The following is a 54,034-nucleotide window of genomic DNA, read 5'->3' as shown; positions in this document are numbered from 1 at the left end:
CCCTTGCCCAACGGGCTGAAGGGCACGAAGCCGATCCCGAGCTCCTCCAACGCCGGCAGCACCGCCTCCTCGGGTTCGCGCCACCACAGGGAATATTCGCTTTGCAGCGCCGTGACGGGCTGGACGGCATGCGCGCGACGGATCGTCGCCACCCCTGCCTCGGACAGGCCAAAATGCCGCACCTTGCCTTGCTGGATCAGGTCTTTCACCGTGCCGGCGACATCCTCGATCGGCACGTTGGGATCGACCCGGTGCTGGTAGAGCAAGTCGATCGTGTCGATCTTCAGCCGCTTCAGCGACCCCTCGACGGCCCGCCTGATGCTGTCCGGCCGGCTGTCCAGGCCCTGCTGCGTGCCATCGGCGGCAAAGGCGAAGCCGAATTTGGTGGCGATCACCACCTGGTCGCGGAACGGGGCCAGCGCCTCGCCGACCAGATCCTCGTTGGTGAAGGGCCCATAGACCTCGGCGGTGTCGAAGAAGGTGACGCCGCCTTCGACGGCCTGGCGGATCAGGCTGATCGCATCCGGCCTGTCGGTCGCGGGGCCATAGCCGAAGCTGAGCCCCATGCAGCCGAGGCCGATGGCGGAAACCTCCAGGCCGCTGCGCCCGAGTGTGCGTTTTTGCATGGTCGTTCTCCTGTTTCAGGCTTTGGCGGGCATGGCGATGGGCGCCACCCGGCCCGGCCGCACGATCAGCGCGACCACGATCCCCAGCGCCAGCACCAGCATCACCGCAGCGGCGGCAAAGGCCGACGCCAGCCGATGGGCCAGCACATCCATCCCCTGCAACCCGCTGGTCCCGGCCGCCGCGAAGACCACGACCAGGATCGCCAACCCCAGCGACCCGCCCAACTGATGCGCCGCGTTCACAAGTCCTGACGCGGCACCGGCATCCTTCGCCGCCACCCCGGAAATCCCGGCGACGGTCAGCGGGCTCAGCGTGCCGCCCTGACCGATGCCGATCAGCACCATCGGCAGCGCGATCCCGGCCAGGTAGGACGTGCCGGCCGACACCAGGCTGAGCCAGGCCATCCCCGCCAGCGCCAGGCTCAACCCCGCGGCCAGCAGCCGCGCATTGCCCATTCGCCTGGTCAGCCAAGGCACCGCCATGGCCACGGCAAAATTCGGGATCGTCATCGGCAGGAAGGCCAGCCCCGCCTGGAACGGGCTATAGCCGAGCACCCCCTGCAGGAACTGCGTCGCAAAGAACCAGAAGCCGATCATCGCCCCCAGGAACAGCAACCGCGCCGCATAGGCGCCCGAGCGTTCACGGCTGGCGAAGAGCCGCAGTGGCATGATCGGTTGCGCCGCGCGCCATTCCGTCACGACGAAGACCACCCCCAGCACGACGCCCGCGATCAGCGCGGCGATCGTCACCGCATCGCTCCAGCCGGCCGTCGCGGACCGCACCAGCCCATAGACCAGCGCGCCCATCCCCAAGGTCGACGACACCGCGCCGATCACATCGAAACGGCCGGACCGGCGTTCCGTCTCGACCAGATGGCGCCGCGCGGCCATCAGCAACGCCATGCCGATCGGCAGGTTGATGAAGAACCCCACCCGCCAGGACAGCAGGTCGGCCAGCACGCCGCCCAGCACCAGCCCCAGGCTCGCCCCGATCCCGGCCACGGCGCCGTAGAGTCCGATCGCCCGCGTCCGCTCCGGCCCCTCGGCGAAAGTCGTGGCCAGCAGCGCCAGCGTCGATGGGGCCAGGATCGCCGCCCCCACGCCCTGCACCGCGCGGGCGGCGATCATCCAGGTCGCGGATTGCGCCAGGCCGATCGCCAGCGACGCCAGGGTGAACAGCCCAAGCCCCGCCATGAACATCCGCCGCCTGCCCAGGATGTCGCCCGCCCGCGCGCCCAGCAGCAGCAAGCCACCAAAGGCCAGGGTATAGGCGCTCTGCACCCAGGACAGCGCCTCGGGCGAAAACCCAAGATCGGCCTGGATCTTCGGCAGCCCGGTGATGACGATCGAGGCGTCGAGCACGATCATCAGGTAGCTGACCAGCACGATCGCCAGCACCGCCGAAGGACGCGACATGACTAAGCCTTCGCCCCGTAGTCGGCGTCGCTGACCTGTTCCATCCAGTCGGCGGATGTGCCGTCCAGCTTCTCCACGATGGCGATGTGGCTCATGCCCGTGGTCGCGGTCGCGCCGTGCCAGTGCTTTTCGCCGGGCGGGAACCAGATGACGTCGCCGGGCCGGATATCCTCGACCGGCCCCCCCGCGCGCTGCGCCCAGCCGCGCCCGGCGGTGACGACCAGCGTCTGGCCCAGCGGATGGGTGTGCCAGGCGGTCCGCGCACCAGGCTCGAAGGTCACAAGCGCGCCCAGCACGCGCGCCGGGTCGGGGGCGTCGAACAGCGGATCGACGCGGACGGTGCCCGTAAAATAGTCCGCCGGTCCGGTGGCGGAGGGCCGGGAACCGGCGCGGTAGATCTCCATGATCGCTCTCCTGCGATGATGGCGGAGAGGTAGGGGATGCGGCCCGGGGCGATTAGCGCGTAAAATCGGCACGTGCCTATGAACCGGATTCATGAATGCCGCGCGAGAACGTCAACGACCTCACAGCCTTCCTCGCCGTGGCACGGGAGCGGAGTTTCACCCGGGCCGCCGCCCAGATCGGCGTCTCGCAATCGGCGCTGAGCCATACCATCACGGGGCTGGAAGCCCGGCTCGGCCTGCGCCTGCTGTCCCGCACCACCCGCAGCGTCGCCCCGACCGAGGCCGGCGAACGCCTGCTGCGCAACATCGGCCCGCTGCTGGAGGAGATCGACGCCGAACTCGCGGCCCTGACCGCGCTGCGCGACAAACCCGCCGGCACGATCCGCATCACCGCCGGCGAACACGCGGCCGAGGCGGTGCTCTGGCCCGTGCTGGAAAAACTCCTGCCCACCTACCCGGACATCAAGGTGGAGGTGGTCATCGACTACGGCCTGACCGACATCGTCGCCGAACGCTACGACGCGGGGATTCGCCTGGGCGAACAGGTGGCGAAGGACATGATCGCCGTGCGCATCGGGCCGGACATGCGCATGGCCGTCGTCGGCGCCCCCACCTATTTCGCGACCCATCCGGCCCCCATCGTGCCACAGGACCTGGCGGCCCATCGCTGCATCAACCTGCGCCTGCCCACCTATGGCGGGATCTACGCCTGGGAATTCGAACAAGCCGGGCGCGAGGTGAAGGTGCGGGTCGAAGGCCCGCTCGTCTTCAACAACACCGCGCTGCGGCTCCGGGCGGTCTTGGCCGGCTTCGGCCTCGCCTACATGCCCGAGGACCAGGCGGGCGCGCATCTCGCCGACGGGCGCCTGGTCCGGGTGCTGGCCGATTGGTGCCCGCCCTTTCCAGGCTACCACCTCTATTACCCCAGCCGCCGCCAGCCCGCGCCCGCCTTTGCCCTATTGGTCGAGGCGCTGCGCTACCGGGGCTAAATGTCTCATGTCGTCATGATGAAAACCCGCCCATCATCCACACATGTCTGGCGGCACCCGCCCTTCCGTGCTGGCCTTCCCCCATAGCGGCGGAACGACCGCGACCGAGGGGAAGAACATCCATGCGACACCTGCTCCTGGCCAGCCTGCTGGCCGGCGTGGCGCTGCCCGCCGCCGCCCAAGTCATCCGGTTCGAGGTGCTGGAAACCGTCCCCGCCTTCGAAGGCCGCGCCTTCGACGCCACCGGCCCTTACGTCCGCATCACCGGCCGCGCCACCATCGCGGTCGATCCCGCCGACCCGCGCAACGCCGTGATCGCCGACATCGACCGCGCCCCGCGCAACGCCGCCGGGCGGGTGGAGGCCGTGGCCGATGTCGTCCTGCTGCGCCCCGCCGATCCGGCCCGCGGCAATGGCACGCTTCTGGTCGACGTCCCCAACCGCGGTCGCAAACTGGCGCCGCAACTCTTCGACGATTCAGCGCAGCCCGGTGCCAACCGCGCGACCCAGGCGGCGGATGCCGGCATCGGCTTCCTGCACCGCGCCGGCACGAGCATGGCCTGGATCGGCTGGCAGGCCGACATCCCCTCCGCCCCCGGCCAACTCGCCCTGGCCGCCCCGGCCCTTGCGGGCGTCACCGGCCCCTCGCGCGAAGAATTCCTCTTCGACCACACCCGCAGCCCCGCCACGGCCGCATTGGCCTGGCCGATGGCCGACCCCGCGAACCTGACCGTCACCGTCCGCGCGCATTGGGCCGACCCGCGCCAGACGCCCCCCGGCCTCGCCATCCGCGCGACCGGGCCGCAGCAGGTCGAGATCACCCGCCCCGCCACCGGCTTCGACGCCGCCGCCCTTTATGAAGTCACCTATACCGCCCGCGACCCCATCGTCCTCGGCCTGGGCTACGCCGCGACCCGCGACGTCGCGGCCTTCCTGCGGCGGGAGGGCGGCCCCCAAAACCCGCTCGCCGCCGCCGGCCGCCCCACCATCCATCGCGCCATCGGCTTTGGTGTCTCCCAATCCGGCCGCTTCCTGCGCGACTTCCTCTGGATGGGCTTCAACGAGGACACCTCCGGCCGCGTCGTCTTCGACGGGCTGATGCCGCATATCGCCGGCGCCCGGCGCATGGCGACCAACGTCCGCTTCGGCCAGGCCGGCCGCAACGCCCGCCACCCGCAGGACCCGGCCTGGCAGGCCGACCTGTTTCCCTTCACCTATGTCACGCTCGACGACGAATTGTCGGGCCGGCGCGACGGGCTGATGCTGCGCTGCCGGCTGAATTCCACCTGCCCCAAGGTGATGCAGACCGACAGCGAACATGAATGGTGGGCCTCCCGCGGATCGCTGCTCGTCACCGATCCCGCCGGCAACCACCTGGACCTGCCGGCCGATGTCCGCGCCTATATGATCGCCGGCACGCCGCATTACGCCGACCCGGGCGAGGCGATGCGCCGCACCCCCACCATGGCCCTGCCGGTCAACCCGATGCACGCCGGCCCGCCCATGCGCGCGTTGCTGACCGCCATGGAAGCCTGGATCACCGAGGGCACGGCCCCGCCCGCCAGCCGCGTGCCGATGCGCGCCCATGGCACGCTGGTCGCCCCCGCCGGCGCCGTGCCCGCCGATATCCCCGGCCTGCCCTATGCCGGGCTGCACGCCTTCGCCGCCTTCTCCGACCAGGCCGTCTTCCCGCCGCGCGAGATCGGCCGCTACCCGGTCTTTGTCCCCCTGGCCGATACCGATGGCATGGCCGTCGCCGGCATACGCATGCTGCCGCTCGCCGTGCCACGCGCGACCTACACCGGCTGGAACCCCCGCGCCGAGGGCTTTGGCGCCGGCACGCTCTTCCCCCTGCAAGGCGCCGTCGCCCCCTTCGCCGCCACCCGCGCGGCGCGGGAGGCCGCGCGCGATCCCCGCCCGTCGATCGAGGAACGCTACGCCGACAACGCCGCCTACATCGCCGCCGTCCGCACCGCCGCGGCGCGCATGGTCGCCGAACGCCTGCTGCTGCCGGAGGACGCGACCCGCGCCGCAGACCGCGCGGTGGCGGGCAGCCTGGCGCAACTCGGCCAGTAGATCGCCCTTGAAACCGACTGGTGTTCGATATATCTAAGATGCAGCGCACCAACGCGCATCAGGAGTTATCATGCACCACCGACACACCCACCACGACCATCACCACGACCATCACCACGACCATCACCATGGCCGCCGCCACGCCCGCGGCGACCATGGTTTCGACCAGCACCCCTTCGCCCGCCACGGCCGTCACGGCGGCGGGCGCGGCGGCCCGGGCCGCTTCTTCGCCCAGGGCGACCTGCGCCTGGTCATCCTCCATCTCATCGCCGAAAAGCCGCGCCATGGGTACGAGCTGATCAAGGCGATCGAAGACGCCGTCGGCGGCGCCTATAGCCCCAGCCCCGGCGTGATCTACCCGACGTTGACCCTGCTGGAGGAACTCGGCCACGTCACCGCCACCACGGCCGAGGGCGGCGCCAAGAAGCTGCACGAGATCACCGCCGAGGGCCGCACCTTCCTGGCCGAAAACCGCGCGTCGGTGGAGGCCCTGCTCGCCCGCATGGCCGAAGCCGGCCGCATCCACGGCGCCGGCCCCGCGCCCCAGGTCGTCCGCGCCATGGAAAACCTGAAACTCGCCCTGCGCATGCGCCTGTCGCGCGGCCCGCTGACCGAGGACCAGGCCAACGCCGTGGCGGCCGCCCTGGACGCCGCCGCGACCGGCGTGGAGCGCGCCTGATGGACAGCCAAGCCCATGTGGCGATGGCCACGCCCGCCCGCTACCTCGGCCAATTGTGCAAGCATTTTGCCCACAAGATCCCGGTCACCCAGGAAGCGGATCGCGGCACCATCACCTTCCCGGCCGGGTTTTGCAGCCTGGAGGCGACGCAGGACACGCTGGTCCTGCGGGTCACCGGGGCGGATGAGGAAGCCGTGGCAAAGCTGGAAGACGTCGTCGCCCGGCACCTGTTGCGGTTTGCGTTTCGCGAGCCGCCGGTGGTGAACTGGGTGCGGGGGGGTGGTCAATAAAACGGCAGTGGCGCCTTGAAAGGGGCTTCGCCCCTCTCAAACTCTCCCCACCAAGGGGCCGTGGCCCCTTGGAACCCACGGATTTGGTAAAATAAAGGGAGGGGCATCAAGGTCGCGCCATTGCTCCGGTGCGCTCCATGCCCCTCCCTTTATTTTACCAATACATCGCGCCGGTCCAGGGGCGGCGGCCCCTGGTGGGGGAGGTCTGGAGGGGGCGAAGCCCTCTCCACGGCGCAACCGCCCCGTTCTACAGCCGCTCGTTAGCTACCCAGCCTTCCCCTTCGCCGGCGCCCGCCCCAAAATCGCATTCCGCCACCCCGGCGGCAGGGCCCCCACCATCCGGGCCAAGAAATACAACCGGCGCGGATACACCACCCGCAACCGCCCCGCCGCCAACCCGGCCAGGGTCCGCTTCGCCGCCTCGTCCGGCGTCATCAGCCACGGCATGGGAAACGCGTTCTTTTCCGTCATCGGCGTCCGCACATACCCCGGGCAGATCGACGACAGCCGCACCCCGAACTTGCGTTCCGAGGCATCCGTCGCCTCCGCCCAGCGCTGCACCGCGGCCTTGCTCGCGCAATAGGAAGCGGCACCGGGCGCGGCCACGAAACTCGCCAGCGACCCCGTCACCGCGACCCGCCCACGCACCCCATCCGGCCCCGGCGCCTGGTCCCGCATCGCCGCGATGGCCGGCAGCGCCACGTTCAGCACGCCATCGACGTTGGTGGCAAAGATCGCCCGCACCTGCTCGGCGCTTTCCACCCCACCGCCGGATCCGGCACTGATCCCGGCATTGGCGATCATCAAATCGCACCGCCCCATCCCCGCGACCCAGGCGGCGCACGCTGCGGCGTCGGTCACGTCCAGCACCGTGACCCGCACCTCCGCCGCCGCGCAATCACGCGCGACCGCCGCCAGCCGCGTCGCATCCCGCCCCGCCAGATGAAGCACCACCCCCGGCCGCGCCGCCGCACGGGCAATGGCGGCGCCGAGGCCGGAGGAAGCGCCGGTGATCGCAATCGATGTCCACATACCTGCGGGATGCGGGCCGCACCCGCCCCTCGTCAAGATTGACAATTCCGAAATACTAGGCATATTATCCTCCACAAGGAGGCGCCCCCATGCAACCCCCGCGCCTTGCCCTCCCTCCCTTGCCGCGCCAGAACGCGGCATGACCCTCTCCTCCATGACCGGTTTCGCCCGTACCAGCGGCAGCCTGCCCGATGGCACCGTCTTCGTCTGGGAACTCCGCAGCGTGAACGGCCGCGGCCTCGACCTGCGCCTGCGCCTCCCCCCCGGCCAGGAGGGGCTGGAGATCCCCCTGCGCGAGGTCGCGGCAAAACGTTTCTCCCGCGGCAGCATCCAGGCCGCCCTGACCCTGCAACGCCAGGACCGTGCCGCCCGCATCGCGGTCGATCCCGTGGCGCTGGACGCGGTCCTGGCCATCGCGCTGGAATTGTCCGCCCGCATCCCGGGGTCCACGCCACCCCGCGCCGAGGCCCTGCTGGCCCTGCCCGGCGTGCTGCGCGCGCCGCAAAACACCCCCGATGAAGCCGCCGACCTCGCCACCCGCGCCGCCCTCTCCGCCGGCTTCGAAACCGCCCTCGGCCAATTGTCCGAAAGCCGAAAAACCGAGGGAAAAGCTCTGTTTGAGGTCCTCTCGACCCTGCTCGACGAAATCGCCGCCCTGCGCGACCTGGCCGCCCGCGACGCCGCCCTCGCCCCCGCCGCCATCACCGCCCGCCTGCGTGCCAGCCTCGCCGAACTCCTGGCCGACACCACCGCCCGCATGACCGAGGAACGCCTGGCCGTCGAAGTCGCCGCCCTGGCCCAGAAGGCCGATGTGCGGGAGGAATTGGACCGCCTCTCCGCCCATATCGCCGCCGCCCGCGCGCTGCTCGCCTCCGGTGTCCCGGTCGGCCGCAAGCTGGAATTCCTGACCCAGGAATTCGGCCGCGAAGCGAATACCACCGCCGCCAAGTCGCAAAGCCTGGGGCTGACCCGCCTGGCGCTGGACCTCAAGGCCGCGATCGAGCGGCTGCGCGAACAATCGGCCAACGTCGAATGATCCGGCGCGGAGTGTGCCTCGTGCTGGCGGCCCCCTCGGGCACCGGCAAGTCCAGCGTCAGCCGGGCGCTGTTGCAGACCGAACCGGCGCTGTCGCTGTCCATCTCGGCCACCACCCGCGCCGCCCGGCCGGGGGAAATCGACGGCGACCACTACTACTTCCGCAGCCGCGAAAAATTCGCCGCCATGGTGGCGGAGGGAAAAATGCTGGAACACGCGGAGGTCTTCGGCCGCCACTACGGCACCCCCCGCGCCCCGGTGGAACAGGCCCTGGCCGAGGGGCGGGACGTGCTCTTCGACATCGACTGGCAGGGCCACCTGCAACTGCGCGCCGCCCTGCCGGGCGATGTGGTCGGCGTCTTCCTGCTGCCGCCCAGCCTGGCCGAGCTGCGCCGCCGCCTGGTCGCCCGCGGCCAGGACAGCGCGGAGGAAATCGACCGCCGCATGGCCGCCTCCCGCGCCGAGATCGCCCATTGGGCCGATTTCGACCACCTGCTGCTGAACCAGGATTTCGCCGCCACGGTGGAAAGCGTCCGCTGCGTGCTGCACGCCGCCCGCGCCGCCCGGCACCGGCAGACGGGTCTCGCCGCCCACGCCGCCGCCCTGCTGGCCGAGGACTAGGCCATGCGCACGGTGCTGGAAGTGGTCGCCCCGGTCTTCCTGCTGATCGGCGCCGGCTATTTTTCCGCCCTGCGCAATGTGCTGAACGCCGACCAGTTCCGGGGCCTGGGCTGGTTCACCTTCAGCCTCGCCGCCCCGGCGCTGCTCTTCGCCGGCGGCACCGCCGGGCATGGCGGCGGGGGCGGGGCGGCGCTGGCCTTCTTCCTGGGGTCGGGGGTGCTCTATGTCGCCGCCCTCTGGGGCGCCAAGCGGCGGATGTCCTTGAGCAACGCTGGCACCTTCGCCCTCAACGTCAGCTTCGGCAATTCGGTGATGATGGGCATCCCCCTGATCGCCGCGGCCTATGGCCAGGCGGGGCTGGCGGTGATGCTGACCATCTTGGCGCTGCATTCGATGGTGATGCTGGGCACCGCGACGGTGGTGGCGGAAATCGGCCAGAACGCCGGCGCCGCCTGGCCAAAAGTGCTGCGTGCCACGGTCGCGGGCGTGGTGCGCAACCCGATCGTGATGGCGGTGCTGGCGGCGCTGATCTGGTCGCAGACCGGCGTGCCCCTGCCGGGTTTTTTCCGCCGCACCCTGGAACTTTTGGGGCAGGCGGCGCCGCCGGTCGCGCTCTTCTGCCTGGGCGGATCGCTACTCGGTTTTTCCGTGCGGGGCGCGGTGCCGGAACTCGCCACGACCGTGCTGCTGAAGCTGCTGGCCCAGCCGGCGCTGGTCTGGCTCGCCTGCCTCTGGCTGGACCTCGGGTCGCTGGAGACGGCGGTGGCGGTCACGGCGGCCGCCATGCCGACCGGCGCCAACGCCTTCCTGATGGCCCAGCGCTACGCGGTGGGGCAGGACCGCAGCGGGGCGGCGGTGCTGGTGGGCACGGCGCTCAGCGTGCTGACCCTGGGCGCCCTGGTCGGGTGGTTCAGGGGGTGACGCGGCGCAGCACGCCCAGCGCCAGCCGCTCGAATTCCTCGACCGTCAGCGTCTCGGCCCGCCGCGACCCGTCGATGCCAGCGCCGGCCAACAACCCCTCGGCATCGCCCAGGCTTTTGAGCGACCCACGCAGCATTTTCCGGCGCTGGCCAAAGGCCGCGGCGGTGGTGCGTTCCAGCGCCCGGAACAGGGCGGGGTCCGGCGCCTCCGGCTTGGGGTCCAGCACCACCACGGCCGACCAGACCTTGGGCGGCGGGCGGAAGGCGCCAGGGGGCAGGGACATCACCAACTGCACCCGGCACCGCCACTGCGCCAGCACCGACAGCCGCCCGTATGCGGAGGTATCGGGGGCCGCGGCGATGCGCTCGGCGACCTCCTGCTGGAACATCAGGGTCAGCCGCTCGAAGGCCGCGGCATCGCGCAGCCAGCCGACCAGCAAGGGGGTCGCGACATTGTACGGCAGGTTGGCGATGATATGGCGCGGGGCCGGAACCAGGGTGGCGAGATCGAGGCCCAGCGCATCGCCCTCGATCACCCGCAGCCGCCCGGCCGAGGCTTCGGCCAGCGGCGCCAGCAGCGCCACGGCACGACTGTCGAACTCGACCGCCACGACTGAGGCGGCAGGGGTCGCGAGCAAGGCCCGCGTCAGCCCGCCGGGGCCGGGGCCGACCTCGATCACATGGCGCCCCGCCAGGTCGCCGGCCTGGGCCGCGATACGCCGGCAGATCGCCTCATCCAGCAGGAAGTGCTGGCCGAGGGATTTGCGCGGCGCCAGCGACGCCGCGGCCATGGCTGTGGCTTCGGTCACCCCCGGCCGGCCGGGGTGGCGGCGGCGGGCTCGGGCACCGCGCGGATCTCGATCTGCGCCCGGCGCCGCGCCTCACGCAACTGCTGGCGGGAGATGTTTTCCAACCGGTCGCGGGTGATCAACTGGCGGGCGACGTCGGGCGTGACCTCAGCCATGTTGCGGGTCTGGCGTTCGCAGACGGCGATGACCAGCACGCCATCGGGGGTGATCAGCGGCTGGCTGACCCGGCCCGGCGCCAGGCCCGACAGGATGGTGCGCAGCGGCGGCGGCAGGTTTTCCATCGCCACCGGGCCCGGGTCGGCCGGGCGCGGGCTGCCACGGGCCGCGACCTCGACCGCCGGGCAGCCGCCGGTGATGCGCCCGGCGCGTTCCACCGTGTCGCGCTGCTGCTGGGTCGGGTTGGCGGGGTCCAGCGTGCCCTGGAACGGCAGGAAGGCCTGGCGGATCGACAGCACGGTGGCGTTCTGCACCCCCGTCTCCCGCCGCTGCCGCAGCGCCAGGATCTGGAAGCCGCCGGGCACGCGGATGGCGTTGGAGATCGCGCCAACCGGCATGCGCTGCGCCAGCGCGGCTGCGTCGGGGTCCAACTGGTCGGCATTGACCCAGCCCATGTCGCCGCCGGCCAGGGCGGTCTGGCTCTGGCTGAACTGGGTCGCCGCGATCGGGAAGGGCACGCCGGAGCGCAACTGAGCGATCACGTCCTCGGCGAAGCGGCGCACTTCCGGCTCCCGCGTCGGGTCGTCCAGCGGGATGAAGATCTCGCTGACCAGGAATTCCGGCTGCCCGGTGCGGGCGTTGCGGGCGGCGATGAATTCGTTGACCTCGGTCTCGCCCGGGGTGGCCTGCTGGCCCAGCAGCGCGCGCAGCAGCCGCGACCAGCCGATCTGCACGCGGATCTGTTCGAACAGGGTGCGGGGTTCGACGCCGGCGCCGCGCAACTGGCGCACCAGCCCCCCGGGGGGCACGTTGTTGCGGCGTTCGATATCGGTGATGGATTCCGCAACATCGCCGTCGGTCACCGGCACGCGGCGGCGCGCCACTTCCTGCGCACGCAGCCGTTCATCGACCAGCAGCCGCAGGATCGGCGCGCTCAGCCGTTCGGTGAAACCCGCCCCGGCACCGGCCGCGCCGCTGTTCAGCGCGAAGAGCCGCGCGCGCGACGTGACATCGGCCTGGGTCACCACATCGCCGTTCACCACGGCCAGGATGCGATTGGTCTGCGCCGATGCCGGGCTGGTGGACAGCGGGGCGGTGCCGAGCAGACCGGCCGTCAGGAGCAGAAGCGAGGCAAGACGCATGGGGAGTTTCCGGAACGTTGCGGGCGCAGTGACGGGGGGGCGATCCTGCCCGCGACCCCGCTCTGGCACCATGGTTTGGCCCATCACAGGGCGCGGAGGTAGTAGTCGCCGACCGTCTTCAGCCCAATGCGGAACAGCAACACCTGGTCGCCCGGCTGCGCGGCCCCGGTCGAATTGGTGACCGCATAGGACCGAACGTAGCGTGCGTCGAGAATCAGGCACTCATCCTCATAGGTCAGGGCGGCGCCGATCGACACCGGCTCGTTGAGTTGCACGTCGTAGCGTCCGAACACGCTGCTGCGCCAGTTTTCATTGACGCGCCCGCTGACACCGGCCTGCACCTCCCGCCGGGTCTGGACCGGGGTGATGTACTGGTTCGGCGGCGTGAACAGGTAGCCGCCATAGACCGCGGCCGGGCCCAGCCCGACGCTGGCCGTCAGCTCGCTGTACACGCCTTCCAGCGTGTCCTTGTCCAGCCGCGTGCGGGCGACGAGGTCGAGCCAGGGCACCGGCTGCGCCCGGATCCGGCCGACCCAGTCCGACGAACGGCCCGCCAGGCCGGAATACTCCGGGAAGGCGGGGTTGTTCTGCGCGCTGAAGCTGCGCCCGCCCAGCGCCTCCAGCATGCCGCCATTGGGGAAGTACCAGGCCCCGCGCAGGGCCGCGTCCACCCGGCTGCCGCCTTCCTGGCGGTCGCGCCCGATGAAGCGGTTCAGCGCGAACAGGTTGCTGTCGGTGAATTCGAAATTCAGGCTGTCTTCGTTGGCGATGTTGATCTGCGATCCGGTCTGCGGGCCGGTCACCATCTGCACCCGCGGTTCGATCACCTGCCGGCCGTATTCCCCGGCCGAACGCACCATCGGCAGGCGCCAGTCGATGGCCGCGCGCACATTGCCCGTCGCCTCGGAGGCATTGTTCAGCCCGACCACATTGTTCGGCGGCTCGTCCAGCTTCTCGGCCCAGTGTCCCAACCCGTCGCCGCGCACGCGGAACATGATCTGGTCGCCAAAAATGCCCTGGCGCGGCAGGTCGTAGGAGACCCGGCTGGCCAGCCGGCGGCTGCTGGTGCCGACGTCGCGCATCACCGCATAGCCGCCCAGGTCGTAGGACAGCCGGCCCCCCATGCTGTCGGCCGCCAGGACCTGTTCGTAATAGACATTCGGCAGCACCGAAGGGATCTGCGCGATGTCGTCGGTGGTGCGCAGCCCCTGGTAGGCGCGGGCATCGACCCGTGCATAGGCCTCGGTGCCCCAGAACCCCTCGGTGAAGGCCGTTGTCGGCAGGACGCGGCGGCTGCCGTAGCGGAAGGTCTGCAGATACTCGTCCGACGTCGCCCGGTTCAGGTCGAAGCCGTAGCGCCAGGTCTCGTTCAGCGCGAAGCGCCCGCGGGAGAAGATGTGCCCGGCGAAGCCCGTCTCCCCGTCGCTGTCATTGCCGTTGAAGTAGCCCAGGCTACCGCTGCCCTCGATGTAGCCGTTGTTGAACCGCCGACGGTATTCCAGCCCGAGGTTCGGGTCCTGGTCGGCCGAGATCAGCGGCGAGATGGTGAGGTCCGAGGCCCCGTCGATGGCCCAGTAATACGGCGTCTCGATGAAGGGCCCGAGGAACTTCGACGTCCCGACGCTGGGTGACAGAAAGCCGCTCTGCCGCGGGATCGACGGGTCGGGGACCGAGAGGTAGGGCGTATAGGCGATCGGCCAGCCGGCCACCTGCAAGGTCGCATCGGTGAAGCGGATGCGCATGTCGTTCAGGTCGCGGGTCGCCGTCCGGGCACGGACCTGCCAGGCCGGCGGTGCCTCGGGATTGTCCACGCAGAGGTCGCAGGGCGAATAGATGATGCGGGCCATGTCCAGGATCTGGCCATTGCCGCTGCGCCGGGCGCCATTGGCGACCATGCGGCCGTTCTGCAGCATGTAGGCGCGCATGCCCTCGACCACGCCGTCGCGCATGCCGGCCTGCAATTCCACCCGGTCGGCGAAGAGCACCTGGCCGTCGGCCTCCAGCAACTGGATGTTGCCCTCGGCGGTCGCGACCCCGGTGTTGCGGTTGTAGGTGAAGCGGTCGGCGCGAAGGATGCGCTCGCCCTGCCAGGCCTCGACCGAGCCGGCGGCGCTGACGATGTTGTTTTCCTGGTCGTATTCCACGGTGTCGGCCGTGAAGGTGACCGGCGCGTTGCGATCCAGCTGGCCGGCGCCGGGCGGGGCCGAGGCCGGCCGGCCGGCGTCGGTGCCCGGCACGCCGGCGCCGCGGCCGCGCCCCGGGTCGGCGCTGGAATCGAAACGCCCCGGCACCAACCCCTCCATGCCCGGGGGAAGCCCGGACTGGGCCAGGGCATGGCCGCCCGGCGCCAGCAGCAGCGCCAGCAGCGACGCCCCGGCCAGCGGGCGCGGCCAGGCCGCGCGGCCGCGGGCGATGTGGGGGTTTGGTGGCATCCGGCTCATCCCAGGGATCTAACCATCTTCCAAATGCAGGAGCAGCGCCAAGGCCAGCATCAACCCCGCCACGGCCGGGGCCCAGGCCGCCAGCACGACCGGCAGGGTGCCGGCCTCACCAAACTCGCCGGACACGCGGTCCAGCACGAACAGGGCAAAACCGGCCGCGACCCCGGCGCCGATCATCTGCGCGACGCCGCCGCGCCGCGCCTGGCGCATCGAGAACCCGGCGGCCAGCAGCGCCATGGCCGCCGCCAGCACCGGCAGCGACAGCAGCGACTGGTATTGCAGCCGGTGCCGCACCGCCGAGAAGCCGGCCTGTTCAAGCACCGTGATGAACCCCGGCAGCGCCCAGAAGGACAGCGTGTCGGGGGTGGCGAAACTGTCCTCGATGCGGTCGGGGGTCAGTTCGGTCGGCAATTCCACGCGCGGCCGCGGCGTTACCGAGCGGTCCGCGCCAAAGACCTGGGCATCGGCCAGCACCCAGCGGCCGGGCATCAGCCGTGCCTCCGGGGCCTCGATCCGTTCCAGTGGCTTGTCGTCCGACGACAGGCGCCAGACCGTCACGTCGGTCAGCCGGAACACCGCGGCGCTTTGCGTGTCGCGCCCGGCGACCGGGCGGCCGGACAGGATGGCGACGCCGCGCGGTTCGAAGTCCCGGTCCGCCTGGCGCAGCCACAGCCGCCCCGCGGCCAGGGCCGACACGCCGCCGGCATTGCGCAGATAGGCGTTGTCCAGCCGTTCCGCCCGCGCCAGCAGGACCGACGACACCGGCGACAGCGCGGCGGTGCCGAAGGCGCCCAGCCCGATCGCGACCAGCAAGGGCCCCAGCAGGAAGCCCCAGGCCGAGACGCCGGCGGCCCGCGCCACGATCAGTTCCGACGACCGGGTCAGCCGCCAGAAGGCCGTCATGCCGCCCAGCAACACGGCGAAGGGCATGATCTGCAGCGCCACGAACGGCAGCCGCAGCGACGCGATGGTCGCCACCAGCCCGAAGCCGACATCCGCGCGGGTCGCCGCCCGGCGCAGCAATTCGATGAAGTCGAACAGCGCGACCAGCCCGGTCAGCGCCGTCAACATGCCAAGCGTGGCAAGCCCGAAGCGCCGCGCGACATAGGTCCCCAAGGTGAAGGCGATGCTCATCGGGCGCGCATCATGCGGGCAATCCGCTGGCGGCATCGGTCGCGGATTCCGGCGGGGCGGGCATCGGGCGCGGCCAGCCCGGCGCGCCGGAGATCACCCAGCCCGCGATCACCCCCGGCCCGATCGCATGCAGCCATATCAACGGAATCCACAAATTGTCGCGCGCCGCCAGGTTGCCGATGGCAAGCCCGATGGCCAGCAAGGTGACGACCGAGATCACCCCGATCGCGATGGTCGCCCCACCGCCATGGCGGCGAAACGCGCCGCCCAGGGCCGCGGCCAGCCCGACCATGGCAAAGGACAGCGCGGTCAGCGGGTTGGACAGGCGCTGGTGTGCCTCGGCCCGGAACTTGGTCACGTCGCGCGGCGGCAGGTTCTCGGCCGGGTCCGGGTTCAGCAATTCGCCGATGAAGCGTTCGCGGCTGTCGCGCCTGCGGTCTTCCTCGTTCGCGCGCTGGCGGGACAGGTCCAGGCTGTTCTCGGCAAAGGTCAGGCTGCCGAGGCGATAGCCCTGCGGCGTGCCGGGCGGGCTGCCCGGGGGCGGTGCGGTGCGTTCGATCTGCTGGCGGATGCCGTTGTAGAGGGTGACGCGCGGCCCCTGCGGCGTGGTGGTGATGCGCCCGGCCTCGGCCAGGATGGTCACCGGGGCGCCGGCGTCGCGGCCGTCGTGGATCAGCAAGCCCCGCAGGATGCCTTCCTGGTCGCGGCTGCGGGCATAGACCGTCAGGTCGTTGCCGATGTTGGAGAAAACGCCTTCCTGCAACAGGATGGCAGCCAGTTGGTTCCGGATTTCGAACTGCCATTCGCGGAAGGCGGTGTGGCTGATCGGCACCAGCCACAATTGCAGGAACATGCAAAGCACGGCCGACAGCGTGGCGGCCGCGATCGCCGGCCGCGCCAGCCGCCAGTCGGACATGCCGGTGCCGCGCATCACCACCAATTCGCGGTCGCTGGCCAGGCGGACATAGGTGAACAGCGCCACCACGAAGGTCGTGATCGGCAGGATCACCGAGAAGAAATTGGGCAAAAGCAAGGATGTGAGCTGGATGAACACCAGCATCGACAGCCCGCGGTCCAGCACCAGTTCGATGAAGCGCAAGGATTGCGTCAGCCAGACCAGCGCCGCCAGGCCAAGCGTGACCGCCACCAGGCTGATCCCCAGTTGTCGGAAGATATAGAGGTCCACGCGGCTCATGCCCGGAGGCTTCTATCAGCGCGGCGGCGCGGGGGCGACTCTCGGTGCCTCGATCGGGGCTGGTAAGGCCAGGAACGCCCGCAACGCCTGGGTCAGCACGATTCGGGTGCGGTCGGGCCGGGCCACGTCGCGGTTGGCCACGACCCCGACCAGGCAGCCCTGTTCGGCATCAAAAACCCCGGCGCCGGATTCGCCCGGTTCCAGCCGGATGGCGATTTCGGTGTAGCCGCCGTGGATGGGCGTTTCCTCCCGCATCTGGCCGATCACGCGGGCGGGCACGATGCGCCGGGGGGTCGCGACCACGACGGCCTGGCCTGGGGTGGCATCGAAGCCGCAGGGCGATGCGCCCGGGCCGTCGGGCGTGCGGGCCTGCAACAGCGCCAGGTCCAGCCCGCCCTGGTAGCGCAGGCCGACATCCGGCGCGACATGGCCCAGGCCGATGCGCTGCACCCCGGCCGGCTGCGCCCTGCCGGCAAAGACCACCAGCGGCGCGGCGTTGGAGGGCGCGCAGCCGCGCAGCCGCGCCGGCACCCCATCGACGACATGGGACGCGGTGACGAATCGGCCCTGGCCGAGGTAGGTGGCGGCCCCCAGCGCCTCGCATGGGGGCTGGCCGTGGCGGATCAGCGCCAGGTTCTGCGTGGCCATCGCGGTGCCGGGCGATGCGGTCACGCCGGGCGCGCAGGCACCCAGCGCCAGCAGCAACAGCGCCGCGCGGGGTGCGGTCAGCCCGGCAGGACCTTGCCCGGGTTCATCAGCCCCTGCGGGTCCAGCGCCGCCTTGATCCGGCGCATCGCATCCAGTTCGGCGCCGCCGCGCCAGGAGTCCATCATGTCGGTCTTCAGCCGCCCGATGCCGTGTTCGGCGCTGAACGAACCCTCCAGGTCGCGCACGACCTCGTTCACCGTGTCCATGATGTCATGGCCGCGGGCCAGGAAGGCGGCCGGGTCCATGCCCTCGGGCTGTTCCAGGTTCATGTGGATATTGCCGTCGCCCATATGGCCGAAGGGGACCGGGCGGCTGCCGGGGATCAGCGCGCGCAGGGCGTCGGACGACCGGCGGATCAGTTCCGGCACCTTGCTGACCGGGACGGAGACGTCGCTCTTGACGCTGGCGCCCTCGCGCTTCTGGGCCTCGGGGTGTTCCTCGCGCAGACGCCAGATGGCCTGGGCCTGGGCTTCGGACTGGGCGATGGCGGCGTCAACGACCTCGCCGGCCTCCAAGGCGGCTTCCAGCACCGCTTCCAGCAGGCCTTGCAGATCGGCATCGGGGCGGGAGGAGGCGAGGTCGATCAGGCAATAATGGTCCGCCCGCTCGGCGACCGGCAGGCTGGCACCGTCGATCTGGCGCAGCACGATGTCGATGCCCGTGCCGGACATGTATTCGAAGGCGCGGACAGCCGTGTCGTCGCGGTCGCGGAAGCGGCGGAACAGGGACAGGGCCGCGTCCTCCGACGCCACGGCCGCGAGGGCGACGCATTGCACCCGGGCGCGGGGGAAGAGCCGCAGGGTGGCGGCGGTGATGATGCCGAGCGTGCCCTCGGCGCCGACGAACAGGTGTTTCAGCGCATAGCCGGTATTGTCCTTGCGCAGGCGGCGCAGGCCGGAAAACACCTGGCCATCGGGCAGCACGGCCTCGATCCCCAGCATCAACTCGCGGGCATTGCCGTAGCGCACGGTGGTATTGCCGCCGGCATTGGTGGCCAGCACGCCGCCGATGGTGGCCGAGCCCTCCGCGCCCAGGGACAGCGGGAACAGCGCGCCCGCGGCGGCGGCGGCGTCTTGCGCGGATTTCAGGATGACGCCGGCTTCGGCCGTCATGGTCATGTCGATCGGGTCCAGGTCGCGGATGCGGTTCATCCGGGTCAGCGACAGGATGACCTGGCGGCCGCTTTCATCCGGCGCGCCGCCGCCGACCATGCTGGTATTGCCGCCCTGCGGCACCATCGGCACCCCGGCGCGGGCCAGCAGCCGCACCACGGCCGAGAGTTCGTTGGTATTCGCCGGCCGCAGCAGGCAGGGCGTCGCCCCCTGGTAAAGCCCGCGCCAGTCGGTGGTCCAGGGCGCCAGGTCCGCGGGGTCGGTGATGACGCCCTTGGGGCCGAGCACGGCGGTCAGCGCCCCCAGCAGGCCGGGGGGGAGGGAGACGGGCAGGGGGGAGGTATCGGGCATGGTGGCCGCATCTTCTCCGTGGGCATCGCGCGGTCAACCGTCGGGTGGTTCCCAAATTCGCGGACGGCCGCCTATCGTCGCGGAGGACCGGCAGGGGACAGGCATGCAGACCACGCGATCGGATGGGCTGCTGCGCCCGCACGCGACACATGGGCACCACCGGGTCACCTATGTCGAGTTGTTCTTTGACCTGATCTTCGTCTTCGCCATCACCGAATTGTCGCATGCGCTGCTGCATCACCCCTCGCCCGGCGGGGTGTTGCAGGGGGCGATGCTTCTGCTCGGGGTCTGGTGGGTCTGGGTGAACACATCCTGGGCGACGAACTGGCTGGATCCGGAGCGGGTGCCGGTGCGGCTGATGCTGTTTGCCATGATGGCGGTGGGGCTGCTGATGGCGACCGCCATCCCAAAAGCCTTCGATACCCGGGGCCTGGCCTTCGCCGGGGCCTTCGTGCTGCTGCAACTGGGCCGCACCGTCTTCGTGCTGGCGGCGATCCCGGCCGGCGACCGGGCGTTGCGGCGCAACTTCCAGCGCATTCTCTGCTGGTTCACGCTGGCGGCGCCGTTCTGGATCGCGGGCGGGATCATGGAGGGCACCGCCCGGCCGTTGCTCTGGGGGGTGGCGCTGGCGATCGAATACGCCTCGCCGGCGATGCGGTTCTGGGTGCCGGGGCTGGGCGCCTCCTCGGTCGATGACTGGTCGGTCGAGGGCGGGCACATGGCCGAGCGCTGTGGGTTGTTCATCATCATAGCACTCGGCGAATCGGTGCTGATCACCGGGGCGACGTTTGCCGACGCGGCCTGGACCTGGGGCAGCGGCGCCGGGCTGGCGGCGGCCTTCGCCGGCAGCATCGCGATGTGGTGGATCTATTTCGACACCGGGGCCGAGGCCGGCGTCGCGCGCATCACCGGGGCCGATGCGCCGGGGCGGGTGGCGCGGCTGGCCTATACGTACCTGCACCTGCCCATCGTGGCCGGCATCATCCTGACCGCGGCCGGGGACGAGTTGGTGCTGGCGCATCCGGGCGGCGACACCGGCGCCTTCGGCATGCTGACGATGATCGGCGGGCCGCTGCTGTTCCTGACGGGGGTGATCCTGTTCAAGGCCAGCATCCGGGGCTGGTTCCAGGTGTCGCACATGGTCGGCATGGTGGCGCTGCTGGCGCTGGGCCTGGCCACGCCATGGCTGGCGCCGCTGGCGGTCAGCATGGCGGTCACGGGCATCCTGGTCGTCGTGGCGATGTGGGAAACATGGTCGCTCGGCGCGGCTGAATAGTATTGGGTGGGTTGCGCTTTGAAAGGGGCTTTGCCCCTCTTAAACTCTCCCCACCAAGGGGCAGTGGCCCCTTGGAACCCACGCTGTTGGTAAAATAAAGAGAGGGGCGTCATTGGATCACCTTTGATCGATGGCGCGCCATGCCCCTCTCTTTATTTTACCAATACATCGCGCCGGTCCAGGGGCGGCGGCCCCTGGGTGGGGGAGGCGTGGAGGGGGCGAACAGCCCCTTCCACGGCGCAACCTCGCAAATCACGGCAGCAGCGCCACCACGTCCAGGATCGTCTGCTGCGCGTTGACGGGTTCGCGGCAGGCGGCCTGCAAGCCGTTGCCGACGCGGTCCATGCCATTGGCCGCCAGGCGGCCTTCGGGCGCCAGCAGCCCGGCGATGAAGGGCACGATCTGGTTCGCCTCCCGCCGCCAGACCGGACCCAGGGTGGCGCAGGTCATCCGGGCGATGTCGCGGTCGCTCTCGGCGGCCTGGGCGGAGGGTTGCAGCAGCGCGATCATCGCCACGGGGCGGGTCGGGTCATTGGCGCAGCCCTGGCGCAGCCCGGTGCCGAACTGGGCCAGTTCCGCGTCGGACGGCAGCCGGGCATGGCCCGCGCGGGCGGCCACCACCCCGGCCATGGCGGGTACCAGGCGGCGCGTCGGGATCGGCGGCTCCTCGGCCATCGCCTGGGCGCAGGTCAGGGTGCTGAGGTCCAGCGCCTGGGGTTGTGCCGCGGCCTGGCCGCCCGCAAGCAGCAGAAAAGCCGGGGCCAGCAGTCCCGTGAACGCCAAAATCGATCGCCGCATGGCGCATGCCTTTTTGAGATAATGCCCCGATCCTGGCCTGCCCGGAGCAATCAGAACAGCCACACCCCGGCGATTCCTGCCACCAAAAGCGCCCAGGCGGGGCTTGCGTGCGATCGCCAGACAAACACCGCCGTCGCCGCCGTCACCGCATAGGACGGCCACGCCACCGCCGAGGCACTGGTCATGACGATCCCGGTCGCCAGGCTCAGCCCCATCGCCACCGGCACCAGCCCCGCCCGTATCGCGACCAGCCAGGGGTGGCCGGCCAGCCGCAGGGTCCAGCCGGCCGCGACCCAGGCGACCAGCATGGCCGGCAGAAGCATCCCGAACAGCGCGCCGAACATCCCCGGGACGCCGACCAGCCGCCAGCCGAGCAAGGCGACCACCAGCACATTCGGCCCCGGCGCGGCATTGGCGAGGGCATAGGCGTTGGAGAATTCGGCGTCGGTCACCCAGCCCAGGTCATCGACCATGCGGCGATGCATCTCCGGCACCGCGGCATTGGCGCCGCCGACGGCCAGAAGCGACAGTCGGGCGAAGAAGAAGAACAGGCCAAGGGTGGAGGGTTCCGTCACACCCGGCCACGCCCGCGCCAGACGACGGCGGCGATGCCGGCTGGCCCCACCACCGCCAGGATCAGCAGCAGCGGCAATTGCCAGAAGGCGGCGGCGATGGCGGCCAGGGCCAGCAACGCCAGCAGGTCCCAGGTCAGGCCAAGCCTGCCGGCCTGCCGCGCCGCATTGCCGATCACCAGCCCGGCCGCCGCCGCCGCGACCCCATGCATGAAGGCCGCGACCCCCGGCACCGCGCTGAAGCGGTCCCAGGCCAGGGCAAATGCCATCAGCGCCAGCAGCGGCGGCCCATAGAGCCCGACCGATCCGGCGATCGCCCCCCAGGCGCCGCAGAAGCGCCGGCCGATCATGACGGCGGCATTGCCCACATTCGGCCCCGGCAGCACCTGGCCGATGCCCAGCACCTCGGCATAGTCGCGTTCGGTCATCCAGCGCCGTTCCTCGACGATCACCCGCCGGCACCAGACATTGGCGCCGCCGAAGCCCAGGCACGACGCCTTGGCATAGGCCAGCAACAGGTCGATCGGGCGCGGCGGCGGGTTGAGGGGGGGCGGTGTCACGATACGCCCAACCTTCCAGCGCCCGGCGCCAGGCGCAAGACGGCCGCTTGCTTTGTCGCTTGGCGGGGGGATAGTGCTGCTCAAAGCCTCCCACAGCCCGGCCCCAGGAGCCCGCCCATGCAGACCCGCATCCCTTGCGTCCTGATGCGCGGCGGCACCAGTCGCGGCCCGTATTTCCTCAAATCCGACCTGCCGGAGGATGTCGCGACGCGGGATGCCGTGCTGCTGGCGGCCATGGGCAGCCCGCACCAGTTGCAGATCGACGGTATCGGCGGCGCCAATACCCTGACCAGCAAGGTCGCCATCGTGTCCCGCAGCGCCGAGCCGGGCGTCGATGTGGACTACCTGTTCGCCCAGGTCGATGTCGGCCGGGCGCTGGTCGATACCCGGCCGAATTGCGGGAACATGCTGTCCGGCGTCGGACCCTTTGCCATCGAGGCCGGGCTGGTCGCGGCCAAGGATGGTGAAACCTCCGTCATGATCCGCAACATCAACGCCGGTGCGCTGGTCGAGGCCGTGGTGCAGACCCCGGGCGGCGAGGTCACCTACGACGGCGACACCGCCATCCCTGGCGCCCCCGGCACCGCGGCCCCGGTGTCCCTGCGCTTCCGGGAGGTTTCGGGCGGCAAGTGCGGCGCCCTGTTCCCCACCGGCAACCGCCAGGACATCGTCGATGGCGTGGCGCTGACCCTGATCGACTGCGCCATGCCGGTGATGCTGGTGCGGGCCGATGCGCTTGGCGTCAGCGCCGATACCAGCACGGCCGAGATCGAGGCCAATACCGCCCTGATGGCGCGGATCGAGGCGCTGCGCCGCCTGGCGGGGCCGATGATGAACCTGGGCGATGTCTCCGACAGCGTGATCCCCAAGCCCGTGCTGCTGGGGCCCAGCGCCGATTTCACCCTGGTCGCGCGCTACCTGACGCCGCATGCGGTGCACAAGGCGATGGCCGCCACCGGCGGCATCGCCATCGCCGCCGCCGCCCGCCTGCCCGGGACCGTGGCGGCCGAGGTCGCGAAGGTCGAGGTCGCCGATGTCCCGGTCAGCATCGTCCACCCATCCGGCATCATGGAACTGGGCATTTCGGTGCGCGATGGCGATGTCGAATGGGCCAGCGTCATGCGCACCGCCCGCCGCATTTTCGAAGGCACGGTCCTGATCCCCCGCCGGGTCTGGATCGGGCCGGCCGCGGCACTCGCGCAAGCCGCCGAATAGCCCACCAAAGCCGCCGCAAACCCCCCGCGGCGGTTGACATCGCTGCAATGCACCCGTAATCGCGCATCGCCAACCGGGGGGGCAATCTCGGGGGCAGGGTTACATCGTGGCAGACGAATTCGACGATCGACTGCGCAAGGCCCGGACCCGTCATGGTCTGGATGTCGCCAAGGACGGCGACAAGGGCGGCGCGCTTGGTCCTTGGGGCTTCGGATTGCGCGCGGGGGTCGAACTTGTTTCGTCCCTGATGGTCGGTGCCGGGTTGGGCTATCTGCTCGACCGCTGGCTCGGCACGTCACCCTGGCTCCTGATGGTGATGATCCTGGTGGGTGGCGCGGCCGGCGTCATGAACATCTATCGTTTGTTCATGCCGCCCAAGCGTCCGACATTGTAAGTTCAGATTTAGCAAGTTCGCTGGATAGCGGGAGAGAGCCTGTGGCCGCTGAAGGTCCGACCATCGACGCGCTGAGCCAGTTCGAACTGGTGCCGATGTTCGGCGCTTTCGGCTCGGCGGTGAATTTCAGCCAGGCCAATGCCTTCATGCTGGTCTCGGTCGCGCTGATCTCCGCGCTGTTCGTCTATGGCATGCGGCCGCGCGCCGTGGTCCCCGGGCGCCTGCAATCGGCCGCCGAGATGCTCTACAGCTTCGTCATGGGGCTGGTGACAAGCCAGGTCGGGGATGAGGGGCGTCGCTACTTCCCCTTCGTCTTCTCGCTCTTCGCCTTCATCCTGTTCGGCAACATGCTCGGTATGCTGCCCTATGCCTTCACCCATACCAGCCACATCGCGGTGACGCTGACCCTGGCGGTCATCGTCTTCCTGGTGACGACGATCGTCGCCATCCGCCTGCATGGCATGAAGTTCTTCGGATACTTCTTCCCCGAGGGCGCGCCGCTCTGGCTGGCGCCGATCATCATCCCGGTGGAAATCGTCTCCTACATCTCCCGCCCGGTCAGCCTGTCGATCCGTCTGTTCGCGAACATGGTCGCCGGCCACGTGATGCTGAAGGTCTTCGCGACCTTCGTCGTCCTGCTGGGGGGGCTTGGTGCCGCCTGGTTGCCGCTGGCGGCGCTGCCGCTGGCGATCAACGTGGCCCTCGTGGGCTTCGAGATCCTGGTGGCGTTCCTGCAGGCCTATGTCTTCGCGATCCTGACCTGCATCTATCTGCACGACGCGGTGCACCTGCACTGATCACCCGCTACTGGGCCGCGTTCGCTCAGCCTTTTTTGCCGCAACCACATCACCGTTCAAAGGAAGCTCACATGGAAGTCGCCGCCGCCAAGGCCCTCGGGGCCGGTATCGCCGTCATCGCGCTGTTCGGCGTCGGTCTCGGGATCGGCAACATCTTCTCCTCGCTGATCACCAGCGTGGCACGCAACCCGGCCGCCCGCGACGTCGTGTTCCCGATCGGCATTCTGGGCTTCGCGCTGACGGAAGCCGTGGCGCTGTTCGCGCTGCTGATCGCCTTCCTCATCCTGTTCGCCTGATCCGCGGCCCCGGCGCCCGCAAGGGTGCCGGGGCAGTTGCCTGTAAGATCGGAACCAGATGATGATGAAGCGCCTTTCGGCCCTGGCCCTTTTTGCCCTTCCCATCGCCGCGCAAGCGGCCGAAGGGCAGAGCGGGATGCCGCAACTGCGCTTCGGCGACGAAGCCCTGCTCGGCATGGTCGTCTGGCTCGTCGTCATCTTCGGGCTGCTCTACTACGTCGCCTCCACATATCTTTTGCCGCCCGTCAGTGAGGTCCTGGCTGACCGCGCATCGCGCATCGCCGATGACCTGACCGCCGCGCGCGACACCAAGGTGGAGGCGGATGCCGCCATCCGTGCCACGCGCCGCGCCATGGCCGAAGCCCGTGCCTCGGCGCAGGCCGAGGTGACGGCCGCGGTGACGACCGCCGGCGCCGCTGCCCACGCCAAGGCCGAGGCCGCCGCCGCCATCCTGGCGGCGCGCACGGCCGAAGCCGAAGCCAGCATCGCCCAGTCCCGCGACCGGGCCATGGGCGCGCTGCGGGATGTCGCGACCGATACCGCCGTCGCCCTGGTGGCGCGGCTTGGCGTCACGGCCAGCCCCGCCACGGTGGGCGCCGCCGTGGAATCCGCGCTGACCCAACGCGCCGCCTGAACGAAGGGATCCCGCCATGCACCATTATGAGCATTTCTGGCTGGACCCGAAGTTCTGGGTCGCCGTGTCCTTCTTCATCTTCGTCGGCCTGCTGGGGCGCAAGCTCTGGACCTTGATCGCCGCCGCCCTTGACGCGCGCGCCACCGCGGTGCGCGCCGAACTGGCCGAGGCATCCCGCCTGCGCGTCGAAGCCGAGGCCATGCTGGCCCAGGCCGAACAGGACCGCGCTGCCGCGACCGCCGAAGCCGCCACGATGATCGAGCGTGCCAAGGCCGAGGCCGAACGCCTGGCCGCCGCGACCGCCGCCGAGGCCGAGGCGACCGCCGCCCGCCGCGAACGCATGGCGATGGACCGCATCGCCGCGGCCGAGGCCAGCGCCATCACCGAAGTCCGCAACGCCGCCGCCGAAGTGGCGACCGCCGCCGCGCGCGACGTGGTGGCCAAGGCGCTGGACCCCCAGGCCGCCAGCGCGATGCTGGACGCCGCGATCAACGACCTGCCGCGGGCGCTGCGCGCGGCCTGAGCCAAGTCCCAACAGACGGGCCGAGGGGGCAACCCCTCGGCCTTTTTTATTGCCTGCTACCCGGCGACGCCCTCGGGCAACAGCGACACATGCGCCGCGACCACGCGCCAGCCCTCGGGCAGGCGCGCCCAGCTTTGCTGCTGGCGCCCGATCCGGCCGTTGCGGGAAAACACCGTGCTGGCGGTGGCAAAATCCTGGCCGAAGGTGGTGATCACCGTCCGCACCAGATCGCGCGCCAGGCCCACGGATGGCCGCGCCGCGCGAAACGCCGCGATCTCGGCATGGCCATGCAGGTTTTCCGCGGCGCCGTAGCGCACGGTCTTGGCGTGCTGCCAGAACATCGCATCCAGGGTCGCGACGTCATTGGTGGTCAGCGCGACCTCATAGGCCTCGAACAGGGCGGTGACCTCGGCCAGGGTCTTTGGGTCGTCGATCTGCATCAGGCGGGGACCTCCGGCGCGGCGGCAACGCCGGCTTTGACGAGCGCATCGGCGACGCGGAACAGGATGTCCTCGCGCCAGGGGGCGGCGACCAGTTGCACCGACAGCGGCAAGCCGCCCGGATTCGCCAGCGGAACTGCCATCGCCGGCAGGCCGATACAGGAAATCGGTTGGGTGTAGACGCCCAGCATCGGGCGGGTGGGGAGAGTCTGCCCGTCGATCACCATCGTCGCCTGGCCGATCAGCGGGGCGACGCAGGGCAGGGTGGGGGTCAGGAAGCAGTCCACCGTCTCGAAGGCCGCCAGGGCCTGGGCGCGCCAGGCGGCGCGGACGCGCTGGGCCTGCACCATCCAGGTCGCCGGGATCAGCGTGCCCGCCAAAAAGCGATCGCGGGTCGCGGGGTCGAAATCCTCGGGCCGGGTCTTGAGGTCCGGCAGGTGCAGGTTGCCGCCCTCGGCCATCGTGATCAGGAAGGCGGCGGCGCGGCCGGCGGCGGCCAGGGGCAGGTCCACCACCGTGGTGGCGCCCAGGACCTTGGCGAAGCCGGTGACGGCGGTCAGCGCCTCCGGATGGCCCCCCTTGGCGAAATGCCCGCCGGCGACGCCGATCCGCAGCCCGTCCAACCCGGTCAGACCGCTGACCGGCTGGAACGGCGTCGGCGTCTGGCAGGGGTCTTCCTCATCCCGCCCCTGCAGCGCGTCATAGGCCAGGGCCAGATCTTCCAGGGTCCGGGCAAACGGCCCCAGATGGTCGAAGGACCCGGCAAAAAGATACGACCCGCTGCGCGCCAGCCGCCCATAGGTCGGCTTCAGCCCGAAAATGCCGCACATGGCCGAGGGCACGCGGATCGAGCCATTGGTGTCCGACCCCAGGCTCAGCGGCACCAACCCCCCCGCGACGGCCGCCGCCGACCCGCCCGAGGAGCCACCGGCCATCCGCGCCAGGTCATGCGGATTATGCGCCGGTCCTTCGTGCGCATTCTCGGTGGTGAAGCCGTAGGCGTATTCATCCATGTTCAGCGCGCCGACGGGCACAGCACCCGCGGCGAGCATCCGGCGCACCAGAAAGCCATCCCGCGCGGCAGGCGGCGCGTCGCGTTCGATCTTGGACCCGGCCAGGGTGCTGATTCCCTCCAGGTCGAACAGATTCTTGACGGCGAAGGGCACGCCGGCCAGCGGGCCGGGGTCGCCGCCCTTGGCGACGGTGGCGTCGATCGCTGCGGCCGTGGCCAGGGCGCGGGCGGCATCGACATGGGTGAAGGCGTTCAGCCGCGGATTGCCGGCGGCGACGGCGGCAAGCGCCGCCTCGGCCACCGACACGGCGCTGCGGCGGCCGGCGCGGACATCGGCCGCGATGTTCTGGGCGGTCATGCGGCGGCCGGAGAGACGGGAATGAACGGTGCGGGGACGAACACCGGGGCGGGTTCATCGGCGGCCGTCAGCGGAACGGCAAAGACCAGCGCCGCCATGGCGGCTGCCTGGGCCAGGTTGGCGCCGACGGCGGCGACGCGATCGGGGTGCAGCGGCAGGCCGATCAGGGCGGCGGCCTGCACGGCATAGGCCTCGTAATCTGGGGTCATCGGGGTTCCTGGCGGTTTGTCGCGAATTGGCTCGCAATCCGCGTGCCGCGTGTCAACCGCCCGCGCGGCGCGCGTCAACCAATCGTGGCGGCCCATTCCAGGATTTCGTCGGCGACCTGTGGCCAGGTCGAATCCAGCATCATCAGATGCGCGGTATTGGCCAGGAACTGGGCGCTGGTGCCATGCCAGGCGGCGCAGCGCTTGACCGCATCGGCCGGGATCAGCGGATCGGCCTCACCCCCCAGGATCAGCACCGGCTTGCGGTGCAGGGCGCGCGGCGGGACCGGCTGCGGGCTTTGCGCTTCCAGCAGGGCGGCGCGGGATTCGCCGCCCAGGTGCAGCAGATGGCGGGCGGCATCCGCATCGGTCAGCCCGGCAAACAGCGCCGATTTCAGGTTGCGGGCGGGTTGCCGCGACCCCGCCGGTTCCGACATGCGCGCCACATCGCCCCATAAGAACGGGTCGCTGAACGCCAGCCGCAGGTTCGACCACCACAGCCCCTCGGGCGGGACCGGCGCCAGCATCGCCGCCCCCAGCACGGCGGGATCGGCCAGCAACCGCTGCGCCACCAGCGAGCCCAGCGAATGGGCGACCAGCAAGGTCGGGCGGCCGATCACCTCCAGCGCCGCGCGGGTTTCGGCCAGGAAGTCATCCAGCCCGGCGGGGCCGCCCTTGCGCCCGATGCGGCGGAAGGTGAAGGAGGCTGTCTCCCGCCCCCCCGCGTTCAGCCGGGCGGAAAATCCATCTTCCCAGATCCAGGCGCCGGTGGCGGCGCCGTGCAGCAGCAGCATCGGGGCGCTGTCGCCGGCCGCGGCGCGGCGCAGCAGGTGGTTGCTGGCGAAGGGGACGCGTTCTGGTTCTTGTTCTGGCATCGCCCCGGCAGCCTAGCGCCGGGGTCGCGCCATGGGGAAGCGGGCTGAACCGAATTCCCGCCTCAGTTCATTCGCCCGACGCGCAGCGTCAGTTCATTCTCACGAAGCGCAGCGGGAAGTAGTTGTTGGCCAGTTGCTCCACCTGGACGTTGTTGCGCATCGCCCAGACGATCTGCTGCTGGTGCAGCGGGATGTAGCCGACATCATCGCGCATCAGCGTGCTCGCCTCGGTGATCAGACGCTGGCGGGCTGCGGCATCGGTTTCCACCGCGATGCGGTCCGTCAGGCTGTCGAAGCGCGGGTTGGAATAGCCGCCATTGTTGAAGACGCCGCTGGCCGCCCCGTCGCGCGTGCGCGCCAGGTTGAACAGCGAATTGTGTGCATCGCCCGTCGCCGGGGTCCAACCCAGCAGGTAGAAGCTGGTGTTGTAGCGCGGGCCATTCACCTCGGCGAAGAAGCGCGCGCGGGTCTGCGCGTTCAAGGTCACGCGGATGCCGACGCGGGCCAGCATGGCGACGACGGCGGTGCAGATGCCTTCGTCGTTCACATAGCGGTCGTTCGGGCAATCCAGGGTCACGCCAAAGCCGTTCGGATAGCCCGCTTCGGTCAGCAGGCGGCGCGATGCCGCCAGGTCCAACGGCAGGCGCGTGTCATCGGCCTCGAGGAAGCCGTTCACGCCCGGGCCGTAGAGCAACCCGGTCGGCCGCGACTGGCCGCGCATCACGCTGCGCTGGATCGCGGCGACGTCGATCGCCTGGTAGAAGGCGCGCCGCACCCGCACATCCTGGAACGGGTTGCGCCCGCGCACGTCGCTTTTCAGCAGTTCCGGACGCAGTTGGTCCATGCCGAGGTAGATCGTCCGCAGCTCCGGCCCCTGCAACGCGCGCAGCCCCGGCGCACGGCCGATGCGGTCCACGTCCTGCGGCGGCACAGTGTAGATCATGTCGATCTCGCCCGACAGAAGGGCCGCGACCCGCGTCGCGTCATTGGCGATGACGTTGAATTCGACGCGCGACAGGTTGTGCTCCACCTGGCCCCACCAGCGCGGGTTCGGTGTCAGCACGGTGCGGCGATCGGGTTCGCGGCTGGTCAGCATGAAGGGCCCGGTGCCCATCGCGTTGCGCGACGCGAAGTTTTCTTCCCGCGAGGTCAGGTCGGCGACGCGCGTCGCGTTGTTGCGCTCCGTCCAGCCCTTGCTCATCACCTGGAAGGTGGTGAGTTCCTGCACCAGGATCGGGTTCGGCACGGTGGTGATCATGTCCACCGTGAAGTCATCGACCTTCACGATGCTGGCGATCGACTGGAAGGTGCCGGCGACATTGCTGCCCGGCCCGCGCGCGCGGGCGATGCTGAAGACCACATCCTCCGCCGTCAGCGGGCTGCCGTCGGTGAAGGTGACGTTGCGGCGGATGTGGAAGCGCCATTGCGTGGGCGACAGCAGTTCCCAGCGCTCGGCCAGCGCGGGCTGGATTTGCATGCCCCGGCCGTATTGGACCAGCCCGTCGTAGACGTTGTTGTTGAACGACAACAGGAAGGTTTCCTGCCGCGTGTAGGGGTCCATCGAATTGGTGTCGCCGTCATTCGCCCAGCGGAAGACGTTTCCGGCGGGGGCGGTCTGGGCGGCGGCGTGCGGCGCCAACCCACCCAGCATCGGCCCCATCATCGGCAGCGACAGGGCTGTGGCGAAAAGCGCGCGGCGCAGGGTGGTGGGCAGCATGGGGGTCTCCCGGGCGGGTCTGAAGGCGTGAGCCTAGGGGGGCGCCCGGCGCGCCGCCAGCCCGTTTCGCCGGCGTCAGCCCGCGCCCGGCCCCTCGGCCAGTTCCACCGCGCGGCCCAGGTCCACACTGAGCAGCCGCGACACCCCGCGTTCCTGCATCGTCACGCCATAGAGCCTGTGCATCCGCGCCATGGTCAGCGGATGGTGGGTGACGACCAGGAAGCGCGTGCCGCCTTCCTCCGCCATATGGTCCAGCAGGTCGCAGAGCCGTTCCACATTCGCGTCATCCAGCGGCGCATCCACCTCGTCCAGCACGCAGACAGGGGCGGGATTGCAGCGGAACACGGCAAAGATCAGCGACAGCGCGGTCAGCGCCTGCTCGCCGCCCGACAGCAGCGACAGCGACGACAGTTTCTTGCCCGGCGGTTCGGCGTAGATCTCCAGCCCCGCCTCCAGCGGATCCTCCGATCCGACCATCGCCAGATGCGCCCGCCCGCCACCGAACAGCCGGGTGAACAGGGCGCGGAATTCGACATCGACGCGGTCGAAGACCGCGCGCAGCCGCTCCCGCGCCTCGCGGTTCAGCCAGCCGACGCTGCCGCGCAGCTTGGCGATGGCGGAGGCGATTTCGGCCCGGTCGCTTTCGATCGAGGAGGCACGATCCTCGATCTCCTTCAACTCGATCTCGGCGCGCAGGTTGACCGGCCCCATCTCCTCCCGCTCGCGGGCCAGGCGGTCGGCGCGGCGGCGGGCCTTTTCCTCGGCGGCGTCGGACAGGTCGGCGGGTGGTTCGGGCAGCGTGGCTTCCTCGCCCAGGCGTTCCACGATCCGTTCGGCGGTGGCGCGGCCTTCGGTTTCGGCGGCGCGCAGGGCGGCGTCGGCCGCGACCTGGGTCTCGCGCGCGGCGGCGAAGGCGGCATCGGCGGTGCGGCGGCCGTCGGTGGCGGCGCGGCCCTCGGCCTCGGCGGCGGCCAGGGCCGTGGCGGACTCGGCCTGGGCGGCCTCGGCCAGGGCAAGGGCGCGGGCGGCGGCGGCGCGGCGGGTGGCTGCGGCGTCGGGGGCTTCGGCGGCGGCCTCCGCCTCCGCCGCGGCGGCATCGTGGCGGGCGGTCAGCGAATCGAGGCGGGTGGCGGCGTCTTCGGCACGGGTGCGCCAGCCATCGGCATCGGCGGTCAGCGCGGTGCGTCGGGCCACAAGGCGGGGCGCCTCCGCATCGAGGTCGGCGACATCGCGGCGGGCGGCCGCCTCCACCTCACGCGCCAGGGCGGCGGCGGCGCGGGCGGCATCGGCGGCGGCGCGCAAGGCGGCAAGGTCCGGCAGGTCTGCCAGAGTGCGGGCTGCATCGGCCAGGGTCAGGCCGGCGGCGGCGGACTCATCGGTCAGCCGGGCGATTTCGGGGTCCAGCGCGGCCAACCGGGCCTCGGCGCCCGCCGCCTTGGCCGATAGGCGGGCGGCATCGGCGCGGGTCTCGCCCAGCCGGCGTTCGGCGGCCTGGCGGGCGGTGCGGGCGGCGCCTTCCTGGGCGGCGGTGGTCTGGGCCAGGCGGGCGGCCTCGGCGCGGGCGGTGGTGGCCAGGGCGGGGTCGGGCAGGGCGGCCAGGGCGGCTTCGGCGGCCTGGGCCTCGGCGGCGGCGGCTTCGGCCTCGGCGCCGCTGCGCTCGCGCTGCGGCCCCAGGACTTCCACCCGCCCTGCTGCTTCGGCGGCCTGTGCGGCACAGGCGGCGGAGCGGCTACGGGCGGCGGCCAGGGCCTGGTCGGCGGCATCGCGCGCGGCGCGGGCGGTGGCCTCGGCGCTGGTCGCGGCGGCGGCGGCGGCTTCGGCGGCGTCGCGTGCGCGGGTGGTTTCGGCGGCGGCGGCCGCTTCCTGGTCCAGCCGGCGTCGGGCGGCGCGCAGGGCGTTGCGCTGGCGCAGGCGCACGGCCCCAGGCGTGGGGGCGCCGGCGCGGGCGGTATGGCCGTCCCAGCGCCACAGCGCGCCCTCGGCCGTGACCAGCATCTGGCCGGGGCGCAGCGTGGCCTGCAGGGCGGCGCCATCGGCGCCCTCCGGCAGCAGGCCGACCTGGGACAGGGCGCGTTGCAGGGCGGCCGGGGCTTCGACCAGCCGCGACAGGGGCGTGGCGCCGTGCGGCAGGGGCGCGTTGGGGTCGATCGGCGGCAGGCCGCGCCACCAGCGCAGGGCGGAGGGGTCGTCGGCCGGGCTTTCCAGCGTTTCGCCCAGGGCCGCGCCAAGGGCTGCCTCCAACCCCGGCGGCAGGGTGACGGCATCGAGCACCGGGGTCGCGCCGCCGGTGTCGCGCGCGGCCAGCAGGTCAGCCAGGCCCTGTGCCTCGGCCCCGGCGCGGGCGCGGGCGGCCTCGGTTTCCGCGGCGCGGGCGCGGGCGGCGGCTTCGGCCGTGGTCGCGGCGGCGCGGGTCGCGGCGGCTTCGTCCAGCGCCGCGGCCGCATCGGCGCCGGCGCGTTCGGCGGCGGCGAGCGCCGCACCCGCCTCGGCCAGGGTCTCGGCGGGCAGGCGGGCCGCCAGGGCGGCGTCGTGGTCGGCGGCGATACGGTCGCGTTCGGCCGCGAGTTTCTGGGCGCGGGCGCGGTTGGCAGCCAGGGCCTGGGTCGCCTGGGCGCGGGTGGCGGCATCGGCGGTGGCGGCCCGGGTGGCGGCCTCGGCGGTGGCGGTGGCGGCGCCCCGGGCGGCTTCGGCTTCGGTCAACGCGGCCAGGGCGGCGGCGAGATCGGCTTCGGCAGCCAGGACGGCGGCCTCGGCGGCGGCCAGCGATTCGGGCGGCACCTGTTCGGCGCGGGCGGAATCGCGTTCGGCCAGGCGGGCGGCCAGCCGGGCGCCGGTCTCGCGGGCGGTGCGGTCGGCGGCGTCATGCGCGGTGGTGACGGCAGTTTGGGCCGCGGCGGCCTGGGCGGCGGTTTCGGTGGCGGCGGCGAGCGCGGCGTCGGCCGTTGCGGCTTCGGCGATCGCGGCGGTTTGCGCGGCTTCCGCGGCCACACGCCGGCCGGGCAGGGCGGCCTCGGCGGCGGCCAGGGCCTCCGCTTCGGTCGCCAGCCGCGCCAGGGCGGCGGCGGCATCGCGCCCAGCGGCGGCGGCATGGGCCTGGTCCTGGGTGATCTGGTCCAGGCGCTGGCGGGCGGCGTCCAGGGCGGCGCGGGCTACGGCCTCGGCATCGGCCAGGGTTTCGGCCTCCACCCGGCGGCGTTCCAGGGCGGTGCGGGTGGCGGCTTCCGTCTCACGCGGGCCGGGCAGGTCGCGTTCGGCCGCGAAAGCGCGGATCGCGGCGGCCTCGGCGGCGGCTTCGGCGATGCTGGTGGCGGCGCGGGCGCTGGCCAGGGCGGCGGTCGCGGCGGTCAGCGATGCCGCCGCCCGCCCGGCCAGGATGGCGAGCCACTCCGCCTCCGCATCCCGCGTCAGCCCGGACAGGTTGCGATACCTGGCGGCCTGCCGCGCCTGGCGCTGCAACCCCTGGGCCTGGGTCGCCAACTGGCCCTTCAGGTCGTCGGCGCGCAGCAGGTTGGCCTCGGCGGCGCGCAGTTTCAGTTCCGCCTCATGCCGCCGGGCGCGGATGCCGCCGATGCCGGCGGCTTCCTCGATGACGCTGCGGCGTTCCTCGGGTTTTGCCGCGATCAGGGTCGCGACGCGGCCCTGGCTGACCATGGCGCTGGCGCGCGCGCCGCTGCCGATGTCGGCGAACAGGGTCTGGATGTCGCGGGCGCGGACCTCACGGCCGTTGACGCGGAAGGTCGATCCATCGCCGCGGCCGATACGGCGGACGATTTCCAGCGAATCGGCCTCCGCCTGTGGCGGGGGCGCCAGGCCGGCGGCGTCTTCCAGCGACAGCGACACTTCCGCCAGGTTGCGGCCCGGCCGGGTCGCGGTGCCGGCGAAGATGACGTCCTCCATCTCACCGCCGCGCAGCGACTTGGCGGAGGTTTCGCCCATCGCCCAGCGCAGCGCCTCGACGACATTGGATTTGCCGCAGCCGTTCGGACCGACGATGCCGGTCAGCCCCGGCAGGACCTCGACAATCGTGGGCTCGGCAAAGGATTTGAAGCCGGCGATGCGCAGGCGCGTGAGGGTCGCGCTGCGCGGGGGGCGCGGCGTTTCCGCCGCCGCGCCTTCAATGTCGTCCGCCTGCGGCTGGACGTCTTCCGTCAAGCCGACGCCTCACGCACATATTCGGCGAAACGGTCGAAGGGCATGCCGCCCGGGACGACCTTGTTGCCAAAGACGAAGGTCGGCGTGCTGTTCACGCGGTATTCCTGTTCCGCGCGCTGGCGCCCTTCCAGGATCGCGCGTTGCAGGTCGCGATCGCCCATCGCGGCGTTCACCTGTTCGCGCGACATGCCGGCGATGGCCGCCAGCTTGGCGATTTCCGCCGCCGGATCGCCGTTGCGATTGAAGGCCCAGCGGTCCTGCGTGCTCAACAGGGTGGAGATGAAGGCGTCGTAGCTCGCCTCCGGCAGCGAGCGCGCCACGGCGGCGGCGGCCAGGCCCAACTGGTCCAGCGGGAAGTCGCGCAGCACCATCCGGATGCGGCCCGTATCGATCAGTTGCGATTTCACGCGCGGGAACACGTCGCGGTGGAAGGCGGCGCAATGGCCGCAGGTCAGCGAGAAGAACTCGATCACCACCGGGCGCGTATCGGGGCGGCCCAAGCTGCGTTCGGTCAGGCGGGGGTCGTTCGCGGCGATCTGGGCAAAGGCCGTCGGGGCGACGGCCAGGGTCGGCACCAGGGCGGGGAGGGCAAGGAGGCTACGGCGAGGAAGGCGCAAGGGGCTGTCTCCGGCTGCGGGCGGCCGGGCGGCATCACCCCCGGCGCGTGTTCCGATAGACCCCGCGGGCCATTTTTTCCAGCGCCGCGCGCAGGTCGGGGCTTTCGATGCCGGAAAGATCGGCCAGGACATGGGGCGGCAAGGGCGCGTCGGGGCGGGCCTGGGCTGCCCCGGCGCGCGGCAAAACCGGGCGCGGCGCCGATTGGACGAAGCGCAGCCGCTGGACGACGGCCCGGCCGAGGTGGGTGTTCACCCGGTCCATCACGACCGGCGCCATCATCTGCAACTGCATCGCGGCAGGGCCGGTGCAGGCCAGGGTCAGCGTCCCGGCCGACAGCGATTTGGGCACGCCGAGTTCGGCCAGGGCGGGGCCGGCGATCTCGGCCCAGTCCGCGATCAGCAGCGCCGCCTGGCCGCCGTGCCGGCGCAGGGCGGGGCGGGCGACAGTCGGGATCAGCGCGCCCAGCGCCCGCAGGTCGAAGGCGCGCCAAGGGGGCTTGGGTGGCGTCGCACTGGACGGGGGCGGGGCTTGTGGGGCATCGCCCTTGGCGTGACCCCGCTTTACCCCCCCGCCGCCGCGCTTCTTGCCTGGTATGATCGCCATCGGCGCATTCTGCCTTTTCGCGAGACCGGCGGACAGGCCGATCCGTATCGGGTCTGGCTGTCGGAGGTGATGCTGCAACAAACCACCGTCGCCGCAGTGGCCCCCCGCTTCGCCCGGTTCCTGACGCGCTTTCCCGATGTCGCGGCCCTGGCCGCGGCGCCCGAGGCCGCGGTGATGGAGGAATGGGCGGGGCTTGGCTACTACGCCCGCGCCCGCGCCCTGCATGCCGCCGCCCGCGCCATCGCCCAGGCGGGCGGGTTCCCGGCCGATGTGGCGGGATGGCGCGCGCTGCCGGGCATCGGCCCCTATACCGCCGCCGCCGTCGCCGCCATCGCGCTGGGCCAGCCGGTGGTGCCGGTCGATGGCAATGTGGAACGGGTCGTCGCCCGCCTCTTCGCCGTGACCGAGCCCCTGCCAGGCGCCAAGCGCCGCCTGACCACCCTGGCCGAGGGCTTCCGCGCCGACCCCGCCATGCGCGCCCGCCCGGGCGATTTCGCCCAGGCGCTGTTCGACCTGGGCGCGACGATCTGCACGCCCAGGACACCCACCTGCGCCCTATGCCCCTGGCTTGGCGCCTGCGCCGCGCAGGCCCAGGGGATCGCGGCCGACCTGCCGGCCAAGGCTGCCAAAGCCGCGCGCCCGCATCGCCACGGCGCGCATTTCCTGGCGCTGGATTCGTCGGGCCAAATGCTGCTGGGGCGCCGCCCGCCACGCGGGCTGTTGGGGGGCATGGCGGATATCCCCGGGACGCCCTGGACCGATACGCCGTGGGAGGATGCCGCCGCCCTGGCCCATGCGCCCTTTGCCGGGGCCTGGGCGCCGCTGCCCGGCACGGCGCGGCACGGCTTCACCCACTTCGAATTGACCATGCGGCTGTTCCTGGCCCGTGGGCACGCGCCCGCCCCGCCAGGGCTAGCCTGGCGCCCGGCCGATGAGGCCGCGGCGGCCCTGCCGACCGTCTTCCGGCGGTTGCTGACCCTGGCGGGATATTGAAAAATGGGGAGGTTGCGCAATGGAGAGGGCTTCGCCCCCTCCAAACCTCCCCCACCAGGGGCCGCCGCCCCTGGACCGGCGGAGTATTGGTAAAATAAAGAGAGGGGCATGACGCGCCATCGATCAAAAGCGCGCCTTTGACGCCCCTCTCTTTATTTTACCAAGTATCGTGGGTTCCAAGGGGCCACGGCCCCTTGGTGGGGATAGTTTGAAAGGGGCAACGCCCCTTTCAAGGCGCCACCCCCCATTTTACAGTAATCCCCTACGGCTTCAGGCTCGCCGTGGCATCGATCGCGCTGGGATAGGGCAGGTCGGCGATGCGGATCGAGCTCGGCCGGTCCTGGGCAAAGATCGTGTTCAGGTCGAGCGTCAGGAAGGTCAGCCGGTGATTGTAGTCCGTGATCATCAGCCGATTGTTGGTCAGGTCCTTGATCGCCACGAATTGCGTGTAGTCGGACACCAGTTGCGAACCCTCCTGGCTCTGCGCGACGCCCAGGGGGATGTTCACGGTATTGAGGATATGCCCGACCGCCTGCACCGCCTCGGCGCCCGTCGCCGGCTGCGTCGTGTTGTGGCGCATGAAGGCCGCGCGGACAAAGCGTGACGGCGGGGTGTAGTCGCCGGGAATGCCCATCGTCCCGCCGCCCTGGCCCAGCGCCGTGACATTCGCCGTGCCGACCCGCGTGGCCTGCACCCCCACGGTCGAGAGGTTCAGGTAGTTGCGGACGTTCAGCAGGTGCCAGTCATAGGTCGGCGCATTGGTCAGCACGCCCACCACATTGTCGTACAGCCGCAGCTCGCCGCCCACATATTCGACGACGACGCTGGCGCCCGTCCGGTCGGTGAAGACCAGGTGCAGCGTCAGGGGCAAGTCGCCCGTGCCGAGGGCCGCGGCATCGAACCAGACCTTGGTCGCCTGAAGTGCGGTCCGCACCTCCGCGACGCTTGCGAAGCTGCCAAGCGACCAGGTGCCGAAGTCGAGGATGGAGACGTAGTTCCGGTCCTGCGGGGTCACTGTCTGGTATTCGGTGAAGCCGGGAAGGAAATTGGCGCTCATGCCGAGGCCGGCGGAGTTCTGCCCCTCCAGCAGCGCGACGCTGGACAAGACGCCTGGGGCGACGCCGACCAGGGCATATTTCGTGGTGATGTTGTTGGTCGGCAGGTTGAGGCCCGGCGGCGGGCGGAGTGCCATCGGCGCCCCGGCCGGCTGGCTGACGAGCTTCCACTGCATGTCCAAGGCCCATTCCATGGTACGCCCGGCCACCACCGTGCCGTCGCGGCCGGTGACATTCACCGCCGTGCAGGCGAGGGCGGCGTGGAAGGTCGCCAGGACGCAGACCGAGGTCAGCAAGGCTCGCAGTATCATGGGGATGCTCCTGGCTTTGGGTCGGGGCTGGTCTGCCCGCGGCCAGGTTCCGCTATGGCTCGCAATCGGAGGTTGAACAACCGGGCGGGAACGGCAAGGCACGAAAATGCGGAAAGCCGCGATGCCGAGGGCGGCGGAACGCGCGAGGCGCCGTCAGCGCGCCGGGTCCAAGAGCGCGTCGCGCACGATGGAACGGAATTCCCGCCGGTGAATTTCCTGCAAGACCAATAGGCTGGCGATGATCAGCGCGATCGGGTGGATGATCCAGGCCAGCGCCGCCAGCCCGAAGTAATAGGCCCGCAGCCCGGTGTTGAAATGCCGGGCGGCGCGGTTGATGACCCGGGCCGCGACCTCGGCCGCCCTGGTGTGGGACGGCCCGCGCCCCAGCCCGCCGATCAGGATGCTGCCGTAGTTGAACTGCCGCAGCGCCCAGGTCAGTTCGAAGAAGGCGCGGACGAAGATGATCAGCATCAGCGCGATGCGCATTTCCCAGGCACCGTCGGTGATCTGTGCCTCCAGCAACGGAAGCGCGCCCAGCACGCGCCGCCCCATGTCGGGCGATGCCAGCAGCGCCAGCAACCCGCCCAGGATGAAGATGCAGGTATTGGCGAGGAAGGAGGTCGAGGTCATCAGATTGCCGATGATCGACACGTCGGAGATGCGATTCTCGCGCTCCAGCGCCGCGATCATCCAGCGGCGGCGGTGTTCGTCCATCGCCGCGATCACGCTGCGGGCGCGGATACTGGGCACGCGGTCAACGACCGAGGCATAGCCCGCCCAGCAGGCCACAAAAATCAAAAGTGCAAGAAGATCGAGGGCCGAGAGTGTCATCCCGGCCCCCGAGGCAAAACTCAGGCCATCGCCTTCTTCAGGTTCTCATCCAGCTTCGCCAGGAAGTCCTGGGTGGTCAGGTAGGGCTGGTTCGGCCCGACCAGCGTGGCCAGGTCCTTGGTCATGAAGCCGCTCTCGACGGTGTCGATGCAGACCTTTTCCAGGGTCTCAGCAAAAGCGGTCACATCCGGCGTGCCGTCGAATTGGCCGCGATAGATCAGCCCGCGGGTCCAAGCAAAAATCGACGCGATCGGGTTCGTGCTGGTCGCGCGGCCCTTCTGGTGTTCGCGGTAGTGGCGCGTCACCGTGCCGTGCGCCGCTTCGGATTCGACCGTGTTGCCATCAGGGGAGAGCAGCACCGAGGTCATCAGCCCGAGCGAGCCGAAGCCCTGTGCCACGATGTCCGACTGCACGTCGCCGTCGTAGTTCTTGCAGGCCCAGAGGTAGCCGCCTTCCCACTTAAGCGCGCTGGCGACCATGTCGTCGATCAGGCGGTCTTCGTAGACAATGCCGGCCGCGGTGAAGCGGGTCTTGAACTCATTGTCGAAGATGGTCTGGAAGATGTCCTTGAAGTTGCCGTCATAGGCCTTGAGGATCGTGTTCTTGTGGCTGAAGTAGACCGAGAAGCCACGCGACAGGCCGTAGTTGAACGACGCGCGGGCAAAGCCCTCGATCGAGGCGTTCAGGTTGTGCTGGCCCATGAAGGCGCCAGGGCCCTTGAAGGCGAAGTCGCCGATTTCGACCGGGGCGCCATTCTCGGGCGTGTAGGTCATGGTGACCTTGCCGGCGCCGGGGACCTTCATTTCGACCGCGCGGTAGATGTCGCCATAGGCGTGGCGGCCGACGACGATCGGCTTGGACCAATGCGGCACCAGGCGGGGCACGTTCTGGCAGATGATCGGCTCACGGAAGATCGTGCCGTCCAGGATGTTGCGGATCGTGCCGTTCGGCGACCGCCACATCTTCTTCAGGCCGAATTCCTTCACCCGGCCTTCGTCGGGGGTGATGGTGGCGCACTTCACGCCCACGCCGTACTGTTTGATCGCATTGGCGGCATCGACGGTGACCTGGTCATCCGTCTGGTCGCGGTATTCGACGCCGAGGTCGTAGTACTTCAGGTCGATGTCCAGGTAGGGGAGGATCAGCTTGTCCTTGATGAACCCCCAGATGATGCGGGTCATCTCATCCCCGTCGAGTTCGACGACGGGAGTCTTTACCTTGATCTTGGCCATGCTGATCCTCGGGAGCCCAATCCCCAACCGGGCGGCGGGGCGGGCGGAAGAAAGCATCGGCGCGAGCCTGGGGCAAGGCGGCAGGCCGCATGGTCCGCACGCGGTTGCAACATGACCGTAACGCCCAAGGTCCTGGGCGCCGTCGCGGCCGGGCTGAGCCGGGGGCTGGAGGCCGCGACCGGCGCCGGCTACCGCCTGGGGTATGAGATCGCGCGGGATGAGGCCGCCTTCCTGGCCCTGCAAGCCGGCCAGCCCGCCCTGGCCGAGGCGATCCGCGCCCTGGCCCCGCGCCCGGCGCGCAAGCAGCAGGTGACATGACCAAGGCCCCCATCGTGTAACGCCCGCTTGATGGCCGCCGCGCAGCGCCCACCTGAACGCCAAGGAAACAGGAGCATCACCCCATGCTGATCAAGGCGCTTTGCGTGCAACTGGCCGTCACCCGGATGGTGGTGCGCGGCGCCTTTGCCCTGGGTGTCGCGGGCGGTGTCGCGGTGGGGGCCGCCGGTGCGCTGCTGCCGGTCGCGGCGGTCTGCGCCGCCCGGCGGATGGGCCGCGGCGACAAGCACCCGATGGGCCGGGCGTCCGAGCCCGACCCGACCTGATCCTCAGCCCCGCCGCACGTTCAGCGGCAGGGTGATGCCCCGCCGCACGCCCGTGATGTCGCGGCGATAAGCGCTGTCCACCAGGTACTGGCCCAGCGGCAGGAAGGGCAGGTCCTGGAAGAACTGGGTCTGGATGTCGCGGCCGATGCTCTTTTGGGCGGGCAGGTCCGGGGCCTCGAACCAATCATCGCGCAGGGATTCCAGGCGGGGCGAGGTGGGCCAGCCGAACCAGGCGTCCTGGCCATTCGCCCGCAGCAGCAGATGCGCCCCCGGATTGCCCAGGTCGATGCTGCCGAACAGCACCACGACGCAGCCCCAGCCGCCCTGGCCCGGCGGTTCGCGGCGCGCCCGGCGTTGCAGCACCGTGCCCCAGTCCGACACCGCGTCATCGACCGTGAAGCCGACCTTGCGCAGCAGATCCACGCCGACGGTGCCCAGGATGTTGTTGTTCACCACATCCGTCGCATGCAGCATCACCGCGGGCTGCCCGGCATAGCCGGTCGCGGCCAGGGCGCGTTTGGCGGCATCGAGGTTGCGCGGGCTGGTGATGGCATCGAGCCCGGCATCCGAGGCCAAAGGCGACCCGTCCGGGAAGCAGCCGACACCATCCTTCCACAAATCGCGGTCCGGCATCATCGCCTGCATGAAATCGGACTGGGTCAAGGCCGGCAGGATCGCCCGCCGCACCGCCGGGTCGTTGAAGGGCGGGTGCAGATGGTTGAAGCGCAGCATGGCCATGATGCCGCCGGTATCGATGCGATCGACCGTCACGCCGCGATTGCGCCGCAGCACGGGGCCGAGGTCGGCGGCGATCTGTTCCCACCAATCGACCTCACCGGCCTGCAAGGCCGCGGCGGCGGTGGCGGGGTCGGGCATCACCTTCCATTCCACCCGTTCGAAATTCGCCAGTTTTGGGCCGGCGATCATGCTGGGGGCGGGGCCGGACACGGGCTGGTAGGCGTCGAAACGGCGATAGACGGTCTGCGAGCCCGAAACCCTCTCGGACGGCACGAAGCGATAGGGGCCGGAGCCCACGACCTCGGTCAGCGCCCGGCCCGGATCGGTCGTGGCGAAGCGCTCCGGCATGATGAAGCACGGGTAGGACGACGCCTTGCCCAGCGCATCCAGCATCGGCCCGAACGGCCGGTTCAGCCGGATTTCGAACCGCCGGTCGTCCAGCGGCGCGATCGAGACGATGCGCGTCGCCAGGGTCTGCCCATGCGTGTCGCGCAGCATCCAGCGCTTGATCGAGGCCACCGCATCCTTCGCCAGGATGCGTTCGCCATCATGGAAGGTCGGGCCGCTGCGCAGGGTGAAGGTCCAGCGCTTGCCATCGTCGTCGACCACATGCCCCTCGGCCAGTTGCGGCCGGGGCACGAAATCCGAATCGATCCCGTAGAGCGTGTCCCAGCACAGATGCCCGTGGTTGCGCGTGGGGTAGGCGGTGGTGTTCAGCGGGTCGAGGATGACCAGGTCGGCCTGCGGCACGAAACGCAGGGTGCGCGCATTGTCGGATTGCGCGAGGGCCGGCCGCGCGAGGGACGCTGCGGCGGTGGTGGCGAGGAAACTGCGGCGATCCATGGGCGGCCTCCGGCGGGTGCGGCCAGCATGGCGCACCGCCGCGCCGCTGTCAGTCCGAAATGATCGCCGTCGCCTCGATCTCCACCCGCGCCGCGGGTTCCACCAGCGCGGTCACCGCGACCAGCGACATGGCCGGAAAATTCTTGCCCATCACGGCGCGATAGGCGGGGCCGAGGGCGGCCAGCGAGGCGCGGTATTCATCCATGTCCACCACGAACCAGGTCAGCCGGGCGATATGCTCCGGGCCACCCCCGGCCTCCGCCACAACAGCCAGGATGTTCTCCAGCGCCTGCGCCACCTGCGGCACGAAGCCGCTGGCGAAACGGCCGGTCGCATCCCAACCGATCTGGCCGCCGACCAGCACGATGCGGCCGCGCCCGGCCATGCCATTGGCATAGCCGCGCGGCGCCGGCCAACCAGGCGGTTGCAGGGCGGTCAGGGGATGGGTCATGCGGCGCAAAGATCCCGGTAGGCGACCAGGGCGGCACGCAGATCATCCGGAATCGGGATGGCGCGACGCGCATCGAGGTCGGTGGTGGCGGTGACGAGGCTGAGCCGTGCGAGTTCGGTCTCGCCACGGTGGATATGCACGGTCAGCGAATAGGAAGCGCCGCCGATGCGGGTGATGAGCGGCGTCAGGGTGATCCGGTCGCCCATCATGCCCGGCGCGAAGTAATCCGCCTCCGCATGGGCGAAGCCGGTGCCGGTGCGACGCGGGCCGTGCAGGTCGTGGAAATCGACGTTCAACGCGTGGTCGAACCAATCCTCGATCGCGGCATTGGCGAAGGTGAACCAGTTGGCGAAAAACACGATCCCGGCCGGGTCGCAGTCGGAAAAGCGCACCCGTGCCGGGGCGTGCCAGGCGCGCGCGGGCAGGGCGGCGAAGGGCAGGGCGGTCGGGCGGCTCATGCCTGGCGCAGTGCGAAACGTTGCAGTTTGCCGGTTTCGGTGCGCGGCAGGGCCTGCACGAAGACAATGGCGCGGGGGTATTTGTAGGGGGCGATTTCGGCTTTCACGTGATCCTGCAGGGTCTTGGCCAGCGCATCGCCAGCGTCGAAGCCTTCATGCAACACGACAAAAGCCTTGGCTATCATGCCCCGTTCGGGATCGGGCGCACCGACCACCCCGCATTCGCGCACGGCGGGATGCGTCAGCAGGGCGACCTCCACCTCTGGCCCCGCGATATTGTAGCCGGCCGAGATGATCATGTCGTCGCTGCGGGCCTGGTAGAAAAAATAGCCGTCGGCGTCCTGGATGTAGGTGTCGCCGGTGATGTTCCAGCCGTCGCGCACGTATTTCTGCTGCCGCGGGTCGGCGAGGTAGCGGCACCCGGTCGGGCCGCGCACGGCCAATTGGCCTGGCGTGCCGCGCGGCACTTCGTTGAGGTCGTCGTCCACGACTCGCGCCTCGTACCCCGGCACGGGAATGCCGGTCGCGCCCGGCCGGATCTTTTCGATCGGTGCCGCGATGAAGATGTGCAGCATTTCGGTGGCGCCGATGCCATCCATCAGGGACAGGCCCGTCGCCGCCTTCCAAAGATCGAAGGTCGGCTTCGGCAGAGCCTCGCCAGCGCTGACGCAGCGGCGCAGCGAGGAAATGTCATGCTGCCCCACCAACGCCGCCATGGCGCGATAGGCGGTGGGCGCGGTGAAACTGACCGTCGCGCGGTAGTTCGCGATAGCGGGCAGCAAATCCTCCGGCCCCGCCCGTTCCAGCAGGATAGCCGTCGCGCCCACGCGGAACGGAAACAGCACCAGCCCACCGAGCCCAAAGGTGAAGGCCAGCGGCGGCGACCCGATGAAGCGATCGCTCGGCAGCGGTTTCAGCACTTGCGCGGAATAGGCATCGCAGATCGCCAGCATGTCGCGATGGAAATGCATGGTGCCTTTCGGCTCGCCGGTCGTGCCGGAGGTGAAGCCGATCAGGCACACGTCATCGGCCGAGGTGTCGCAGGCGGCAAAACTGTCGGCTTCCGCCGCACAACGCGTTTCCAGATCGCCATCGCCCCAGGTCGCCGTGCGCAGCGGCGGCAGTTTGTCCAGTTCCGCCCGCAGCCGCACATCGCAAAGCGCATGGGTGATGTGGCCGCGCGAAACGATCTCGCCGATCTCCTTCGCGCGCAGCAGCGGCATCGTCGCGACCACGATGCCACCCGCCTTCAACACGGCGAAATACGCCGCCACCATCCAGGCATTGTTGGCCGAACGCAGCAGCACGCGATTGCCGGGCACCAGTCCCATCTGCCGGGTCAGCACATTGGCAATGCGGTTCACCCGGGCCGCGAGGTCGCTGTAGGTCAGGCTTTCTGCCGGTGTCACCAGGGCCGGATGATCGCCGCGCCCGGCGGCGATATTGGCGTCCAGCAATTCGGTCGCGCAGTTCAACCGCAGCGGATAGCGCAGGCTGGGCAGGTCGAAGCGCAACACCGGCCAGGCCTCACGCGGCGGCAGGTTTTTGCGCGCGAAATCGTCCTGGTGGACGCTGGGTTCCAGGTGGGGGCTGTCTCCGGAATACCTCATCGCTGCACGTCCCATCGGTCGCGTTCGGCGCGGGCGATCACCACGCGCTGGATTTCGCTGGCGCCTTCGTAGACGCGCAAGCTCCGCACCTCCCGGTAGAGTTCCTCGGCCTTGTGGCCCTTGGTGACGCCGAGCCCGCCAAAAATCTGCACCGCGCGATCGGCGGCACGTTGGGCGGTTTCGGTCGCATGCAGCTTGGCCATCGAGGCTTCCCGGCTGACGCGGGGCGTGCCCTGGTCCTTCAACCAGGCGGCGCGATAGACGAGCAGGGCGGAGGCTTCGACCTCGGTCGCGCTATCGGCGATGGCGGCCTGGGTCATCTGCTGGTCGAACAGCGGCCCACCGAAGAGTTGGCGCGTCGCGGCGCGTTCGACGGTCAGGTCCAACGCCCGCCGGGCAAAGCCCAGGGCGGCGGCGCCGACCGTGGCGCGGAAGACATCGAGCGTCGCCATCGCCACCTTGAATCCCTCGCCAGGCTTGCCGAGGCGATGCGTCGCCGGCACCCGCACATCAGCGAAGGACAAGGTCGCCAGCGGATGCGGCGCCGTGACCTCGATCCGCGCGGCGATGGTCAGCCCCGGCGCATCGGCGGGCACGACAAAGGCGGACAGGCCGCGCGCGCCCGGCGCCTCACCGGTGCGGGCGAATACGATGTAATGCCCGGCGATCCCGCCATTGCTGATCCAGGTTTTTGTGCCGTTGATGCGGTAGTGATCATTGCCATCGGCCGTGGCGGTGGTCGCCAAGGCCGCGACATCGCTACCGGCTTCCGGTTCGCTCAAGGCAAAGGCCGCGAGCGAGCGGCCGGCACGCACATCGGGCAGAAACCTGTCCTTCAGCACGTCATCGCCGAACAAGGTGATGCTGCCGGTGCCGAGCCCCGCCATGGCAAAGGCAAAATCCGCCAGCCCGGCATGCTGCGCCAGGATGTCACGCGCAATGCACAACGCGCGCACATCCAGCCGCCCATCGGCAGGGACGGCGACGCGAAAAAGGCCGGCGGCGCCCATGGCGCGCGTCAGGGCGATCGTCGTGGCGTCAGTGTCGTCGCCATGCGCGGGCAGGGTCGCGGCAAACGCCTCGACCTCGGCCGCCCAATCGCGATGGCGCGGTTCGAAGAAGGGCCAGGAGAGGAAATCGCGATCCGGCATCAGTTGTGCCCAAACACCGGCGCCTGCTTCGCGACAAAGGCGTCGCGCGCGCGGCGGAAATCGGCGGTGGTCATGCACAGCGCCTGGGCGACGGCCTCGGCCTCGATCGCCTGTTCCACGCCCATGGCCCATTCCAACCCGAGCATCCGCTTGGTCATGCCATTGGCAAACCCTGGCCCGGCGGCGATGCGCGCGGCCAATGCAGCGGCGGCCGTGGCCAGCGCATCGGCCGGATGCAGCGCGTTGAAGAATCCCCAGGCCAGGCCTTCGTCGGCCGTCATCGCGCGGCCCAGATACAGCAGTTCCGATGCGCGACCCTGGCCGATGATGCGCGGCAGGATGGCGCAGGCCCCCATGTCGCAGCCCGCCAGGCCGACACGGTTGAACAGGAACGACGTGCGCGCCGCCGGGGTCGCGATCCGCATGTCGGACGCCATGGCGATGATCGCCCCTGCGCCGGCGCAGACACCATCGACGGCGGCAATGATCGGCTGCGGGCAGGCACGCATTGCCTTGACCAATTCGCCGGTCATGGCGGTGAATTCCATCAGCCCCTTGGTGTCGCGCTCCAGCAAGGGCGAGATGATTTCATGCACATCCCCACCCGAACAGAAATTCCCGCCGGCGCCGGTGACAACGAAGGCGCGCAAGCCATCCTCCGCCACCGCCGCGCGAAAGATCGCCGCGAGTTCGGCGTAGGATTCGAAGGTCAGCGGATTTTTGCGCTCCGGCCGATTCAGGGTGATCGTCGCGACGGCGTCGCTGATGTCGAGGCGAACATGCTTGGGCGTGATCATGGGGCTTGTTCCTCGATCGCGGCGCGGGCCGATGTTTTCGTGCGCGCCAGCAGGCGGAACAGCGCGGCCCGGTCCGTGGCCGATACCCCCCCCAACAATTCGGCGATCCAGCCTTCATGCGCGGCGGATTGCACGGCAAAATCGCGCCGGCCGCGTGCGGTCAGGCGCAATGTCGTGGCGCGCCGGTCGGTCGCGAGCGTGCTGCGTTCCACCAGGCCCTCGGCCTCCAACCGCCCGGACAGGCCGGTCAGGTTGCCGTTGCTGACCATCATGCGGCGCGACAATTCGCCCAGGGTCAGCCCATCCGGCGTGCGGAACAACTGCGCCAGCAAGTCGAAGCGCGGCAGGGTCGTGTCGAACTCCGCGCGCAGGCGGCGGCGGATTTCCGTCTCGATCAGGGTGGTGCAGGTCAGCATCCGCAGCCACAGGCGCAACTCGTCCTTATGGCCTGCGGGGGAATCGGCCAGCACGGTTTCAGCGTCGCTCATGTGGTTTCGCCTCCGTCCACGGCGATGGCCTGGCCGTTCACCGCACCCGCCTGCGGGCCGCTGAGGAACAGCACGGCGGCGGCCACTTCGTCAGGCCGCACCAGCCGGCCTTGCGGGTTGTGGCGCGTCAACTCGGCCAGCGCGGCCTCGCTGCTGCGGCCGGTCGCGGCGGTGATGCGGGCGATGCTTTCCGCGACGATCGCGGTGTCCGTAAAACCCGGGCAGACGGCATTGACGGTGACGCCGCGCCCCGCGACCTCCGTCGCCAGCGCGCGACAAAACCCCAGCAGCGCATGCTTGGCGGCGACATAGGCGCTGACATAGGCATAGCCTTTCAGCGCCGCCGTGCTGGCGACATGCACGATGCGCCCATGCCCGCGGGCCAGCATATCCGGCAACACGGCGCGGGTGACGCTGACGGCGCCCCGCAGATTGGCCGCCAGCATCCGGTCCCATAGCGCATCATCGGACTTCAGGAAGGACGCGCTTTCGGCCGCCCCCGCCGCATGCACCAGGATATCGAAGCCCGGCAGCGCAGGCAGGGACAGCACATCGGCCGCCATCGCCTCGGCGGCAGCACCGGAGGCCACGGCGGCCTCCAGCGGCTGCCGGCGGCGGCCCAGCACGGTCACGCGCGCTCCGCCGGCTGTCAGCGCCATGGCGCAGGCCAGGCCAATGCCTGTTCCCCCGCCCGTTACCAGCGCATTGCGACCCGTCAGCACGGCGTGTCCCCCTTGCGGAATACTTGAAGCCTAAAACATTATCTTGCCTGACCGCAAGCGTTTGCGGCAGATTGCCGGCAGCAGGAGGGCCGTCACATGCGCATCGCGGTTATCGGCGGAGGCCCCGCCGGCTTGTATTTTGCCATCCTGATGCAACGCGACCACCCGAAGGCGCGGATCACCGTCGTCGAACGCAATCGCGCCGACGATACCTTTGGCTTCGGCGTGGTGTTCAGCGACCAGACCCTGGCGGCGTTCGAGGCCGCGGACCCGATTTCCTTCCGCGCCATCACCGATGCCTTTGCCTATTGGGACGACATCGAAATCCAGGCTAAGGGCGTGGTCACGCGCGTGCCCGGCAACGGCTTCTGCGGCTGTGCGCGGCGCACGTTGTTGATGATCCTGCAGGACCGCGCGCGCTCGCTGGGTGTCGAACTGCTGTTCCGCACCGACGCCTCGCCCGAGGATTTTCCCGATGCCGATCTGATCGTCGGCGCCGATGGTATCAACAGCGCCATCCGCAACGCGCACCTCGATCACTTCAAGCCGCATACCGACCTGCGTCCCAACCGCTTCACCTGGATGGGCAGCACGCGCCCCTTCGATGCCTTCACCTTCTTCTTCAAGGAAACCCCTGTCGGGATCTTCATCGCCCATTGCTACCAGTATGAGGCGAATGCCAGCACCTGGGTGCTGGAAACCGACCCGGAAACCTTTGTCCGCGCCGGGCTGGATGCGATGGATGAGGCACAGAGCGCCCGCTACCTGGAAACCGTTTTTGCCGAGGAATTGCAGGGCCACCGCCTGACCACCAACCGCAGCCTCTGGCGCCAATTCCCGATGATCCGCTGCGAACGCTGGGTGAAGGACAACATCGTCCTGCTGGGCGACGCCAAGGCCACGGCGCATTTTTCCATCGGCAGCGGCACGAAACTCGCGATGGAGGACGCCATCGCCCTGCATGGCGCGATCCAGGCGGGCGGCGACATGGCGACCGCGCTCGCCCGCTTCGAAACCGGCCGGCGTGAGGATGTGGAGAAGACCCAGCACGCAGCGGATGTCTCGCTGGTCTGGTTCGAACAGGTAAAACGTTTCTGGGGCATGGACCCGACGCGTTTCGCCTTTGGCGTGATGACGCGCAGCAAGTCGATCACCTGGGACAATCTGCTGCTGCGCGCGCCCGGCTTCGTCGCGGCGACGCAGGCGGCCTTTGGCACGGGCAATCGCGCGCCGATGTTCCAGCCCTTCACGCTGCGCGGGATGACCGTGCCGAACCGCGTCGTCGTGTCGCCGATGTGCCAGTATTCCGCCACGGATGGTCTGCCCGGCGATTGGCACCTGATGCATTACGGCGCGCGCGCGGTCGGTGGCGCCGGGCTGGTGTTCACGGAAATGACCTGCCCGAGTGCCGATGCGCGGATCACGCCCGGCTGCGCGGGGTTGTGGAACGATGAGCAGGAAGCCGCCTGGACCCGCATCGTCAATTTCTGTCATGCGCATGCACCGGCGAAGATCGCGCTGCAACTCGGCCACGCGGGCCGCAAGGCCGGCACGCGGTTGATGTGGGAGGGCATGGACCGGCCGCTGGAAACGGGCGCCTGGCCGGCGATCTCCGCCTCCGCCATTCCTTACACGCCGGAAAATCAGACACCCCGCGCGATGACCCGCGCAGACATGGATCGCGTCAAGGCCGACTTCGTCGCCGCTACGACGCGCGGTGTGCGCTGCGGCTTCGATATGCTGGAACTGCATTGCGCGCACGGCTATCTCTTCGCCTCCTTCCTCTCGCCCCTGACCAATACGCGCCACGATGACTACGGCGGCAGCATCGAGAACAGGCTGCGCTTTCCGCTGGAGGTTTTTTGCGCCATGCGCGTGGCCTGGCCTGCGGAAAGGCCGATGTCCGTGCGCATCAGCGCGACCGATTGGGCGGAAGGTGGCATCACCGACACTGATACGCTGGCCATCGCCCGCGCCTTCGCCGCGGCCGGGGTCGATCTGGTCGATGTCTCCACCGGCCAGACCGTGGCCGATGCCGAACCGCGCTACGGCCGGATGTTCCAGGTCCCCTGGGCGGACATGATCCGCAATGAGGCCGGGATCGCCACGATGTGCGTGGGCTCCATCACCTCCGCCGACCAGGTGAACACCATCCTGGCGGCCGGGCGCGCCGACCTTGTGGCGCTGGCGCGGCCGCATCTGGCCGACCCCGCCTTCACCCTGCATGCGGCCGCGCAGTACGGTGAAAAATCCGTGCGCGTTCCGCCGCCCTATGAATACGGCCGCCAGGCGCTGCTGCGCACCGTCGCGCGCGATCAGGAAGACCTGCGCGAGTTGCGCCGCAAGGCCCGCCCCAAACCGACCGTGCCCACCTTCGCAAAGGCCGCCGAATGACCATCCTCATTGCCGGAGGCGGCATCGGCGGGCTGACGCTCGCCCTGTCGCTGCATGAACGCGGCATTCCCTGCACGGTGTTCGAGGCTGCGCAGGAGGTCCGATCCCTTGGCGTCGGCATCAACACCCTGCCGCATGCTATCCGCGAACTGGCCGCGCTGGGGCTGCTACCGGCGCTGGACGCCTGCGCGATCCGCACGCGCGAATTGCGCTATCTGAACCGTTTTGGCCAAGGAATCTGGACCGAAGCGCGCGGAACGCACGCGGGCCACGACGTGCCGCAGTTCAGCATCCATCGCGGCCATTTGCACACTATGCTTTGGGACGCCGTGCGCAAGCGCCTGGGCGACGCCGCACTGATCACCGGCGCGCTGCTGACGGGGTTTTCGCAAACCATCGATAGCGTGACGGCCCATTTCGCCGATGGCCGCACCGCGACCGGCACCGCCCTGGTCGGCGCCGATGGGATCCATTCGGTCATCCGCCGCACGCTGCACCCGGATGATGGCGGGCTACGCTGGAACGGCATCCAGATGTGGCGCGGTGCGGTGGACTGGCCGGCCTATGAGGGCGGTGACGTCATGGCCATCGCCGGCGATATGGCGGAAAAACTGGTGCTCTACCCGATCGCCGCGGGCACGCGCCCCGACACGCGGCTGACCAACTGGGTCATCTGCGTCCGCCAGGGCGATGGCAGCAGCGCCCCACCGCGGCGGGAAGACTGGTCGCGGCCCGGCCGACTCGCCGAACTGCTGCCGCATGTCCGTCGCTTCCGCCTGCCGTTCATCGATGTCGAGGCGCTGGTCCGCGCCACGCCGGAATTCTTCGAATACCCGATGTGCGACCGCGATCCGCTGCCGTGGTGGACCTTGGGCCGCGTGACTTTGCTCGGCGACGCAGCGCATCCGATGTATCCGGTCGGGTCGAATGGCGCGTCGCAAGCGATCCTGGATGCGCGCTGCCTGGCAGCGTTGCTCGACGGCACGGCCGTGCCCGATGCGCTGGTCGCCTATGACGCCGAACGCCGGCCGAAAACTGCGGCCATCGTCACCAGCAATCGCATGGGCGGGCCGGAGCGTGTGGTCGATGTCGTCAGCGAACGCGCCCCCGATGGCTTCACCCGATTGGAAGATGTGATCGCGCGCGAGGAACTGGCCGCCATCGCCGGCGGCTATGCCGCGATGGCGGGCTTTGCCGTCACGCCTGTTTCCGCAAGCGGCGCGACAGCGACGGCCCGGTAGCGACGAAGCCCAGCGCGTCGAAGAACGCGCCGGTCGCGACAATCTCCATCGTATCGCAACCGGCGACGCGGGCCGATTGCGCCGCCGCCTTGATCAACGCGCGGCCGATGCCCTGGCGGCGTTCATCCTCGGCCACCACCAGCGCGCTGATCTTTGCCACGGCGCGGTCGGTTTGCAGGCTCGGCGCCCAGTGCAGCGCGACGACGCCGACCACGGCGCCACTCCCCCCCAGCGCGACCAGCACCGTGCCCGATGGGTCGCGGGCCAGGGCTTCCAAACGCAGCGCCATGACGCGCGGGGTGGTGCCGAACAGCAGCGCCAGGTCGGCGGCGTCCGACGGCAACGCCCCACGCAGATCGGCCATCAGCCCGGCGGGGGCAGGAAGTCCACCTCATGCAGCGCCGACAGCCGCATCACTTCGGCGGGGTCGGGCACATTGTGGATCGCACGGAACAGATCATGCAGGCGGCGCGCCGGGCTGACCCAGAAGAACGCACGCCCGACGGTGCCGCTTTCGTTGAAATAGCCATGCATGATCCCGCGCGGCATGCGCACCAGGTCGCCGGCCTTGGCGACATGCTCCTGGCCATCGAGGATCAGTTTCCACGTCCCTTCCAGCATCAGGATGTATTCATCCTGCGTCGGGTGGATATGCGGCGGCACGAAGGTGCCGGGCGGGCTGATCGCCTCGAAGGCGAAGCAGTCGTCTGTCGCCTGCTTGGGGAAATAGGTTTGCCCCAGGATATTCCAGACTACGCCATCCAGGCCGGTGCCGGCGCGGGTGATGCCTGCGGTTTCGCTCATGTGATGTCTCCCTCTCAAAGATGCAGATAATCGTCGCGCACGGCCGGATCGGCGTCCAGTTCGGCGCTGCTGCCGGTCCAGACGGTCCGGCCTTTCTCGATGACGACGTGGCGGTCGGCCAGGCGCATGACAGCGCCCAGGTTCTTGTCGATCAGCAGGATCGCCTGGCCCTCGGCCTTCAACCGCGCCAGCACCGACCAGATTTCGGCGCGGATGATGGGGGCCAAGCCTTCGGTCGCCTCGTCCAGGATCAGCAGCCGCGGATTGGTCATCAGCGCGCGGCCGATCGCCAGCATCTGCTGTTCGCCGCCCGACAATTTCGCGCCGGAATTGCCGCGGCGTTCGCGCAGGCGGGGGAAGAAGGCGTAGATCGCGGGCAAAGTCCAGCGCCCGCGCCCGTCGCGGTCGGCGGCGGTGGCGATCAGGTTTTCCTCGACCGTGAGGGTGGGGAAGATCTGGCGGCCCTCGGGCACCAGGCCCAAGCCGCGCTGCGCGACGCGATGCGGCGGCAGTCCGACCAGGCTCGCGCCATCGAACTGCATCGCCCCCCCCAGGATGCGCCCGCCGACGCTCGGCAACAGTCCCATGATCGCGCGCACCGTCGTCGTCTTGCCCATGCCGTTGCGGCCGAGCAGAGTCACAACCTCACCGGCTGCCACTGACACATCGACACCGAACAGCGCCTGGCTTTCCCCATATCCGGCGGTGAGGTTTTGCAGGCCCAGCATCACGCAGCCTCGTCTTCGCCGAGGTAAGCGGCGCGCACCGCGGCATCGCCGCGGATGCTCGCGACATCGCCCGTCGCGATCAGGCGCCCATAGACCAACACCGAAATCCTATCCGCCAAGGCAAACACCGCGCGCATGTCGTGTTCGACCAGCAGGATCGCATAGCGCGCGGTCAGCCCGCGCAGGATGCCGATCAGCCGCTCGGTTTCCTCCGGGCCCGCCCCGGCCAGGGGTTCGTCCAGCAGTAGCAGTTTTGGTGCTGTCGCGATGGCGATGGCCAGTTCCAACTGGCGCTTTTCGCCATGGCTCAGCGACCCGGCGGGCACGTCGGCGCGATGCGCAAGGCCGACGGCATCCAACGCCTCCAGCGCCGGCGCGTTCAGCCGCGATTCGGTCGATGCCGG

57 protein-coding genes (2 of these 57 only partly in view) are annotated in these 54,034 nt (G+C 70.1%); 19 read left to right on the top strand and 38 right to left on the bottom strand.

Going from position 1 to position 54,034, the window contains the following annotated elements; translation table 11 throughout:
• The 3 genes in view from ACQW02_RS20365 to ACQW02_RS20355 are tightly spaced (at most 15 nt apart) and all read right to left on the bottom strand, a layout consistent with a single transcriptional unit that may run on beyond the window.
• Nucleotides 1-626 carry the 5' portion of an aldo/keto reductase gene (locus ACQW02_RS20365; protein WP_431281738.1) on the bottom strand. 364 nt of this gene lie to the left of the window's left edge, so 626 of the gene's 990 nt are visible here — the first part of the coding sequence; its start codon is at nt 624-626; the stop codon falls past the left edge of the window.
• 15 nt (nt 627-641) lie between these two features.
• Complete coding sequence (locus tag ACQW02_RS20360) at nt 642-2,042, bottom strand: MFS transporter (protein WP_431281737.1); 1,401 nt, start codon at nt 2,040-2,042, stop codon at nt 642-644.
• A gap of 2 nt (nt 2,043-2,044) precedes the next feature.
• A complete protein-coding gene (locus ACQW02_RS20355) occupies nt 2,045-2,446 on the bottom strand; it encodes a (R)-mandelonitrile lyase (RefSeq protein WP_431281736.1) in 402 nt (133 codons plus the stop codon).
• Between the two features lie 95 nt (nt 2,447-2,541).
• Here ACQW02_RS20355 and ACQW02_RS20350 point away from each other — a divergent pair, with 95 nt between their 5' ends.
• Complete coding sequence (locus tag ACQW02_RS20350; RefSeq protein ID WP_431281735.1) at nt 2,542-3,435, top strand: LysR family transcriptional regulator; 894 nt, start codon at nt 2,542-2,544, stop codon at nt 3,433-3,435.
• A 122-nt stretch (nt 3,436-3,557) separates the two neighbouring features.
• A complete protein-coding gene (locus tag ACQW02_RS20345) occupies nt 3,558-5,510 on the top strand; it encodes an alpha/beta hydrolase domain-containing protein (RefSeq protein ID WP_431281734.1) in 1,953 nt (650 codons plus the stop codon).
• Nucleotides 5,511-5,568: 58 nt separating this feature from the next.
• Here ACQW02_RS20345 and ACQW02_RS20340 read toward each other — a convergent pair whose 3' ends face one another.
• Nucleotides 5,569-5,796 carry a hypothetical protein gene (locus ACQW02_RS20340; RefSeq protein WP_431286006.1) on the bottom strand — a complete coding sequence of 76 codons (228 nt, stop codon included), beginning with the start codon at nt 5,794-5,796 and terminating at the stop codon, nt 5,569-5,571.
• Between ACQW02_RS20340 and ACQW02_RS20335 the strand changes: the two genes are divergently transcribed.
• A complete protein-coding gene (locus ACQW02_RS20335) occupies nt 5,752-6,189 on the top strand; it encodes a PadR family transcriptional regulator (RefSeq protein ID WP_431285939.1) in 438 nt (145 codons plus the stop codon). The genes ACQW02_RS20340 and ACQW02_RS20335 overlap by 45 nt on opposite strands.
• On the top strand, nt 6,189-6,479 hold the full coding sequence (locus ACQW02_RS20330; protein ID WP_431281733.1) for a DUF2218 domain-containing protein: 291 nt from the start codon (nt 6,189-6,191) through the stop codon (nt 6,477-6,479). Before ACQW02_RS20335 ends, ACQW02_RS20330 begins: the two co-directional genes overlap by 1 nt.
• 264 nt (nt 6,480-6,743) lie before the next feature.
• On the opposite strand, the gene ACQW02_RS20325 is transcribed toward ACQW02_RS20330, so the two are convergent.
• A complete protein-coding gene (locus ACQW02_RS20325) occupies nt 6,744-7,511 on the bottom strand; it encodes an SDR family NAD(P)-dependent oxidoreductase (RefSeq protein ID WP_431281732.1) in 768 nt (255 codons plus the stop codon).
• A 139-nt stretch (nt 7,512-7,650) separates the two neighbouring features.
• Between ACQW02_RS20325 and ACQW02_RS20320 the strand changes: the two genes are divergently transcribed.
• Genes ACQW02_RS20320 through ACQW02_RS20310 form a run of 3 tightly spaced genes read left to right on the top strand, consistent with a single transcriptional unit; the run spans nt 7,651 to nt 10,088 of the window.
• Nucleotides 7,651-8,547, top strand: a complete 897-nt coding sequence (locus tag ACQW02_RS20320) for a YicC/YloC family endoribonuclease (RefSeq protein WP_431281731.1) — start codon at nt 7,651-7,653, stop codon at nt 8,545-8,547.
• A complete protein-coding gene (gene gmk, locus ACQW02_RS20315; protein WP_431281730.1) occupies nt 8,544-9,167 on the top strand; it encodes a guanylate kinase in 624 nt (207 codons plus the stop codon). Before ACQW02_RS20320 ends, gmk begins: the two co-directional genes overlap by 4 nt.
• A gap of 3 nt (nt 9,168-9,170) precedes the next feature.
• Complete coding sequence (locus ACQW02_RS20310) at nt 9,171-10,088, top strand: AEC family transporter (protein WP_431281729.1); 918 nt, start codon at nt 9,171-9,173, stop codon at nt 10,086-10,088.
• On the opposite strand, the gene rsmA is transcribed toward ACQW02_RS20310, so the two are convergent.
• From rsmA to ACQW02_RS20275, 7 genes are all read right to left on the bottom strand, one after another.
• Complete coding sequence (gene rsmA, locus ACQW02_RS20305) at nt 10,078-10,878, bottom strand: 16S rRNA (adenine(1518)-N(6)/adenine(1519)-N(6))-dimethyltransferase RsmA (RefSeq protein WP_431285938.1); 801 nt, start codon at nt 10,876-10,878, stop codon at nt 10,078-10,080. The two genes, ACQW02_RS20310 and rsmA, sit on opposite strands and share 11 nt — an antisense overlap.
• Nucleotides 10,879-10,892: 14 nt before the next feature.
• Nucleotides 10,893-12,194 carry a peptidylprolyl isomerase gene (locus ACQW02_RS20300; protein WP_431281728.1) on the bottom strand — a complete coding sequence of 434 codons (1,302 nt, stop codon included), beginning with the start codon at nt 12,192-12,194 and terminating at the stop codon, nt 10,893-10,895.
• An 83-nt stretch (nt 12,195-12,277) separates the two neighbouring features.
• Entirely contained in the window at nt 12,278-14,626 is a 2,349-nt protein-coding gene (locus ACQW02_RS20295; RefSeq protein WP_431281727.1) for an LPS-assembly protein LptD, read from the bottom strand.
• An 18-nt stretch (nt 14,627-14,644) separates the two neighbouring features.
• Entirely contained in the window at nt 14,645-15,769 is a 1,125-nt protein-coding gene (gene lptG / locus ACQW02_RS20290) for an LPS export ABC transporter permease LptG (RefSeq protein WP_431281726.1), read from the bottom strand.
• A 10-nt stretch (nt 15,770-15,779) separates the two neighbouring features.
• Complete coding sequence (gene lptF, locus ACQW02_RS20285; protein WP_431281725.1) at nt 15,780-16,964, bottom strand: LPS export ABC transporter permease LptF; 1,185 nt, start codon at nt 16,962-16,964, stop codon at nt 15,780-15,782.
• 15 nt (nt 16,965-16,979) lie between these two features.
• Nucleotides 16,980-17,669, bottom strand: a complete 690-nt coding sequence (locus ACQW02_RS20280) for a trypsin-like peptidase domain-containing protein (RefSeq protein WP_431281724.1) — start codon at nt 17,667-17,669, stop codon at nt 16,980-16,982.
• 20 nt (nt 17,670-17,689) lie between these two features.
• Nucleotides 17,690-19,135 (bottom strand): FAD-binding oxidoreductase, encoded by a 1,446-nt coding sequence (locus tag ACQW02_RS20275; RefSeq protein WP_431281723.1) that lies wholly within the window; start codon nt 19,133-19,135, stop codon nt 17,690-17,692.
• Between the two features lie 103 nt (nt 19,136-19,238).
• On the opposite strand from ACQW02_RS20275, the gene ACQW02_RS20270 reads away from it, so the two are divergent.
• A complete protein-coding gene (locus ACQW02_RS20270; protein ID WP_431281722.1) occupies nt 19,239-20,411 on the top strand; it encodes a low temperature requirement protein A in 1,173 nt (390 codons plus the stop codon).
• 252 nt (nt 20,412-20,663) lie between these two features.
• Here ACQW02_RS20270 and ACQW02_RS20265 read toward each other — a convergent pair whose 3' ends face one another.
• The 3 genes from ACQW02_RS20265 to ACQW02_RS20255 are packed head-to-tail and all read right to left on the bottom strand — an operon-like array spanning nt 20,664 to nt 22,341.
• Nucleotides 20,664-21,209: a hypothetical protein gene (locus ACQW02_RS20265; protein WP_431281721.1), complete on the bottom strand. Its 546-nt coding sequence runs from the start codon at nt 21,207-21,209 to the stop codon at nt 20,664-20,666.
• Nucleotides 21,210-21,259: 50 nt separating this feature from the next.
• Nucleotides 21,260-21,784, bottom strand: a complete 525-nt coding sequence (locus ACQW02_RS20260; RefSeq protein ID WP_431281720.1) for a chromate transporter — start codon at nt 21,782-21,784, stop codon at nt 21,260-21,262.
• Nucleotides 21,781-22,341: a chromate transporter gene (locus tag ACQW02_RS20255; RefSeq protein ID WP_431281719.1), complete on the bottom strand. Its 561-nt coding sequence runs from the start codon at nt 22,339-22,341 to the stop codon at nt 21,781-21,783. The genes ACQW02_RS20260 and ACQW02_RS20255 overlap by 4 nt, the downstream gene beginning before the upstream one ends.
• A gap of 117 nt (nt 22,342-22,458) precedes the next feature.
• Between ACQW02_RS20255 and ACQW02_RS20250 the strand changes: the two genes are divergently transcribed.
• From ACQW02_RS20250 to ACQW02_RS20225, 6 genes are all read left to right on the top strand, one after another.
• Nucleotides 22,459-23,556 carry a 4-oxalomesaconate tautomerase gene (locus tag ACQW02_RS20250; RefSeq protein WP_431281718.1) on the top strand — a complete coding sequence of 366 codons (1,098 nt, stop codon included), beginning with the start codon at nt 22,459-22,461 and terminating at the stop codon, nt 23,554-23,556.
• Between the two features lie 106 nt (nt 23,557-23,662).
• Nucleotides 23,663-23,950, top strand: a complete 288-nt coding sequence (locus ACQW02_RS20245; protein WP_431281717.1) for an AtpZ/AtpI family protein — start codon at nt 23,663-23,665, stop codon at nt 23,948-23,950.
• A gap of 95 nt (nt 23,951-24,045) precedes the next feature.
• On the top strand, nt 24,046-24,747 hold the full coding sequence (locus ACQW02_RS20240; RefSeq protein ID WP_431285937.1) for a F0F1 ATP synthase subunit A: 702 nt from the start codon (nt 24,046-24,048) through the stop codon (nt 24,745-24,747).
• A gap of 71 nt (nt 24,748-24,818) precedes the next feature.
• Nucleotides 24,819-25,043, top strand: a complete 225-nt coding sequence (locus ACQW02_RS20235) for an ATP synthase subunit C family protein (protein WP_111396493.1) — start codon at nt 24,819-24,821, stop codon at nt 25,041-25,043.
• A 58-nt stretch (nt 25,044-25,101) separates the two neighbouring features.
• Nucleotides 25,102-25,677: a F0F1 ATP synthase subunit B' gene (locus tag ACQW02_RS20230; RefSeq protein WP_431281716.1), complete on the top strand. Its 576-nt coding sequence runs from the start codon at nt 25,102-25,104 to the stop codon at nt 25,675-25,677.
• 16 nt (nt 25,678-25,693) lie between these two features.
• The gene (locus tag ACQW02_RS20225; RefSeq protein WP_431281715.1) at nt 25,694-26,200 is read left to right on the top strand and encodes a F0F1 ATP synthase subunit B; all 507 of its coding nucleotides are present in this window, start codon (nt 25,694-25,696) and stop codon (nt 26,198-26,200) included.
• A 56-nt stretch (nt 26,201-26,256) separates the two neighbouring features.
• Here the strand turns inward: ACQW02_RS20225 and hpxZ are convergent, their stop codons facing one another.
• From hpxZ to ACQW02_RS20185, 8 genes are all read right to left on the bottom strand, one after another.
• A complete protein-coding gene (hpxZ, locus tag ACQW02_RS20220; RefSeq protein WP_431281714.1) occupies nt 26,257-26,640 on the bottom strand; it encodes an oxalurate catabolism protein HpxZ in 384 nt (127 codons plus the stop codon).
• On the bottom strand, nt 26,640-28,010 hold the full coding sequence (locus tag ACQW02_RS20215) for an AtzE family amidohydrolase (protein ID WP_431281713.1): 1,371 nt from the start codon (nt 28,008-28,010) through the stop codon (nt 26,640-26,642). Before ACQW02_RS20215 ends, hpxZ begins: the two co-directional genes overlap by 1 nt.
• On the bottom strand, nt 28,007-28,219 hold the full coding sequence (locus ACQW02_RS20210; protein ID WP_431281712.1) for an AtzG-like protein: 213 nt from the start codon (nt 28,217-28,219) through the stop codon (nt 28,007-28,009). The genes ACQW02_RS20215 and ACQW02_RS20210 overlap by 4 nt, the downstream gene beginning before the upstream one ends.
• 74 nt (nt 28,220-28,293) lie before the next feature.
• The gene (locus ACQW02_RS20205; RefSeq protein ID WP_431281711.1) at nt 28,294-29,091 is read right to left on the bottom strand and encodes an alpha/beta hydrolase; all 798 of its coding nucleotides are present in this window, start codon (nt 29,089-29,091) and stop codon (nt 28,294-28,296) included.
• Between the two features lie 88 nt (nt 29,092-29,179).
• Nucleotides 29,180-30,808: an ABC transporter substrate-binding protein gene (locus ACQW02_RS20200; RefSeq protein WP_431281710.1), complete on the bottom strand. Its 1,629-nt coding sequence runs from the start codon at nt 30,806-30,808 to the stop codon at nt 29,180-29,182.
• A 75-nt stretch (nt 30,809-30,883) separates the two neighbouring features.
• Nucleotides 30,884-34,927: a chromosome segregation SMC family protein gene (locus ACQW02_RS20195; protein ID WP_431285936.1), complete on the bottom strand. Its 4,044-nt coding sequence runs from the start codon at nt 34,925-34,927 to the stop codon at nt 30,884-30,886.
• A gap of 29 nt (nt 34,928-34,956) precedes the next feature.
• The gene (locus tag ACQW02_RS20190) at nt 34,957-35,577 is read right to left on the bottom strand and encodes a thioredoxin domain-containing protein (protein ID WP_431281709.1); all 621 of its coding nucleotides are present in this window, start codon (nt 35,575-35,577) and stop codon (nt 34,957-34,959) included.
• 34 nt (nt 35,578-35,611) lie between these two features.
• Nucleotides 35,612-36,181, bottom strand: a complete 570-nt coding sequence (locus ACQW02_RS20185; protein WP_431281708.1) for a DUF721 domain-containing protein — start codon at nt 36,179-36,181, stop codon at nt 35,612-35,614.
• 69 nt (nt 36,182-36,250) lie between these two features.
• Here ACQW02_RS20185 and ACQW02_RS20180 point away from each other — a divergent pair, with 69 nt between their 5' ends.
• Nucleotides 36,251-37,174 carry an NUDIX domain-containing protein gene (locus ACQW02_RS20180; protein ID WP_431281707.1) on the top strand — a complete coding sequence of 308 codons (924 nt, stop codon included), beginning with the start codon at nt 36,251-36,253 and terminating at the stop codon, nt 37,172-37,174.
• A gap of 262 nt (nt 37,175-37,436) precedes the next feature.
• On the opposite strand, the gene ACQW02_RS20175 is transcribed toward ACQW02_RS20180, so the two are convergent.
• The 3 genes from ACQW02_RS20175 to ACQW02_RS20165 all read right to left on the bottom strand — a co-directional run bounded on the left by ACQW02_RS20175 (nt 37,437) and on the right by ACQW02_RS20165 (nt 40,603).
• Nucleotides 37,437-38,540: a choloylglycine hydrolase family protein gene (locus ACQW02_RS20175; RefSeq protein WP_431281706.1), complete on the bottom strand. Its 1,104-nt coding sequence runs from the start codon at nt 38,538-38,540 to the stop codon at nt 37,437-37,439.
• A gap of 153 nt (nt 38,541-38,693) precedes the next feature.
• The gene (locus ACQW02_RS20170) at nt 38,694-39,371 is read right to left on the bottom strand and encodes a DUF599 domain-containing protein (RefSeq protein ID WP_431281705.1); all 678 of its coding nucleotides are present in this window, start codon (nt 39,369-39,371) and stop codon (nt 38,694-38,696) included.
• Nucleotides 39,372-39,391: 20 nt separating this feature from the next.
• The gene (locus ACQW02_RS20165; RefSeq protein ID WP_431281704.1) at nt 39,392-40,603 is read right to left on the bottom strand and encodes an NADP-dependent isocitrate dehydrogenase; all 1,212 of its coding nucleotides are present in this window, start codon (nt 40,601-40,603) and stop codon (nt 39,392-39,394) included.
• A gap of 111 nt (nt 40,604-40,714) precedes the next feature.
• On the opposite strand from ACQW02_RS20165, the gene ACQW02_RS20160 reads away from it, so the two are divergent.
• Both ACQW02_RS20160 and ACQW02_RS20155 read left to right on the top strand, forming a co-directional pair.
• Nucleotides 40,715-40,921, top strand: a complete 207-nt coding sequence (locus tag ACQW02_RS20160) for a hypothetical protein (protein WP_431281703.1) — start codon at nt 40,715-40,717, stop codon at nt 40,919-40,921.
• Nucleotides 40,922-41,004: 83 nt separating this feature from the next.
• On the top strand, nt 41,005-41,205 hold the full coding sequence (locus tag ACQW02_RS20155) for a hypothetical protein (RefSeq protein ID WP_431281702.1): 201 nt from the start codon (nt 41,005-41,007) through the stop codon (nt 41,203-41,205).
• A gap of 3 nt (nt 41,206-41,208) precedes the next feature.
• Here the strand turns inward: ACQW02_RS20155 and ACQW02_RS20150 are convergent, their stop codons facing one another.
• The 8 genes from ACQW02_RS20150 to ACQW02_RS20115 are packed head-to-tail and all read right to left on the bottom strand — an operon-like array spanning nt 41,209 to nt 48,400.
• A complete protein-coding gene (locus ACQW02_RS20150; RefSeq protein WP_431281701.1) occupies nt 41,209-42,786 on the bottom strand; it encodes an ABC transporter substrate-binding protein in 1,578 nt (525 codons plus the stop codon).
• Nucleotides 42,787-42,835: 49 nt separating this feature from the next.
• Nucleotides 42,836-43,237: a RidA family protein gene (locus tag ACQW02_RS20145; RefSeq protein ID WP_431281700.1), complete on the bottom strand. Its 402-nt coding sequence runs from the start codon at nt 43,235-43,237 to the stop codon at nt 42,836-42,838.
• Nucleotides 43,234-43,695, bottom strand: a complete 462-nt coding sequence (locus ACQW02_RS20140; RefSeq protein ID WP_431281699.1) for an acyl-CoA thioesterase — start codon at nt 43,693-43,695, stop codon at nt 43,234-43,236. Before ACQW02_RS20140 ends, ACQW02_RS20145 begins: the two co-directional genes overlap by 4 nt.
• Entirely contained in the window at nt 43,692-45,305 is a 1,614-nt protein-coding gene (locus ACQW02_RS20135) for an AMP-binding protein (RefSeq protein WP_431281698.1), read from the bottom strand. The genes ACQW02_RS20140 and ACQW02_RS20135 overlap by 4 nt, the downstream gene beginning before the upstream one ends.
• Nucleotides 45,302-46,456, bottom strand: coding sequence for an acyl-CoA dehydrogenase family protein (locus tag ACQW02_RS20130; RefSeq protein ID WP_431281697.1), 1,155 nt, complete (start codon nt 46,454-46,456; stop codon nt 45,302-45,304). The genes ACQW02_RS20135 and ACQW02_RS20130 overlap by 4 nt, the downstream gene beginning before the upstream one ends.
• On the bottom strand, nt 46,456-47,253 hold the full coding sequence (locus ACQW02_RS20125) for an enoyl-CoA hydratase family protein (protein WP_431281696.1): 798 nt from the start codon (nt 47,251-47,253) through the stop codon (nt 46,456-46,458). Before ACQW02_RS20125 ends, ACQW02_RS20130 begins: the two co-directional genes overlap by 1 nt.
• Complete coding sequence (locus tag ACQW02_RS20120) at nt 47,250-47,741, bottom strand: MarR family winged helix-turn-helix transcriptional regulator (protein WP_431281695.1); 492 nt, start codon at nt 47,739-47,741, stop codon at nt 47,250-47,252. Before ACQW02_RS20120 ends, ACQW02_RS20125 begins: the two co-directional genes overlap by 4 nt.
• Entirely contained in the window at nt 47,738-48,400 is a 663-nt protein-coding gene (locus tag ACQW02_RS20115; protein ID WP_431281694.1) for an SDR family NAD(P)-dependent oxidoreductase, read from the bottom strand. The genes ACQW02_RS20120 and ACQW02_RS20115 overlap by 4 nt, the downstream gene beginning before the upstream one ends.
• A 159-nt stretch (nt 48,401-48,559) precedes the next feature.
• Here ACQW02_RS20115 and ACQW02_RS20110 point away from each other — a divergent pair, with 159 nt between their 5' ends.
• Nucleotides 48,560-50,857 carry a bifunctional salicylyl-CoA 5-hydroxylase/oxidoreductase gene (locus ACQW02_RS20110; protein WP_431281693.1) on the top strand — a complete coding sequence of 766 codons (2,298 nt, stop codon included), beginning with the start codon at nt 48,560-48,562 and terminating at the stop codon, nt 50,855-50,857.
• Complete coding sequence (locus ACQW02_RS20105; protein WP_431281692.1) at nt 50,854-52,098, top strand: flavin-dependent oxidoreductase; 1,245 nt, start codon at nt 50,854-50,856, stop codon at nt 52,096-52,098. Before ACQW02_RS20110 ends, ACQW02_RS20105 begins: the two co-directional genes overlap by 4 nt.
• Here the strand turns inward: ACQW02_RS20105 and ACQW02_RS20100 are convergent.
• The 4 genes in view from ACQW02_RS20100 to ACQW02_RS20085 are tightly spaced (at most 14 nt apart) and all read right to left on the bottom strand, a layout consistent with a single transcriptional unit that may run on beyond the window.
• Entirely contained in the window at nt 52,055-52,462 is a 408-nt protein-coding gene (locus ACQW02_RS20100) for a GNAT family N-acetyltransferase (RefSeq protein WP_431281691.1), read from the bottom strand. The genes ACQW02_RS20105 and ACQW02_RS20100 overlap by 44 nt on opposite strands.
• Nucleotides 52,462-52,902, bottom strand: coding sequence for a cupin domain-containing protein (locus ACQW02_RS20095; protein WP_431281690.1), 441 nt, complete (start codon nt 52,900-52,902; stop codon nt 52,462-52,464). Before ACQW02_RS20095 ends, ACQW02_RS20100 begins: the two co-directional genes overlap by 1 nt.
• 14 nt (nt 52,903-52,916) lie before the next feature.
• Complete coding sequence (locus ACQW02_RS20090) at nt 52,917-53,630, bottom strand: ABC transporter ATP-binding protein (protein ID WP_431281689.1); 714 nt, start codon at nt 53,628-53,630, stop codon at nt 52,917-52,919.
• Nucleotides 53,630-54,034: the 3' portion of an ABC transporter ATP-binding protein gene (locus ACQW02_RS20085; protein WP_431281688.1), read on the bottom strand. Its footprint extends 351 nt past the window's final position; only the last 405 of its 756 coding nucleotides appear in the window; its start codon lies beyond the right edge, outside the window — the gene reads right to left on this strand; the stop codon is at nt 53,630-53,632. Before ACQW02_RS20085 ends, ACQW02_RS20090 begins: the two co-directional genes overlap by 1 nt.

Source organism: Humitalea sp. 24SJ18S-53 (genome assembly GCF_050632385.1).
Taxonomy (GTDB): domain Bacteria; phylum Pseudomonadota; class Alphaproteobacteria; order Acetobacterales; family Acetobacteraceae; genus Humitalea.
The sequence above is the reverse complement of the archived record's forward strand: the minus strand, read 5'-3'. Positions and strand labels throughout refer to the sequence as shown.

Excerpts from the sequence above, each read along its gene's own strand:
- ACQW02_RS20360 (WP_431281737.1), bottom strand. The coding sequence starts at position 2,042 with ATGTCGCGTCCTTCGGCGGTGCTGGCGATCGTGCTGGTCAGCTACCTG.
- ACQW02_RS20355 (WP_431281736.1), bottom strand. The coding sequence starts at position 2,446 with ATGGAGATCTACCGCGCCGGTTCCCGGCCCTCCGCCACCGGACCGGCG.
- ACQW02_RS20350 (WP_431281735.1), top strand. The coding sequence starts at position 2,542 with ATGCCGCGCGAGAACGTCAACGACCTCACAGCCTTCCTCGCCGTGGCA.
- ACQW02_RS20345 (WP_431281734.1), top strand. The coding sequence starts at position 3,558 with ATGCGACACCTGCTCCTGGCCAGCCTGCTGGCCGGCGTGGCGCTGCCC.
- ACQW02_RS20340 (WP_431286006.1), bottom strand. The coding sequence starts at position 5,796 with ATGGCGCGGCTTTTCGGCGATGAGATGGAGGATGACCAGGCGCAGGTC.
- ACQW02_RS20330 (WP_431281733.1), top strand. The coding sequence starts at position 6,189 with ATGGACAGCCAAGCCCATGTGGCGATGGCCACGCCCGCCCGCTACCTC.
- ACQW02_RS20325 (WP_431281732.1), bottom strand. The coding sequence starts at position 7,511 with ATGTGGACATCGATTGCGATCACCGGCGCTTCCTCCGGCCTCGGCGCC.
- ACQW02_RS20320 (WP_431281731.1), top strand. The coding sequence starts at position 7,651 with ATGACCCTCTCCTCCATGACCGGTTTCGCCCGTACCAGCGGCAGCCTG.
- gmk (WP_431281730.1), top strand. The coding sequence starts at position 8,544 with ATGATCCGGCGCGGAGTGTGCCTCGTGCTGGCGGCCCCCTCGGGCACC.
- ACQW02_RS20310 (WP_431281729.1), top strand. The coding sequence starts at position 9,171 with ATGCGCACGGTGCTGGAAGTGGTCGCCCCGGTCTTCCTGCTGATCGGC.
- rsmA (WP_431285938.1), bottom strand. The coding sequence starts at position 10,878 with ATGGCCGCGGCGTCGCTGGCGCCGCGCAAATCCCTCGGCCAGCACTTC.
- ACQW02_RS20300 (WP_431281728.1), bottom strand. The coding sequence starts at position 12,194 with ATGCGTCTTGCCTCGCTTCTGCTCCTGACGGCCGGTCTGCTCGGCACC.
- ACQW02_RS20295 (WP_431281727.1), bottom strand. The coding sequence starts at position 14,626 with ATGCCACCAAACCCCCACATCGCCCGCGGCCGCGCGGCCTGGCCGCGC.
- lptG (WP_431281726.1), bottom strand. The coding sequence starts at position 15,769 with ATGAGCATCGCCTTCACCTTGGGGACCTATGTCGCGCGGCGCTTCGGG.
- lptF (WP_431281725.1), bottom strand. The coding sequence starts at position 16,964 with ATGAGCCGCGTGGACCTCTATATCTTCCGACAACTGGGGATCAGCCTG.
- ACQW02_RS20275 (WP_431281723.1), bottom strand. The coding sequence starts at position 19,135 with ATGCCCGATACCTCCCCCCTGCCCGTCTCCCTCCCCCCCGGCCTGCTG.
- ACQW02_RS20270 (WP_431281722.1), top strand. The coding sequence starts at position 19,239 with ATGCAGACCACGCGATCGGATGGGCTGCTGCGCCCGCACGCGACACAT.
- ACQW02_RS20265 (WP_431281721.1), bottom strand. The coding sequence starts at position 21,209 with ATGCGGCGATCGATTTTGGCGTTCACGGGACTGCTGGCCCCGGCTTTT.
- ACQW02_RS20250 (WP_431281718.1), top strand. The coding sequence starts at position 22,459 with ATGCAGACCCGCATCCCTTGCGTCCTGATGCGCGGCGGCACCAGTCGC.
- ACQW02_RS20240 (WP_431285937.1), top strand. The coding sequence starts at position 24,046 with ATGTTCGGCGCTTTCGGCTCGGCGGTGAATTTCAGCCAGGCCAATGCC.
- ACQW02_RS20235 (WP_111396493.1), top strand. The coding sequence starts at position 24,819 with ATGGAAGTCGCCGCCGCCAAGGCCCTCGGGGCCGGTATCGCCGTCATC.
- ACQW02_RS20230 (WP_431281716.1), top strand. The coding sequence starts at position 25,102 with ATGATGATGAAGCGCCTTTCGGCCCTGGCCCTTTTTGCCCTTCCCATC.
- ACQW02_RS20225 (WP_431281715.1), top strand. The coding sequence starts at position 25,694 with ATGCACCATTATGAGCATTTCTGGCTGGACCCGAAGTTCTGGGTCGCC.
- hpxZ (WP_431281714.1), bottom strand. The coding sequence starts at position 26,640 with ATGCAGATCGACGACCCAAAGACCCTGGCCGAGGTCACCGCCCTGTTC.
- ACQW02_RS20215 (WP_431281713.1), bottom strand. The coding sequence starts at position 28,010 with ATGACCGCCCAGAACATCGCGGCCGATGTCCGCGCCGGCCGCCGCAGC.
- ACQW02_RS20210 (WP_431281712.1), bottom strand. The coding sequence starts at position 28,219 with ATGACCCCAGATTACGAGGCCTATGCCGTGCAGGCCGCCGCCCTGATC.
- ACQW02_RS20205 (WP_431281711.1), bottom strand. The coding sequence starts at position 29,091 with ATGCCAGAACAAGAACCAGAACGCGTCCCCTTCGCCAGCAACCACCTG.
- ACQW02_RS20200 (WP_431281710.1), bottom strand. The coding sequence starts at position 30,808 with ATGCTGCCCACCACCCTGCGCCGCGCGCTTTTCGCCACAGCCCTGTCG.
- ACQW02_RS20185 (WP_431281708.1), bottom strand. The coding sequence starts at position 36,181 with ATGGCGATCATACCAGGCAAGAAGCGCGGCGGCGGGGGGGTAAAGCGG.
- ACQW02_RS20180 (WP_431281707.1), top strand. The coding sequence starts at position 36,251 with ATGCTGCAACAAACCACCGTCGCCGCAGTGGCCCCCCGCTTCGCCCGG.
- ACQW02_RS20175 (WP_431281706.1), bottom strand. The coding sequence starts at position 38,540 with ATGATACTGCGAGCCTTGCTGACCTCGGTCTGCGTCCTGGCGACCTTC.
- ACQW02_RS20170 (WP_431281705.1), bottom strand. The coding sequence starts at position 39,371 with ATGACACTCTCGGCCCTCGATCTTCTTGCACTTTTGATTTTTGTGGCC.
- ACQW02_RS20165 (WP_431281704.1), bottom strand. The coding sequence starts at position 40,603 with ATGGCCAAGATCAAGGTAAAGACTCCCGTCGTCGAACTCGACGGGGAT.
- ACQW02_RS20160 (WP_431281703.1), top strand. The coding sequence starts at position 40,715 with ATGACCGTAACGCCCAAGGTCCTGGGCGCCGTCGCGGCCGGGCTGAGC.
- ACQW02_RS20155 (WP_431281702.1), top strand. The coding sequence starts at position 41,005 with ATGCTGATCAAGGCGCTTTGCGTGCAACTGGCCGTCACCCGGATGGTG.
- ACQW02_RS20150 (WP_431281701.1), bottom strand. The coding sequence starts at position 42,786 with ATGGATCGCCGCAGTTTCCTCGCCACCACCGCCGCAGCGTCCCTCGCG.
- ACQW02_RS20145 (WP_431281700.1), bottom strand. The coding sequence starts at position 43,237 with ATGACCCATCCCCTGACCGCCCTGCAACCGCCTGGTTGGCCGGCGCCG.
- ACQW02_RS20140 (WP_431281699.1), bottom strand. The coding sequence starts at position 43,695 with ATGAGCCGCCCGACCGCCCTGCCCTTCGCCGCCCTGCCCGCGCGCGCC.
- ACQW02_RS20135 (WP_431281698.1), bottom strand. The coding sequence starts at position 45,305 with ATGAGGTATTCCGGAGACAGCCCCCACCTGGAACCCAGCGTCCACCAG.
- ACQW02_RS20130 (WP_431281697.1), bottom strand. The coding sequence starts at position 46,456 with ATGCCGGATCGCGATTTCCTCTCCTGGCCCTTCTTCGAACCGCGCCAT.
- ACQW02_RS20125 (WP_431281696.1), bottom strand. The coding sequence starts at position 47,253 with ATGATCACGCCCAAGCATGTTCGCCTCGACATCAGCGACGCCGTCGCG.
- ACQW02_RS20120 (WP_431281695.1), bottom strand. The coding sequence starts at position 47,741 with ATGAGCGACGCTGAAACCGTGCTGGCCGATTCCCCCGCAGGCCATAAG.
- ACQW02_RS20115 (WP_431281694.1), bottom strand. The coding sequence starts at position 48,400 with ATGGCGCTGACAGCCGGCGGAGCGCGCGTGACCGTGCTGGGCCGCCGC.
- ACQW02_RS20110 (WP_431281693.1), top strand. The coding sequence starts at position 48,560 with ATGCGCATCGCGGTTATCGGCGGAGGCCCCGCCGGCTTGTATTTTGCC.
- ACQW02_RS20105 (WP_431281692.1), top strand. The coding sequence starts at position 50,854 with ATGACCATCCTCATTGCCGGAGGCGGCATCGGCGGGCTGACGCTCGCC.
- ACQW02_RS20100 (WP_431281691.1), bottom strand. The coding sequence starts at position 52,462 with ATGGCCGATCTGCGTGGGGCGTTGCCGTCGGACGCCGCCGACCTGGCG.
- ACQW02_RS20095 (WP_431281690.1), bottom strand. The coding sequence starts at position 52,902 with ATGAGCGAAACCGCAGGCATCACCCGCGCCGGCACCGGCCTGGATGGC.
- ACQW02_RS20090 (WP_431281689.1), bottom strand. The coding sequence starts at position 53,630 with ATGCTGGGCCTGCAAAACCTCACCGCCGGATATGGGGAAAGCCAGGCG.